Raw genomic sequence first — 56,889 nt, 5'->3', positions numbered from 1 at the left:
CGTCCCGAATGGCGTTGTGAAGCAGACGCTCCTGCGCCCGCTTCTGCGCGTTGATATTGCGCAGGAGGCCAACGCCGCGAAGCTGGCGGGTGGTGCGCTGCGGCGTGACGGCAGCGCGCAGCTCATACCAGAGATAACCGCCATCGGCCCGTTTCATGCGGAATTCGAGGTTGATGTCGCCGCCCTGGCGTTCGCGGAGCGTCCAAAGAGTGAGGCGCATGCGTTCGCGGTCGGAGGCGTGGAGGTGCTGAAGCCAGGCGTCCTGCGAGCAGCGAAGCGTGCCGGAAGGAAGTCCGAGCGCGTTCTCGACCTCCGGCCCGGCGTTGATCTCGTTGCGGCGGCCATCCCATTCCCACACGCTCGCGCCGGAAGCTTCCAGCGCCATGACTCGCAGCTTGAACTGACCTGGGTCTTCGCCTGACGCGCCCGGATCGGCGGTCTGGAAGGCATATTGTGTGACTGTGACGCCGACCAGCATGAGAAATACGACGAGCCCCGCCGAGATTGCGGACACAGCGACGTCGCCGGACATCTTGCCGGTAACGATGACGGCGGCTGCGAACAGCCACAGCAGGAACAGCATCCAAGTCGGCAGCAGCGAGAGGGCGCGTTCCTGCCCCCTGAACGCCAGAAACACGATGACCGCCGTACCGATGACCGAGATGGGGATCAGCGACAGGCGCGCGAGGCTCATCGTCGCCTGAGCGTCGACGAGACCGAAGAAAATGAGTCCGAGTTGCGCCGCGATCCAGCCGAAAAAGGCCATCGAGATCCACGAGTGCCATAACCGGAGATTGAGGAAGGCGTAAAGGAAGATGACAAGGCTTGCGGCGAACGACGCCTCCGCCATCGCTCGATAGGTGCCGTTGTCTTCCGAGGAGAGCTGGAACAGCTTGTGCCAAAAGCCGAAATCCACGCACAGATAGGCGAGCGCAGACCAGGCGAGCAACGCCGCCGCCGGGAAGATCGATTTGTGATTGACGGCGAAGATTGCGGTCAGGAATAGCGCAAGGAGGCCGGTGATGCCGAGCAGGATACCGTTCAGCAGATTGACGTCGCGGAGGCGCTTTCCGAAATTCTGCGCCGAGGAGAGATAGAGACGAGGCACGGACGCGGAAGCGAGTTCCACGATGAATGTCACTGTGGTGCCGGGCTCTATGGAAATGCGGTATATGTCGAGGAAATCGTAATCCTCGACCCGTTCGGGGCGGAAACCGAGCGATGGCGTGACGTTTGTGATGCGTGGCGCGTCGAGGTCGGGCTTGAACACGCCGGAATTGACGATGTCATAGCGCTGGGCGCTGAGGAAGCGGGTCACCTGCTTGTCGGTCGGGTTCGACAGCGCGAATACGATCCAGCTCGGATTGGTGCCGGGCGTTTTGGCCGACACCGTCATGCGGCCTGCGATGCCGTCTGCGTTCGCGGCGGTTTCCACGGCGATCTTGTCGCCGCGCCGCTCGTAGAATTCGCCGAGAAGGGTGATGTCGATCTTTTCCTGCGCCGAGCCGACGACGATGGGCTCGACCGCCGCCGCCGGCGAAGACGCCGCCAGCGCGGCCACTATCCAGGCGGCGCAGAGAAGGAGCATCATTCGCGCGAGGACGCCGGGACGAAGGGGACGGGAGGCGGCCATTTCGGCAGCGCAATGCAGCATTCGACCTCGCATCAGCGCTTCACGCGTTGTGACCGGGCGCCGGTCCGAATAATGAAATACGCAGGCTCACCAGGATCGACCTGCGTAAAATCGGCCCCCCTTTGGCGCGGACCAGCCGATCGATAGGCGCGACATGAGGCGACGTGCCGCTCACGGTTCGCGGCACGCTTCTGCAGCAAACCGGCATCGGCCACAGTCGAGGCCGGATTAGGCCAATGGGTCGTCGTTGAGAAGTGCGAACAGCCAGTGGTCCTGCCACACGCCATTGATCTTGAGATATCGACGGGCCACGCCCTCATATTGAAACCCCGTACGGACCAGCAGAGCCGCCGAAGCCTTGTTTTCCGGCAGGCAGGCCGCTTCGAGCCGATGAAGACGCAAAACGTCGAACACGAACCATATGACCGACCGCACCCCTTTGGTCATATAACCCTGGCGGGCGTATGGAGCGCCTGTCCAGTATCCGAGAGAGCAGCTTTGGCTTACGCCGCGCCGAATGTTGCTCAACGTCAAGCCGCCGATAAGGGCGTTATCAGAGCTTCTGAACAGAAAAAAGGCATAACCGACATCCTGCCGGGCATCGCGGTAATAATAACGGATGCGGCGCCGGTACGTCTCGCGGGAAAGCTCGTCCTTGGCCCAGCGCGGTTCCCAGGGTTCGAGGAAAGAGCGGCTTTCTCCGCGAAGCGCCGCCCATTCCTTGTAGTCGGACATTTGCGGCTCGCGCAGATAAATGCCGTCGCCCTCGACATAGGGCCTCGTCTCCGGGAAGAACATGCGGGACCCGCCGAGCATCGGGCGGCCTCAGCCGGCGAGGGTGCCGGAGAGGAACGCTTCGGCCGCGTCCGCCGCAGCGGCTGCGGAACCGCGTCCACCGACCACCGCCGAGACGATTTCCGGCCGGGCGCGGAAGCCGAGGCCGACGGCCTGAACGTGCTCGCGCGTAACCCCGTCGACCTTTTCGATGAGTTCCTCGTTCGAGATCGGACGTCCGAACACCATCAGATCCCATGCGATCTGGCCCGCGCGCGATTCGCAGCTTTCGAGGCTCATGAAAAGTCCGGCCTTGATCTGCGCCTTGGCTCGGGCAAGCTCGCGGTCCGTCGGTCCGTTCTCGGCGAGGTCCGAGAAGATGCCGAGCGAAAGCGCGCTCAGTTCCTTCAGTTGCTGCGCGCTCGTCGCGGCGTGGAGCCCGATGATGCCGCTGTCGGCATAGCCCCAGTCGAACGCGTGGATATCGTAGCAGAGACCGCGCTTCTCGCGCACCTCCTGAAACAGGCGCGAGGCCATGCCGCCGCCCGCGATCCCGGCGAAGATGCGCCCGGCGAACGAGTCGTCATGTCCGTTCGGAAAGCCCTCGAAGGCGAAGATCACATGGCACTGCTCGAATCGCTTGTCGACGGTGGCGTGTCCTCCTTCGAATTTCGCCCGCTTGATCGGACGCGGCGCTTCCTCGGGCAATCCGGTGAACAGGCTCTCGGCGAGCTTGTGGATCGCGTCGTGATCGACCGCGCCGGCCGCCGACAGGATCATGCGCGAGGCGGAATAGTTCTCGTTGCGGAAGCGGCGGAGATCGGCGGCGGAATGGCGCGAGATGGTGCGCTCCGTGCCGAGGATGGAGCGGCCGAGCGTCTGGTTCGGATAGGCTTCGTCGAGCGCCAGATCGAACACGATATCGTCGGGGCTGTCCTGCGTCGCGGCGATTTCCTGAAGGATCACCTCGCGCTCGCGGTCCATCTCCTCGTCTGAAAAGGACGGGTTGAGAAGCAGGTCGCCGATAAGGTTCAGCCCGAGTTCCACGTCGCTCTTCAGCACACGCGCGTAATAATTGGTCGCTTCGGACGAGGTGACGGCGTTCAGAGCACCCCCCGCGCCCTCGATCTCCTCGGCGATTTCGATTGGCGAGCGCGTCGGCGTGCCCTTGAAGGCCATATGTTCGAGGAAGTGGGCGACGCCGTGCTCGTTATCCGTCTCGGAGCGAGCGCCAGCAGTCACGAAAACGCCGACCGTCGCCGTTTCGAGCCCCGGCATGCGATCGGTGACGATGCGCATTCCGTTCGCTAGCTGGCTGGTTTCGACTGTCATGGGCTGTACCTCGGGCAATTCAGAGTCGCTTCAGGCGAGCCGCGATGGAAACGCGTCCCGCCAAATCTGTCGTCGAGCATGATAACAATCGGAGATCCGTTTGCGGATCATGCTTTTTTGGTTCGCAGCATCCTGAGCAAAACCGGTGGCCGCTTTTGCGGCTCATGCATTGTGTCGACGCGGGAGCCTATCGCAAAACCGGACGCGTCTTCTGCGGATCATGCTTGCGGCCTGCCCGCGGCGTGCTGGGCTATGACGTTTGCCACCGCGGCGGCCGAGTTGGGCAAAATCTGCACCCGTTCGTCCCCCTGAAGACGCTCCACGAGGCGTTCGGGTATAGGCGCCGCGCGGCCCGTCGCGCGTGTCACGGCCTCCGGGAATTTCGCGGGATGCGCCGTCGACAGCACGACCATCGAACCCCCGCTGCGTTCCTGCTCGCGCTTGCCCGCCACGACACCGACGGCGGTGTGCGGGTCGATGATCATGCCGGTTTCGTCGAACAGGGCGCGCGTTGCGTCGGCGGCCTCGTCGCGCGTCACGCGCCACGCGGAGAAACGCTCGCGGATACGGGCGAGCGTGGCGGGCGGCAGGTCGAAATGACCCTTTGCCTTGAGGTCGGCCATCGCGCGGTTCACGAGGTCGGCATCGCGGCCGCTTTCCTCGAACAGGAGCCGCTCGAAATTGCTCGAAATCTGGATGTCCATGCTCGGGCTGTCGGTCGGCACGACGCCCTTCGGCTCGTAGCGACCGGTTTCAAGCGTGCGGGCGAGGATGTCGTTCTCGTTCGTGGCGATGACGAGGCGGCCCATGGAAAGGCCCATGAGCGACGCCGCGAAGCCCGCGAAGATGTCGCCGAAATTGCCGGTGGGCACCGAGAAGCTCGGGCGGCATGCCGTGCCGAGCTTCGCCGCCGCCGTGTAATAGTAGACGGTCTGGGCCACGATGCGCGCCCAGTTGATGGAATTGATCGCGGAAAGCGAATGCCGCGTGCGGAACTCGGCGTCGCCGAACAGCGCCTTCACGATGGCCTGCGTATCGTCGAACGTGCCTTCGATGGCGATGGCGTGGACGTTGTCCTCGGCGGCCGTCGTCATCTGCTTGCGCTGCACGTCCGAGATGCGGCCATGCGGATAAAGGATGAAAAGTTCGATGTCGTCGCGGCCGCGAAACGCTTCGACCGCCGCCGCGCCGGTATCGCCCGAGGTCGCGCCGAGGATCGTCGTGCGCTGGCCCCGCCGCTTCAGCGCGCGCTCCATCAGCCGCGAAAGAACCTGCATCGCGAAGTCCTTGAAGGCGAGCGTCGGTCCGTGGAACAGCTCAAGCAGATAGAGGTCGGGCCCGATCGTCTTGAGCGGGGCGGTATCGGGATCGGCAAAGCGCGCATAGGCATCGGAAACGAGCGCGAAAAGCTCGGCCTCTCCGGGATTCCCTCCCATGTAAGGCGTCATCACATGCGCCGCCGCCGCCGCGTAGGCGCCCGTGGGCGAAGCAGGCAGGGACGAAAGGTGCGGCCATGTATCGGGCATGTAGAGCCCGCCGTCAGGTGCGAGACCGGCGAGAAGCGCTTCCTCGAAGTCCGCTTTCGGCGCGGTCCCTCGTGTCGAGACGTACATCATATCGTTTCTTGTTCCGCGGGGCGGGCTGACCGCTTGGGGCGAAGGATGTCGGATTTTCAAGCACAATAGGACGGACTTTGCGCTGTGTCATCTCCGACGCAGCAAATTCGCGTTCAAACCGCAGGTTGAGCGTGCGAACCCCGCCGCAGCCGGAGATACGAGCGAACAAGCCCGCCACGTCGTATCCCTGCGCCAAGGTGGCGATGGCGGGGCGGCTCGCGCGCAGCCCTCCGGCGGAAACAGAACCACGCGACCGGCGTCGCGCGGTTCCAGTCTCAATTCGGCCCGAATTCTTGCCGAGTGCAAGGTTATATCCTCGCGCTCAGCGCTTTCTCGACACGGACTGCCATCATGCAAAGAACGGCCAAACTTCTCGCCGCGTGCCTTTTCGCAGCTTGCGCTGCGGGCCTTGGGGCTGCCCAGGCTCAGGAAATCGGCTCCGGTCAGGTGAAGGCCATCTACGGGGCCTGGAAGCTGAAATGCGCGCAACTCGCGGGCGCGAAGAAGGAAAAATGCGCGCTCGTGCAGGATCTGAAGCTCGAAGACCGGCCGAACATGTTCATGACCGTGCTTCTGATGCGGGCGTTCGAGGACCAGAACAAGAAGATCCTTCGCATCGTGGCGCCGCTCGACGTCGTGCTTCCGGCGGGTCTTGGCCTGCGCGTGGACGGCAAGGATGTGGGCAACGTCAAATTCCTGAAATGCCGCAAATTCGGCTGTCTGGCCGAGGTGATCGTGGACGATCAGCTGATCGGAAAATTCACGAGCGGGCAGACGGCGAGCTTCATCGTGTTTCCGACACCGGACTCGGGCGTCGGGTTTCCTGCCCCGCTAGCCGGGCTTTCCGACGGCCTCAAGGGTCTGAACTGAGACAAGAAAAACCCCGGCGCGGTGAGCTGCCGGGGTTTTTCTTGTCTCTAATCTCAATAGCCGTAGGGGCGGTCATAGCCTCGGCGGTAGCGAGGATCGTAGTCCGGCCGACCGCGATCGGCCGCCGCGAACCGCTCCACGCTGTAGACATCCCCACGCCCGGAGATGTTGAGCAGCGAGTGAGCAACGATCTCGCCGCGCCCGTTGAAGCGCAGCAGCACATTGCCGCGCACGTAGGGCTGATTGATGCGGACGAGAACGGCCGAATTGTCCTGCTCGCGCTCGCGTGCAGAGTTGGAAAGGAAGGTCCGTCCGCGATATTCGCCGAAGACCACGGGCTCACCGTCGCGAAGACCGAAAACGGTGACCCAGACGCCGCCGCGTGGCCTTTCGGGCCGGATCTCAATGCGCACGACCAGATTGCGCTGGATTTCAACGTTATTCCATGTGCCGAGGAAGTCGGTCGGCTCACCGTAGTAGGGATTTCGGCCTTGCGCCTGAGCGCCTACCGCGCCCAGCATCAAGACCACGCATGCTACTAAAACTCTCATACTCAACGCCCTCTCAAGTGGAACTAGGGCAAGTATCGAGACTTCGCGTAAATTTTTAGTATAATTTCACGCGCTCTTAACGCCGCTCGCAGGTGGCGGCCCCGACGGTTCGGCAAAATCGCCGCACCTCGCGGCGCTGTGAACGATGCGCCGCTTCGAAAAGCCCCCCGGGCAGCCCATGTCACCGAAAAGCACGCGCGGCAAGGCGTCCCGGAACGCCATCGCGCCGATTGGCAAGCAGGGAACAGGCGCATGTCGCAGCCAGAAGCATCGCCGAGGCGCGCCGCTCAACGGGTCATCGGCGCTTTCCCCCGCTGGCCGGTCTATCTCATCGGCGCGCTGCCCGGCCTGTGGGCCTTCTGGCTCGTCCTGGGCGACAGGCTGGGCGCCGATCCGGTAAAGGCGCTCGAACATCTGCTCGGCATCTGGGCGCTGCGTTTTCTCATTGCGAGCCTTGCCGTGACGCCGCTTCGCCGCCTCGGGGGCCCGAACTTCGTCCGGTTCCGGCGGGCGCTCGGCCTGCTCGCGTTCTTCTACGCCTGTGCCCACCTCCTGACATGGATCGCACTCGACCGTGGGCCCGATATCGGTGCGATCATCGGCGATATTGTGAAACGCCCCTACATCACGCTCGGCATGGCAACCTTCGCGATCCTCGCCCCGCTTGCGTGGACCTCCAACGCGCGCTCGATCAAACGCATGGGGGGCGCGGCGTGGCAGCGCCTTCATCGCTGGGTTTACCTCGCGGCGGTTCTGGCCATCGGGCATTATCTCCTGTCGCTGAAGTCGTGGACTTTGGAGCCGCTCGCCTATGCGGCGGCGGTGGCGGCACTTCTGCTTTTTCGCGTTTTCTGGCGCTCGCGCGGGAATAAGCCTCCAAGGGCGGCTTGAGTCCGAAAATGCTCGATGAATCTGTGCCGGACTTCCGAATGGGAATAGGGTCGTTCGCCAGCACGACCGTTTGCGTCGCAAACGCGAGGGGGTGCGGATTCTTAATGGCCGTTCTGGATCATGGAGAGGCGGCAAGGAGATTTCGTCGTGAAGGCAGACAAATTCCTGGTGAGCGGGCCTCCGTCGCTTGCTTCTCTCGGCGACGGTCATCACGTCGACCAGAAGGATTACGCTCGAAAGATCGTCCCGCTGCAACACACCATGCAATCCATTCAGCAGGCGTATCTCGGCACACGCGAGCATGCCGTCATCGTGCTTGAAGGATGGGACACGGCGGGGAAGGGCGGCGTGATCCGGCGTCTCGGCTGGACGCTCGATCCGCGAAGCTTCAAGGTGCACCCCATCGCCGCGCCCTCGCCGGACGAAAAAAGGGAGCACTATCTGCAGCGCTTCTGGAGACGGCTGCCGGAGCAGGGCCAGATCGTGGTGTTCGACCGCTCCTGGTACGGTCGTCTGCTGGTGGAACGTGTCGAAGGTCTGGCGAAAAAGGCGGAGTGGAAACGAGCCTATCGCGAGATCAACGAGTTCGAACGCCTGCTCGTCGACGACGGAACGCGCATCGCCAAGGTCTTCATGCACATATCCGCCGAGGAGCAGCTCAGGCGATTCAAGGACCGGCTCACAAATCCCTTGAAGCGCTGGAAGCTCACCTACGAGGATTTCCGCAACCGCGACCATCGCGCCGACTACGAAAAGGCTATCGAGGACATGCTCGAAAAGACTTCGACGGATTATGCGCCGTGGTTCCTCGTCCCGGCGAACAACAAGAATTATGCTCGCCTTGCCGTGTTCAAGATCCTGATCGACAGGTTGGGGAAGGGCGTCGATCTGGAACCGAAGCCGCTCGACGAGAAGACGGCGGAGGCGGCGCGGGCGCTGTTCGGTTCGCTGGAATAGCGGCCGACGATCGCGAAAGGGCGCTCGAAGATCGGGCGCGCCTTTGGTGATGGCATCGAGGATGGCGGCGCGGAGCCTTCGCGGCCGTACCTGCCTCAGCGACAGCGTGTGTGCCGTCAATTGAGAAGCGCCGCCGCGGCGTGTCGGTCAGCTTTTCCGCGAGAGGCGGCGGATCTGTTACGGGACGAGCGCGCCCGCGCCCCCCAAGGTATGGAAAGCGCGCGCCCCGAAAAAAAAGCGGCGATAATCGCCGCTTTCCGATGTGCACGCCGCGATGTGAACGCTACAGGCTCCGCGTCTCGATATGGGTGCGGAAGCACTCGATCGTATCGCCGGCCTTGAGATCTTGATAGCCCTCGAAGGCCATGCCGCATTCCTGACCGACGACCACTTCCTTGACCTCGTCCTTGAAACGCTTGAGCGTGGATAGCTTGCCTTCGTGGATCACCACATGGTCGCGCACCAGACGAACGCTTGCTCCGCGCTCGACCTTGCCTTCCGTGACACGGCAACCCGCGACCTTGCCGACCTTCGAGATGTTGAACACCTCCAGGATTTCGGCATTGCCCAGGAACTCCTCGCGCGTGATCGGCGCAAGCAAACCGGACATCGCCTTCTTCACATCGTCCACGAGATCGTAGATAATGTTGTAGTAGCGGATTTCGATGCCGTCGCGTTCGGCCTGCTGCTTCGCCTGAGCGTCGGCGCGGACGTTGAAGGCGATGATGACGGCGCCGGAAGCTTCGGCAAGCGCCACGTCCGAGGATGTGATGCCGCCCACCGCCCAGTGGATGATGCGCGCCTCGACCTCGTCCGTGCCGAGCTTTTCGAGCGCGGCGTTGATCGCTTCGACCGAGCCTTGCACGTCGCCCTTGATGATGAGAAGGAATTCCTTCTTTCCACCTTTGGCGGCCTGCTTCATCATCTGTTCGAGCGAGCTTCTCGCGCCGGCGCCCACCGAGCGGACATCACGCAGCTTGCGCTGGCGGTGTTCGGTCAGTTCGCGGGCGCGCGCTTCGGTATCCACCACGGCGAGCTGATCGCCAGCTTCCGGTGCGCTGTCGAAACCGAGCACCTCGACCGGCGTCGATGGCCCTGCCGCGACAACGTTCGCGCCCTTGTCGTCGATGAGCGCACGCACGCGGCCCCACGCACGACCGGCGACGACGATCTGGCCGACCTTGAGCGTTCCGCGCTGCACGAGCACCGTTCCGACCGGGCCGCGACCGCGTTCGAGCTTGGCTTCGATGACGATGCCTTCCGCCGGGCGGTCGGGGTTGGCCGTCAGTTCGAGAACTTCGGCCTGAAGGGCGATCGCCTGAAGGAGCCTGTCGAGATTGAGCTTCTGCTTGGCCGAGACTTCCACTTCGAGCGTGTCGCCGCCCATGCTCTCCACGACGATGTCGTGGGAAAGAAGGTCGGTGCGCACACGCAGCGGATCGGCATCCGGCTTGTCGATCTTGTTGATGGCGACGATGATCGGCACACCCGCCGCCTTCGCGTGGTTGATGGCCTCGACCGTCTGCGGCATGACGCCGTCATCGGCCGCAACGACCAGCACGACGATGTCCGTCACCTTCGCACCACGAGCACGCATCGCGGTGAAGGCCGCGTGGCCCGGCGTGTCGATGAAGGTCACGGGGGCGCCGTCGGGCGTCGTCACCTGATAGGCGCCGATATGCTGCGTGATGCCGCCTGCCTCGCCGGAGACCACGTTCGCGTGGCGGATCGCGTCGAGCAGCGATGTCTTGCCGTGGTCGACGTGACCCATGATGGTAACGACAGGCGCGCGGAACTGAAGGGTATCGGGATCGTCGGTCTCGCCGATGAAGCCTTCCTCGATGTCCTCTTCGGAAACGCGCTTCACGCTGTGGCCGAATTCCTCGGCGACGAGTTCGGCCGTATCGGCATCGATCACGTCGTTGATCTTCAGCATCTGACCCTGTTTCATCAGGAACTTGATGATGTCGACCGCGCGTTCCGCCATGCGGTTCGCGAGTTCCTGGATGGTGATGGCTTCGGGCAGAATGACGGTGCGTTGAATCTTGACACGCTCCTGCCGCGCGCCGGAAGCCTGGAGCTTCTGACGTTCGCGCTGGCGTTTGAGAGAGGCGAGGCTGCGTTCACGCTGCTGATCGTCGAGCGCGTTCGAAAGCGTGAGACGCTGACGGCCGGTTCGCTCGGTTACCGCTTTCTTGACGGGTGCCGGCGCGGCGACCTTGCCGGGCAGGCCCCGCTTGGCGCGGCGATCGTCTTCCTCGCTATCCGCACCGCGGGCGCGGGCGCCGACATCTGCATCGCGGGCCCTATCGGGACGAGCGGCGACTTCCGGAATCGGAGACGCGGGCGCGGCCGCGGCGCCTCGCGGACCGCCGAAGCCGGGTCTTGCGCCGGGAGCCCCGGCGCGGGGACCGCCCTGAGGTCTGGCGTCCGGACGAGCCCCGCCCGGACGAGCTCCGTCGCGCGCGGGTCCGCCACGTGCATCGGTGCGTGCGTCGGTCGGGCGCGCATCGGGTGTGCGCGGCGCGCGCCGGTCATCCTGAGGACGGGCGACAACGCGCACGGTGTCGGGTCCGACACGGCGCGGCGGTTCCGCCGGCCGGCTTGGGCGCGCAACCGGGGGAGCCACGTGAGCGGCTTCATGCCCGGCCGGTTCTTTGGGAGCTTCCGGTTTTGCTTCAGCCGCCTCTTTTGCGCGAAGCAGAGCAGCTTCTTCCGCGGCCTTTTTGGCAAGGGCCTCTTCCTCGGCGGCGCGCTTCTTGTCTTCGATCGCGCGCAAGGCTTCTTCCTCGCGGCGGCGCGCTTCTTCGATTTCGCGCTCGCGCTTCAGGATTTCCTCGCGCTTGCGCGCCTCGACTAGCGCACGAGCGCGGGCGTCGACCTCACCGGCGGACAGCTGGCGCAGCACCTTCTGCGGCCGCTTGTCGCCACCCTGCTCGGAGCCGGGTTTCTGGAAGGCGCGATGCTCGGGCTTCTGCGGAGCGGGCTTCTGGGCTTGCTGCGGTTCTTCCGCGACGCCAGGCCCCGAACCAGGGCGTTTGCGCTTCGTCTCGACCAGAACGGATTTCGACCGGCCATGGCTGAAGTTCTGGCGGATGTGGCCCTGTTCGACCGTCCGCTTTACGTTCAGCGACATCGTCTTGCGGCCAGCCGCCGGTTTCGAGTCCGTTTCTTTCGTTTCGCTCATTCTCTATCCTGACGCAGCGAATGCGGCTTCGCCTCGCTTGCGCAATACCCGCTGAACCGATCGAGAGCTTGCAAGAATGCGGCTGTCGCCCCGCCTTCCTTAAGTCCCGCATGTATTACATTCGTGCTTCCCGTCGCCAAGCTAATTTCGGCAGATGTGAAGCAATTTTCCGGCTCGATGTGATTCGCGCCTGAATATAAGGCCTTGAACTTCCTGTCGAGCTTGTCCTTCCCGTCTGCGGCCGCGTTGTCAGCATGGAGAAGAACCACGATTTCACGCCGCTTCAGTGCGTCCTCGACCTTCTGAAACCCCGTGACCACAAGCCCGGCCTTATTACAAATCGACAAGCGTTCTAGCACAGATCGCTTAAAAAGCTGTTCAACGTCTGAAGGAAGGCTTTCGCTTACGGTAACCGGTTTGCGAAACGCCCTCTGAAACGCGCGCCGTCCAACGGCATCGGCGACGGCCTTCCGACCGGCTGTAACCCAGACACCCCGTCCCGGAAGATTTCCCTTGATATCGGGTACGACCTCATCCTCGGGAGAGACGACAAACCGCAGAAGGGAAGGCTTTTCCCTTCTCGATCGATCCATGACACAGGTTCTGACCGGAGTATGTTGCGTGTCGCCTTGCTCGCCCTCTGTTAAATGTGCCTTTTCCGCGTCAAAGTCCAGTATCGGTTCCGGATCAGAGCGCTTTTTCTTGGCTTTGGGCATGCGTGCCCCCTTCCTCGTGCGCTTCTGACTCCGCGCCTTCGTGGCTTTCCGCCTCGACGCGCTCGTCCTCATGCGCTTCCGAGGTCAAGCCATCGTCAAGGCTATCGGCCTCGACCGCTTCTTCCTCGGGCTCTTCCGGTGCCTCGATCCAGCCCGCCTTCACGCGGGCAGCGATGATAAGATGTTCGATGTCCGACTTCGACAGGTCGAAGCCCTGAAGGATGCCGGGATTCTGCTTTGTCTGACCGTGCGCGCGCTCTGTCCAGCCCGCAAGTTCGTCGGTCGCGCAGTCCGCGAGATCCTCGACCGTCTTGATATTGTTCTCGCCGAACGCGACGAGCATCGCGGTGGTGACGCCCGGCACCTCGGCCAACTCGTCATCCACGCCGAGGGCCCGGCGCTTCTCCGTGAGTTCGGCCTCCTGCCGCTCCAGAAATTCGCGAGCGCGCTCCTGGATTTCCTGCGCGGTGTTTTCGTCGAAGCCTTCGATGCTTGCGACTTCATGCGCGTCGACGAACGCCAGTTCCTCGACCGAGGTGAATCCTTCCGAGACGAGCAGCTGCGCGATCATCTCGTCAACATCGAGTGCGTTGACGAAGGCGGCGGTACGTTCGGCGAATTCCTTCTGGCGGCGTTCCGATTCTTCCGCTTCCGTCAGGATGTCGATGTCCCAGCCCGTGAGCTGAGAGGCGAGGCGCACGTTCTGGCCCTTGCGGCCGATCGCGAGGCTCAACTGCTCGTCCGGCACCACGACTTCGATGCGCTCGGATTCCTCGTCAAGCACGACCTTGGCCACTTCCGCGGGCGCGAGCGCATTCACGATGAAGGTGGCGGGGTCGCCCGACCACTGGATGATGTCGATCTTTTCACCCTGAAGCTCGTTCACGACGGCTTGCACGCGGCTGCCGCGCATGCCCACGCAGGCGCCGACCGGATCGACGCTCGTTTCCTTCGAGACGACTGCGATCTTGGCGCGGCTGCCGGGATCGCGCGCGACCGACTTGATTTCGACGATGCCGTCGTAGATTTCCGGCACTTCCTGCGCGAACAGCTTCGCCATGAATTCGGGGCGCGTGCGCGAAAGGAAGATCTGCGGACCGCGATTTTCGCGGCGCACGTCATAGACATACGCGCGCACGCGGTCGCCGAGCTTGTAGTTCTCGCGCGGCAGCGTCTCGTCGCGCCGGATGATCGCCTCGGCGCGGCCAAGGTCGATCATGACGTTGCCGTATTCGGCGCGCTTCACGATGCCACTGACGATCTCGCCCATGCGATCCTTGTATTCCTCGAACTGACGCTCGCGCTCGGCCTCGCGCACCTTCTGCACGATGACCTGCTTTGCGTTCTGCGCCGCGACGCGGCCGAAGTCGAGGGGCGGCAGTGGCTCTGCGATGAAATCACCCACCTCGGCCTCGGGGTTGCGTTTCTTCGCGTCCTTGAGGCTGATTTCGGTCGCGTCGAGCGTGACGCGTTCCACCACTTCGAGAAGGCGCGAGAGGCGGATTTCGCCGGTGCGCGGATCGATCTCGGCGCGGATCTCGTTTTCGCTGCCGTAGCGCGATTTCGCAGCCTTCTGAATCGCGTCTTCCATGGCGGAAAGCACGAGCGTGCGGTCAATCGATTTTTCGCGCGCGACCGCGTCCGCGATCTGCAACAGTTCCAGCCGGTTCGCGCTAATTCCGGATTGCGCCATCGTTCAACTCCGCGTCTTCGATCTGTTCGTCTTCAATTTCGCCGCCTTCGGCCCAGTTTTTGCCGGCGGCTTTCGCCTTTGTCAGCGAAGCGCGGATCAGTTCGTCCGTCAGCACAAGCTTCGCGTCGTGAATGAGATCCACCGGCAGGCCGATGGTTTGGGGCTCGCCCTTCGGGTTCAGTTGAACCTGAAGCAGCATTTCGCCGTTTTCGTAGCCTTCGAGGATGCCGCGGAAACGCTTGCGGCCATCGACCAGCTCCTTCAGTTCCACCTTCGTCTCGAAGCCGGCCCAGTCCTCGAAATCGGACGGGCGCACGAGGATGCGGTCGATGCCGGGCGAGGACACTTCGAGGAAGTAGCGGTCCTTGATGGGATCGTGCGCATCGAGCAGCGGCGAGATACGGCGCGAGATGTTCGCGCAGTCGTCGACATTGATCGCGCCGTCCGGCTTGTCGGCCATGATCTGGATGGTGGCGCCGTCGCGCTTCGACATCGTGACGCGCACAAGGCGAAAGCCCATGTCTTCCAGCACCGGCTCGACGAGGGCGGCAAGGTCTGCCGCCGCGCCGAATTCGCGCGTGAAGCGCTCTGTCGGAACGGAGGGTGCCGCTTGTTCGATCGGTGGCGTGTCGTTTTCGTCTGCCATGAAGTCCGGTTCGAGGCGCTATCGAGGCGCCAGATAAAGAAAAAGAGCGGACCGGCGGGCCCACTCTTCTCCAGAGTCTGATTTATTGAGCTGTGAAAAACATAGGCGAAATGGGCTTGCCGCGCAAGGCTTTTGGCCGACGCCAAGACCCGATGCGAGATATCGCGGCTGACCGATGCGTGTCGCGCAGCTCTTGCCGCGCGCGCCACCGGCTGACGAAGACCTGACTTGCGAGAAAGGGCTGAGCTTATATCGTCAGCACGATCTTGCCCATGTGCGCGTTCGTTTCCATGTGGCGGTGCGCTTCTGCTGCCTCGGCAAGCGGGAATGTCTTGTCGATCACAACACGCACCGCGCCCGACTCGATCAGCGGCCACACCTTCTCTTCGAGTGCTCGGGCGAGGTGCGCCTTGAACTCGGGGCTTCTCGGCCGCAGCGTCGAGCCGGTAAGCGTGAGGCGCTTCAGCATGATCGGCATGAGGTTCACCTCGACCTTCGCGCCCTTCAGGAACGCGATCTGCACGATGCGGCCATCCTCGGCCGCGCACCGGATATCGTCCTGAATGTACGAGCCGCCGACCATGTCGAGGATCACGTTCACGCCCTTGCCGCAGGTGAGCGTCTTTATCTCTTCGGCGAAGTTCTTCGTCCGGTAGTTGATGGCGGCCTCCGCGCCGAGGCTTTCGCAATAAGCGCATTTCTCGTCGCTGCCGGCGGTGGCGAAAACCCGCGCACCGAAATGGTTTGCAAGCTGGATCGCCGTCGACCCTATGCCGCTCGATCCGCCATGCACGAGGAAGCACTCGCCCGCCTTCAGCGCGCCGCGCTCGAACACATTGTGCCACACCGTCATGAAGGTTTCAGGGAGACACGCCGCTTCCTCAACGGAAAGCCCCTTCGGTACGCGAAGACACGAGCCTTCTTGCGCGATCGCGAATTCCGCATAGCCGCCGCCGGATGTCAGCGCGGCAACCGCGTCGCCCGCCTTCCACCTTGTTACGCCCGCGCCGACCGCCGCAATCCTGCCCGAAACTTCGAGGCCGGGGATGTTCGATGCGCCGGGCGGCGGCGGATAAAGCCCTTGCCGCTGCAGCACGTCCGGGCGGTTTACGCCCGCAGCGGCCACCTCGATGAGCACCTCGTCCGCCTTCGGCTCGGGGGTGGGCGCATCCACGAGCGACAATGCGTCCGGGCCGCCGGGTTCGCGAATTAAGACCGTTTTCATGAATTTTCCTCCGGCTTCGCCGTTCCAGATGCGGATCTTTACTCCAACTTAAGACGCAGGCGTTAGGCTTCTTCCAATGTAAAGCTGGGTCGACCCTGAAACACCTCCACAAACTTTTCGAGAGCCGCCATGATGCGGCTCTTTTTTTTGGGCTAGGTCCGCTGAGGCTTGGCCGTGCATTCACCTTTTGAAAGGCTGTTGCGGCTATGCTGGCGTAAGGTGAGGGTTCCGATCCGGGCGGGTCGGAAGTGGTGCGTAGGGACTCCATGAAAAGCTCCGGCGTTTTGAATGAATTACCAAAAGCGGCGCTGCTGTCGTTCGGGGATCGGTTCACGACATCCCCGCAGTTCGCCAGGCTCTATCGCGAGGGGATGGACCTCGTTGAGCGCACGGCGGAATATCTCGACGGGCAGGGCAGGGCGGAATCCAAGACCCTGACGCCGCCGGCGAGCTTCGCCTATTCCTCCGAGAGCATCCGGCTCACCACGCGCCTCACGCAGCTCGCGTCGTGGCTTCTCGTGCGCCGCGCCATCGCTGCGGGTGAAATCACCGCCGCCGAGGCGCACAATCACCGCCACCGGGTGACGCTGTCGCCGCAGGGCACTACATTGCCCGAGGGCTTCGACGCCCTTCCGGAGACGTTCCGTTTTCTCATCGCGGAAAGTCATCGCCTGCATGACCGCATCATGCGCCTCGAACGCATCTTCTCGGATGGTGCCGTGGCCGCGAACGAGACGGTGTCGCCGGTCGACGGCCATATCGAGAAAATCAGGCTCGCCTTCCCGGCGGCCTGATATTTTTTTTCATTCGTGATAGGTCATTCCCCGAAAGCAGGGGAGAGCCATGACCATTTCGAAAGCGTTCAAAGCCTTTCTGGACGAAGCGCCGGAGCACGCGAAGGCGTGGATGGGGGCCGTTCATGCGCTCGACGGCGCAAGCGCCCTCGACAGGAAAACCGAAGAACTTGCCTATCTCGCGGTGCTCGCCGCCGCAAGGCTCACTTCCGGCATCCCGTTTCATGTCAAGGCCGCCAAGGCGGAAGGCGCGAGCCGCGAGGAGGTTATAAGCGCGGTGCTTGTCGGGCTTCCCGCCGTCGGCAATACGGTGATCGAGGCTTTGCCGGTCGCCCTTGCGGCTTATGACGGCGAGGGTTAGGCTCTCCGTCCGGGCGGCGCGGGAGCCGCCGCGCGGACGGCACTCCGCGCTGCTTGTCCCGCTTTGCGTGTGCGAACCGGCGTCAAGCCTGAGGCGCAGGGTCCCCAGCGGCGACAGCTCGCCCTTTCGCCGAGTGCTGCCCGACCCAGCGCGCGAAGGCTTCCATGAACCCGTGCAGGAATTTTCGCGTACCGTCGTTCGCGATATTCCCGTTTTCGTCGAACAGCTTGTTCGCGCCGCCGATATAGGCTTCGGGCTGCTGCATGGCCGGGACGTTCAAAAACACAAGAGACTGGCGCAGGTGATGGTTCGCCCCGAAACCGCCGATGCCCCCGGGCGAGGCGCTCACCACCGCAGCGGGCTTGCCTTCCCAGACGCTCTGTCCATACGGCCGTGACCCGACATCGAGCGCGTTTTTCAACACGCCGGGCACTGAGCGATTGTATTCGGGGGTTACGAACAGAACGGCGTCGAGCGGCTTCACCTTCTCGCGGAATGCCTTCCACGCGGCGGGCGGATCGGTGTCGCCATCCTCGTTATAATGGGGGAGGGCGGCGATATCGACGAACTCGAACTTGAAGTCGGATGGCGCAAGTTCCACAAGCGCCTTGGCAAGCTTGCGATTGAGCGAGTCCTTGCGCAGGCTTCCGACAAAAACGCCGACTGTATAAGTTTCGGTCATGGGGCGCGCTTTCTCTTTCAGAAACGGCAATGCCGCCGTTCCTGATAACGCCCCAGGCGCCTTTCCGTTCACGGCAAACTCCCACGCCGCCGCGACAACGGGCGCTTTCGCTGAAGCGTTTCGCCTCCATGAATCGTAAAATCGCTCCAACTCTTAAGATTATTGGGCAATTCCAGACGGGTGAACCGGTTCCACTTTGTCCGGGATTGCTCCAGCTGTCCGCGCTACTCCGCGAACACGCCGTGCTTTTCCACATAGGCGGCGAGGTCCAGCGTGTACTCACGCACCAGCCTTTCGGCCTTGTCGCCGTCTCTCTGACTGATCGCCTCGACAATTTCCTTGTAAAGGGCGACGACGTGGCCCGGCCGCTCTTCGTGCGTGACGCAGATCGTCCTGATGGCCCGTATATGTGCGAAAAGGTTTTCAGTCGTCTTCCGGATCAACTCGCAGCCGCCAAGAGCGATAATCTTCCGATGAAAGTCGAGGTTCGCCTGCGAAAACGGGTTCAGAAGTTCCGACGACGTTTCGTTGCTGAATTTCTCGAAGCGCTCGGAAAGCTTCTTGATTTGCTCTTCGGTGGCCTTCTGTGCGGCGAGGCGGGCAGCGATGCTTTCGAGGGCGGCGGCGACCACGATCATATCGCAGATCTCGCGCCTCGATTTGCGGACCACATAGATGCCACGGCGGGGCACAGCCCGTACGAAACCTTCCTGTTCAAGGAGCGTAAGCGCTTCGCGAATGGGTGTCCGGCTTACGCCGAGTTTTTGGGAGAGCTGCCTCTCGTCCAGACGGATCGGCTCGATCTGGCCGTAAATGTCCATCTGCGTTATGGCGAGCCTAAGGGCGTCGTATGCCAATGTTCTCAAGCTCGTCCCGGCTTCGATGGGGACAATCTTCAGTTCCGGCTGATGGGCCGATGGTGCCACCACAAATGCTCCCTTGTAATCGTGCTTGACAGGCAGAAGTATCCTGATCAAGCGGGGCTCGCGCCTTCGGAAAAACTGTCGTGCCCCTTTGGCGAACCTGTTGGTATGACGTAAAAAATAACGCGGCAAAAAGCCGTGCTGTATAAAAAGATCGTATCATCGCGGTCTTGGACGGGAGTTGACATAAATCATAAACCAGATGCATGGCTGGTAATTTTGCGCGTCTAACGGCGTGCAAATTGTAATTATTTGTGAAAGGTTCGGTGTCGCGCACAAAGGAACGTGCGCTTTCGTTTATCGCGGATCGCGACGAAAGCGCACGGGTCGGAAGGCGGCATTTTGGCAGAGCGAGCCTAGCGGATCGGCGGGCGTTTCTCGTTCTTCGCCACGCGAATTCCAGCGCCGGCGGTTTCGCTTTCACACATGTAGGCGCCTTTCCTGGTCTTCCCGTATGTCCGTGAACCGGGGAAATGATACACCTTCGAATCGGTGTTGGCCCATACCACCATCTCGCGCGGACAATGCGCCTTGGCCTCCGCTTCTGTCGGGAACTGGCCTTCGACGTCGAGAACCTGCGGTCCCCGGTTGAAGACGCGCCTGCTTTTCGTTGTGGAGGGTGTGTCCGGCGTTGTCGGCGCGGCGGAACGTCTTTGCGGTGCGGCAGCAGCCGGGGGAGGCGCGACGGCGGCAGGCGGGGTAACGTCCAGCGGCGCGGGCTTCGCGGACGCGGTCTGCGCGCGGCATTCCGTCATGAATTCGGTTTTCTTCTTGCCGGTTGCCTGGAGGGCGTCCTTGTTCGCGCGCCATTCGGTCTCGCAGGCCCGGATCGTCTTTGCCTCTGCCGGCACGGCGGGCGCGAGGCTGGCGGCTACGACCGATGCGGCGCCCAGTAGGAAAAGTGTTTTACGCATGACACGCTCTCTGGTTTCGGTTCGATGGTGAACGACGCCGTCCATGAGACGGCCAACCTTTGAGCGAAAGATTAAGAGAACCGAGCGAACCCTCTCCCATTGGCCGATGCGCGGCGCTGGATTAGTCGAAAGCCTTGATGCGATGTTACCGCAAAACAGGAGCTTTTTCGGGAGTTCCGGGGTTCTCGTCGGCTGCGGGGCTTTTGAGGGGCGGACGCGGGACAACGCCCCAAGCCCCGCAGCAACGCGAGACAGTTGCAGTATGGCGTGGAGGGGTTACCCTTCAGTAAAGGTGTTCGGTCGCAGGGAGAAAAAATCACGTGAATGAAGCTGTCGCCGCCTTCGCGAACAGGCTCATCGCAAATCGTGACAGGCTCGGCGATCTGGCGGGCGTCGAGTGGCGAACGAGCCCGGACCTTGTGCCTTATGAGGCGGCGGTTTCCGCGATGGAAGATCGCGCGGCCGCGATCTTTGCGGGCGCTGCGCCGGAACTCGTGTGGTTCCTCGAACATCCGCCGCTTTACACGGCGGGCACGAGTGCAAAGGCGGGCGATCTTCTGGACGCGGCGCGCTTCCCGGTTTACGCGGCGGGGCGCGGCGGACAATATACCTATCACGGACCGGGGCAACTCGTCGTCTACGTGCTCCTCGACCTCAACCGTCGCGGTCGCGACGTGCGCCGCCATGTTCGCCGCCTTGAAGAATGGGTGATTGCCGCGCTCACGGATTACGGTGTGACGGGGGCGGCGCGCGACGACAGGCCGGGCGTATGGGTGCGCGACGGCGCGCGCGAGGAAAAGATCGCGGCCATCGGCGTTCGCGTCCGCCGCTGGGTGACGTTTCACGGTACGGCGATCAACGTCAGCCCCGATCTCTCTCATTTCGCGGGCATCGTGCCGTGCGGGATCGAAGATGCGGGCGTGACCTCGCTCGAACGGCTTGGCGCGCTGAATGGACACGCAGGCGCGCCCGCGGCCTCGCCCGCGTCCTGACACGATCGCGGCACACTCGAAGCCCGGTCGCCGTCGAAGTTTTCGTGTTTGCCTTGTCGATATTCAAAGGGAGCAGCGCGCAATGCCTGAGCAGGCAAAGCCCTCGCGGGTGACGATTTCCGAGCACAGCCGCGTGCTCGACCTGTTTTTCAAGGTCGACCACTACGTGGTGTCCCATGAGCGCTTCGACGGCGAAATGAGCAAGCCTCGGTCGACCCTCGTTTTCGAGCGCGGCGATGCGGTGGGCGCGCTCCTCTACAATCCGGAGCGGCGAAAGATCGTCGCGGTGCGTCAGTTTCGCCTGCCGGTGCATCTGCGCGAGCCGGGGCGCGGCTGGATGGTGGAAGCCGTCGCGGGCATGCTCCACGTGGGCGAGGGCGGCGAAATCGAGACGCCTGATGAATGCGTCATGCGAGAGACGCGGGAAGAAACCGGCTATCAGCTCACGCGGTTGACGCCTGTCGGCAAATATTACTCTTCGCCCGGCGGCAGCACGGAAATCATCCATCTTTATTATGCCGAGGTCCGCGAGGTCGACCAGACCGAGAAGGGCGGCGGCAATGCGGACGAGGGAGAAGACATCGAGATCGTCGAGTTCGACATCGATGAGTTTTTCGACAGGCTCGTCGCGGGCGAATTCGAGGATCCGAAGCTCATCATTGCCGGACAATGGCTGATGGCTCGGCGCGGCAATCTCGCCGGTGCGGCTGGATCAGCGCGCCTTTCCGATTCCGCTCGACCGTAAGCTCCCCGAGTTTCCAATCGGCGAGCTGAAGCGCGTTGTCGCGTTTCTTGCGCCGAAGATAGTTGGACGCTGGCAGCTTCCCGGGCTGAGCCGTCGCTGTCTCGCCCGAAAGCCCCTGAAGCCAGGCGTTTGCCAGGAACTGCCAGCCCGCCCGACCGTTCGCCCTTCAACAAGCGCGGTGCGATGCGCAATGGGGTTCATGTGAGGCGACGCTGCCAAACCGGCGGCACGCCGTCATCACGCCCCCCGCGCGATGGAAAAGGAGGACAAGATGGCCGACATTCAGGGTAAAAGGATTGCGATACTCGCAACGAACGGCTTCGAGCAGTCCGAGCTTGAAGTTCCGCAAAAGAAGCTTGGCGAAGCCGGCGCAACGGTCGAGGTGGTTTCGCCTGAGACCGGCGAAATACGGGGCTGGATCGGCAAGGACTGGGGCAACCCGGTCAAGGTGGATCGAGCGCTGGCCGACGCTCACGCGAGCGACTACGACGCGATCGTGCTTCCGGGCGGGCAGATCAATCCCGATCTGCTTCGCGGCAATCCGCAGGCGCTGTCCTTCATCAAGGATTTCTACTCCGAGGGCAAGACGGTGGCCGCCATTTGCCATGCGCCGTGGCTTCTGATCGAGACCGGCATCCTGAAGGGCAAGCGCGCGACAGGATACAAGACGATACGCACCGATATCGCCAACGCGGGCGCCGAATTCGTCGACGAGGCGGTCGTGACGGACAATGGCGTGATCACCAGCCGGCAGCCGTCCGACCTCGACGCGTTTTCCGCGAAGATCATCGAAGAGGTGCGCGAAGGCAGGCACGATCGCCGCGCCGCCTAGTGGAGCGAATTTCACATTTGAGTCCCGGTGGCTGCGCGCTCTCGCTTAAATGTCAAATTCAAAAGCTCCACGAGAATCATGATGTTGCTAGTGGTCCTTTCGATTCCGGCATTTGCTCGCAAGCGTGCTGCAAACGGATGCAAATGTCGGAATCGGACCACTAGATCGGCTTTGGCGGCAATTAAGGGTGAATTGAGGGTCAGTCAGGGCGTCTTTCCAGCGCCTCGTTTTAACCGAGCCGTGCGCGTCCGCTCTTGCCGTCGTCGCGGCGCCAATGGACTTCGGTGGGCGAGACGCGCTTCATGGTGAAACAGTGAGTTTCGCCCGACATCCAGCGGTTCCAGCGAATGCAAAGCTTGCTGTCGGCAACCCACCATCGGCCGCTATCCTTCGTGGTGGTCTCACCATCGAGAAGTGCAAGTTCCGTGCGGCCGCTCACCTGACCGTTAGCGGCATAGCGGATCGGCACCTCACCCATCGGAGTACTGATATAGACGGTCTTTCCAGCAACGGCGCTGTGAAGAGCCTGACCGATAAGCGCTTCTTCACCAGCGTCGGCAGCTGCGAACGGCAGGGCGGCGAGGAGAATGGGCAAGGCAAATCGCTTCATCGGGTTTCGGCCTCCACTTATCGTGACTGACGTGTATTAACATTCGTTAACGCAAAAATCAGGCACATCTGGGCAAAATTGTGGAAGGACGACAGAAAGTTACAATTGTTCGAAGGAACAACAAAATTGCGCACAATGATTGAGGTTCCGGCCCTCGTGGCAAATATCAACGACGTTGCTTGTATGGAACTGATAGGCCGTTTATGAAAAGGACTATAGGGGAGTTGAGGGTCATAGAGGGAGGCGGAAACCGTGTTCGCGGATTTCCTGAATGAAGATCAGATCAAGGCGCTTGAAGCGGCGATCCGAATGGCGCGCTCCAAGCACGGAATGCATCGCGTGCCAATGAGCGGCGGAGAAGCATACGCCTATCAAGTGAACTCGGAAATTTTCTGGCACGTGGAGGGGGTGGATCGCTCCAACATGGCAAAGGGCATCGTCCCGCTCGTTCGCCCGGCCGAGTGCAACGTGATCCCCCTTCAACGGCGCGCCTCGGCGCAGCCCTGATCCCCGCCTCATTTCCCGTCTGCCGCAGAGGTCTCGATCTCGCCTCGACGCGGGTGACCGGTCGCGGTCGATTTCGTGCAAACGCTCGCCAACAGCGGTTTCCGCAGACGGGTCAAGCCGCCGACCTGCACTTGGCGGCCTGCCGTCGATGCATCGGATTGTTCAGACGGCGCCCAGGATTTCCTTCACGACGAGGCAGCGGCGCGGATTGTTTTGTCCGAGGTAGAAGCCGAAATCGCCCTTGTAATACGTGCTGCTGGTGACACTCTGGAAATCCGACTCCCTGGCTTCCGAGCAGGGCTTTTCAGAGACGCCGAGCTTGATCGACTCGATTGTGACGCCAGCGCAGGAAGCCGGGGTAGCGAGCGCGAAGGTGCCGCCATTGGTCAGCTTCAGCGTGCATTTTTCGGCGGGGATGGCCACGGCCTTGACGCCCGGGGCGAGTTGAGGTTGAGCGGTGGAAACGCCGATTGTGGCTGCAGCGGGCGCCGACGCGACATGCGCCCTCTTCTGTTCCTGCGCCTTGAACCAGATTCCCAACACAAGAAGACCGGCAATCAGGAATGCCAATTTCCGCGAAGTGCTGTCAGACATGTCCATTTCTTCCTTCGGAAGGGCTCGCCGAGGGCGGAGCGCCCATAAAATTTCACTTAAAGTTTCAGCGTTAAGTTTCCCCTAACTTTGACGACTAAGCGTTTATATTTTAACAAAGATTAGGCGTCCTTGCTGCGGCCGGGCGACGCACCGGCAATTCGCCTCCGCCACAGCGTTAACGGTTTCGTATTTGCCGCTCGTTCATAGTCTCCGTCCGGAAGATGGAGGGACCATGACACAGGGGCGAAACGGGCGGCTTTTGCGGCAGTTCGGCTTGCTGGCCGTCTTCCTGGCGTTGATTGCCTATGTCGCGGCGGATGCCGTTCGCGGCCCACATGGCCTGATCGCCAACGAACTCCTGCGCGCCAAGATCGCAGATCTCAACAAGGATCTCGCGGCATTGAAACGGGAGCGCGCCAGACTCGAAAGGGACGCCGACCTTCTCGGCCCCAAAGCTTCCACGCACTCCGATCTTCTCGACGAGCAGGCCCGCGCCCTTCTGGATCTTGCCCGACCTGCCGACATTGTGATCGTAAACGCCGAAAAAACCCCCCGGTAACCTTCGCTTGTGCGAGATAACCGGGTGGCGCGCGCCTCGCAAAACCCTTATTAAAAAGGGGACGGCGGTAGAAAATGCCGCAGGCCCGGCGCAGTGCCCGCGCAATTTCCCGAGACGAGGCGCATCCATGTTCGACGACCTTCCCAACGGTACATCGCCAAAAGCCAATCCGCCGGAATTGTCACGCGAAGAAGAGTTGCACGCCTATCGCGAGATGCTCCTTATTCGGCGCTTCGAGGAGAAGGCGGGACAACTCTACGGCATGGGCCAGATAGGCGGCTTCTGCCATCTCTATATCGGGCAGGAAGCCGTCGTTGTCGGCATGCAGATGACCGTCCGCGAAGGCGATCAGGTCATCACCGCTTATCGCGACCATGGCCATATGCTCGTCTGCGGCATGGACCCGAAAGGCGTGATGGCGGAGCTGACGGGGCGACGCGGCGGTTATTCCCGTGGCAAGGGCGGCTCGATGCACATGTTTTCGGTCGAGAAGAATTTCTTCGGCGGCCACGGCATCGTCGGCGCGCAGGTGCCGCTCGGCACCGGACTCGCCTTCGCGAACAAATATCGTGGCAACGGGAATGTCTCGCTCACCTATTACGGGGATGGCGCCGCAAACCAGGGGCAGGTCTACGAAGCCTTCAACATGGCCGAGCTTTGGAAGCTGCCCGTCGTCTATATCGTCGAGAACAACAAGTACGGAATGGGCACGAGCATCAACCGTGCCTCGGCGTTGACGAACCTGTCGCAACGCGGCGCGAGCTTCAACATCCCCGGCAGGCAGGTCGACGGCATGGACGTGCGCGCCGTCAAGGATGCGGGCGAGGAGGCCGTCGACTGGGCGCGCTCAGGCAAGGGGCCGTTCATCCTCGAAATGCTGACCTACCGCTATCGCGGCCATTCCATGTCGGACCCGGCGAAGTATCGCTCGAAGGAAGAGGTCGACAAGATGCGCCACGAACACGACCCCATCGAGATGGTTCGGCAGCGATTGCTTGCCAGCGGGCGAGCCACTGAAGACGATTTGAAAGCGATCGACAAGACAGTCCGTGGGGTTGTGAACGAGGCCGCCGAATTCGCGCAAAGCGATCCCGAACCCGACGCCGCCGAGCTTTATACGGATGTGTTGAGAGCATGAGATACTGATCGGCCTCGGGGAAAAAGGGTTGCCCGAATGGAAAAACAATCATTGTGAGCGCTTACGTCTTTTCTCTCTTCAGACTGCTATAGAGGATCAGGGGCGGCAACAGCCGCACCTTCGAGGCGCTCGCGGCGGGTCTGAAAGGCGATACGCCGTTTACCCGGAATAAGAATGAGGCGGGGCGGATTGCTCCGAGAGACAGAAACGAGGCTTGGCGCATGACGACGGAAGCGGATCGGATCATCCATGGAAGGCGTCATGTGCGGCCTGCAATGACGACGAAGGCGCTCTGAGATGGCGACACAAGTATTGATGCCTGCCCTTTCTCCGACCATGGAAGAAGGAAAGCTTGCGCGCTGGGTCAAGGCCGAGGGCGACGAGGTGCGCTCCGGCGACGTGATCGCGGAGATCGAGACCGACAAGGCCACGATGGAAGTCGAGGCGGTGGATGAAGGCAAGATCGGCAAGATCCTCGTTCCCGCAGGCACCGAGGGCGTGAAGGTCAATACGCCTATCGCCTTGATCGTAGCCGATGGCGAGGATGCGGGCGCCGTGCCGAATGGTGGGGCGAAGGCAAACGGCTCTCAGGCTCCCCACGGCGCTGCGGCCGCGACCGGCGGTGGGGAAGCGGCGCGGGCCCCCGTGGACGTGCGTGTGAAGGATCAGCCGCGCGAGACCGTCGCGCCTGCCGCGTATGACGCCGCGTCCGAAATTCCCGAGAGCGCGGAACTCGTGCAGATCACCATGCGCGAGGCGCTCCGCGACGCCATGGCCGAGGAAATGCGCCGCGACGGCGACGTGTTCGTCATGGGCGAGGAGGTGGCCGAATATCAGGGTGCGTACAAGATCACGCAAGGGCTTCTCGACGAGTTCGGTGCGCGCCGCGTGGTGGATACCCCGATCACGGAAGCGGGCTTCGCGGGGCTTGGCGTCGGCGCGGCCTTCGCGGGCCTGCGACCCATCGTCGAGTTCATGACGTTCAACTTCGCGATGCAGGCCATCGACCACATCATCAATTCGGCAGCCAAGACGCATTACATGTCCGGCGGGCAGATCGATTGTCCCATCGTATTCCGTGGGCCGAACGGGGCGGCCGCGCGCGTCGGCGCGCAGCACAGCCAGGAATATTCCGCGTGGTACGCGCATGTGCCGGGCCTGAAGGTGATCGCGCCGTCCACGCCAGCCGATGCGAAGGGCCTGCTCAAGGCCGCGATCCGCGATCCGAACCCGGTGGTTTTCCTCGAAAACGAAATCCTTTACGGCATCGCCGGGCCCGTGCCCAAGGGTGACGATTGGCTCGTGCCCATCGGCAAGGCGAAGATCGCGCGCCCCGGCAAGGACGTCACCATCGTCTCATGGTCGCGCGGCATGGCCTACGCGCTCGACGCGGCGAAGCAGCTCGAAGCCGAGGGTATCGACGCCGAGGTGATCGATCTTCGCACGCTTCGCCCGCTCGACATCGAAACGGTGCTGGCATCCGTCCGCAAGACGAACCGCATCGTGACCGTGGAAGAAGCCTGGCCCGTCTGCTCCGTCGGTTCCGAGATCGTGGCGCAGGTCGTGGCGAGGGCGTTCGATTATCTCGATGCGCCGCCGACCAAGGTTTCCGGCGAGGATGTGCCGATGCCCTACGCCGCCAACCTCGAAAAGCTTGCACTGCCCAACGCCGACAAGGTTGTCGAGGCGGTGAAGGCCGTCTGCTACAAGGGCTGACGCGGATGCGGAAGCGGTCCCCATGGACACGATATGGCGATGGCCACGCGGCGGATTTCGAGGCTGCGGGCACGGATTATTTCGTGATCGTGACGGACGCCTATCTCAACACGCGCTATCGCATGCCCGCCGACAGACCGGTGGATCGCAAGACCCTCATCGAAGACATCGACGACGAGATCGAGGCCATCGCAGCGGCGAAGCTCGCCCGCGGCGAGGCGACCCAGCCCATGGGACGCCGCGCGGCGCAGATCGTGATCGACGCGGGCGATGCTGCTTCTTAGGTTTCTGAAACTGTTCTTCGCGGGCACGTCCGCTGCCCCGCGCTTCAGGGATAAAGCCATGCCGACACCGATCCTGATGCCCGCCCTCTCGCCGACCATGGAGCAGGGCAAGCTCGCGAAATGGCTGAAGAAGGAAGGCGACAAGGTCGCCTCGGGCGATCCCATCGCCGAGATCGAGACAGACAAGGCCACGATGGAAGTCGAGGCCGTGGACGAGGGCACCATCGGCAAGATCATGGTGCCGGAAGGCACCGAGGGCGTTGCGGTCAACACGCCGATTGCGCTGCTGCTCGGCGAGGGCGAGGACGCCGCCGCGCTCAAGAGCTACGGCGCGGAGCCGCCGCAGCCCGCGCCTTCGAAGCCCGCCAAGGACGCGGAGCCGGTGAAAGTCACGCAGGTAAACGCTCAGTCCGCCGCTGCGCAGGTCAACGGTCATGATGGCGCGAACGGGAGCCGCGTCTTTGCCTCGCCCCTTGCGCGCCGCATTGCGAAGGATGCCGGCATCGACCTTGCCGCCGTGAAGGGCACCGGCCCGCATGGGCGCATCGTGAAGCACGACGTCGAGGAGGCAAGGGCCTCCGGCTCCGCGAAGGCTGCCGCAGCCGCCGCGCCCGCGCAGAACGGCGGCGCGCTCGTGCCGTCCCGCTTCGCCGCGGCGATCCCGGACGACCAGATCATCGCCATGTACGAGAAGGGCACCTACGAGCTTCGCCCGCTCGACAACATGCGCAAGACCATCGCCACGCGGCTTACGCAGGCGACGCAGACCATCCCGCATTTCCGTCTTTTCGTCGAATGCGAGATCGACACGCTGCTCGAAGCCCGCCAACGCATCAACATGCGCTCGCCGAAGGACGGCCAGCCCGGCGCGTTCAAGGTTTCGGTCAACGACTTCATCGTCAAGGCGCTGGGCCTCGCGCTCCAGCGCGTGCCGGACGCCAACGCGACATTCACCGAGCGCGGCATCCTCCTGCACAAGACGAGCGATGTCGGCGTCGCGGTCGCGGTGGAAGGCGGGCTGTTCACGCCGGTAATCCGGGGTGTCGAGAGGAAATCGCTCGCCGACATATCGAACGAAGTGAAGGATCTGGCCGAGCGCGCGCGGAAGCGCCGTCTCGCGCCGCACGAATATCAGGGCGGCACCACGGCTGTGTCGAACCTCGGCATGTTCGGCGTGGACCATTTCGACGCGGTCATCAACCCGCCGCACGCGACCATCCTCGCGGTCGGGCGCGGCGAGAAGCGCGCGGTGGTGAAGGGCAACCAGATCGTCATCGCGACGACCATGGGCTGCACGCTCTCATGCGACCACCGCGTGGTGGACGGCGCGCTCGGCGCGCGCCTGCTTCAGGCGTTCAAGGGGTATATCGAGGAGCCGGTGACGATGCTGGCGTAAGCCCGCCACCGGCAAGAAAATGATACAGGTTTCGAGGGACAGATGGCGGAAGCATACGATGTCGCGGTGATCGGTGGCGGACCCGGCGGCTATGTGGCGGCGATCCGCGCCGCGCAGCTCGGGCTCAAGACGGTGGTGATCGAGCGCGAGCACCTCGGCGGCATCTGCCTCAACTGGGGGTGCATCCCGACCAAGGCGCTGCTGCGGACGGCGGAAGTTCTGCGGCTCGCACAGCACGGCGCTGAGTTCGGCATCAAGGCCGAGGGGCTGAGCTTCGACCTCGGCAAGATCGTCGCGCGGTCGCGCGGCGTGGCGAACAAGCTCGCCTCGGGCGTCGCGTATCTCCTGAAAAAGCACAAGGTGACCGTGATCGACGGCACGGCGCGGCTGAAGGCAAAGGGCGTCGTCACGGTTTCGGGCAAGGACGGCAAGCCGCTCGCCGATGTCGAGGCGAAACACATCGTCATTGCGACGGGTGCGCGTGCCCGGGTGCTGCCGGGCCTTGAGCCGGACGGCAAGCTCGTGTGGACCTACAAGGAAGCGATGGTGCCGCCGAGCCTGCCGAAGTCGCTGCTCGTCGTCGGCTCCGGCGCCATCGGCATCGAATTCGCGAGCTTCTACAACGCGCTCGGCGTGAAGGTTACGGTCGTCGAGATCGTCGACAAGATCCTGCCTTTCGAGGATGACGAAATTTCAGCCCTCGCCCGCAAGAGCTTCGAGAAGCAGGGCATGACGATCCACACGGGTGCGAAGGTCGACAAGCTCGAAAAGGGCAGGGACAGCGTGAAGGCCACGCTCGCGCTGAAGGACGGCAAGACGCAAACGGCGGACTTCGACCGCGTGATCGTGGCGGCGGGTATCGTCGGCAATGTCGAAAACATCGGCCTCGAAGAGCTGGGCATCAAGGCCGACCGCACGCACATCGTTGTGGACGAGTTCTGCCGCACGACGGTGGCGGGGGTCTACGCCATCGGCGACGTGGCCGGCCCGCCATGGCTTGCGCACAAGGCGAGCCACGAGGGCATCATCTGCGTCGAGAAGATCGCGGGGCGCGATCCGCATCCCTTGAACGTTCGCAACATCCCCAGCTGCACCTATTCGCATCCGCAGGTGGCGAGCATCGGCATCACCGAAGCGATGGCGAAGAAGGACGGCCGCGAGATCAAGGTGGGCCGCTTCCCCTATCAGGGTAACGGCAAGGCCATCGCGCTCGGCGAGCCGGAGGGGCTCGTGAAGACGATCTTCGACGCGAAGACGGGCGAGCTTCTCGGCGCGCATATGGTCGGCGCGGAGGTGACTGAACTCATTCAGGGTTTCGGCGTGGCGAAGACGCTGGAGACGACCGAGGCGGAGCTTATGGAGACGGTGTTCCCACACCCGACGCTCTCCGAGACGATGCTGGAAAGCGTTTTCGACGCTTACGGGCGGGTCATTCATATTTGAGGCGCGCGAGAGTCATGCAACCGCTGCGCGGCGCACGTTGATTTTTACAACGTGTCAAGGCCGAGCTTCCTAATGATGGCGGACGACGCTGTTGGGAGACATAGAGATGCAGACCGGCATGAGCAGGCGCGCGGTTCTTGCGGGATTGGGTGCGGCGGCGCTTGGGGCGGGCGCGGTGCGAGCCGAGGACTGGAAGCGCTATCACAACCCCCGCTTCGATTTCTCGTTCGACTATCCCGGCTGGTTCACGGCGGCCGATACCTCCGAGAACTCGGACGGAAGCCGCTTCGAGGCGAAGGACGGCGCGGCGATCCTCGCCTATGGCTCGTGGAACGCGATGGACGACAAACCGCTCACCATCGAGCAGCACGAGGCGTTCGTGCGCGGCAATGACGATTATTCCGGCCTGACCTACCGTTTCGCCGACGCGAAGACGCTGGTGCTATCCGGCCTTCGCGGCGACACGGTCTTTTACGAGAAATATGCGCTCGTTCGGGACGACGACCTGATCCTCAACCTTCAGATCACCTATCCCGCACGGCTCAAGGACAAGTACGACCCGCTGATCGACCGCATGGCGAAGTCGCTGCGTTACAATCCTTAGATCGCAGACGCGGCGCTGAGGCGCCGCCCTCAAGCCGGGCTGCGCACCACACGGATCTTCTGCTCGCGGACCTTCTTCCTGAGCGTGTTGCGGTTGAGGCCGAGAAGTTCGGCGGCCTTGATCTGGTTGCCGCGCGTGGCCGTCAGCGCCGCCGTGATGAGGGGAGCTTCCACATCGCGCAGCACGCGGTCGTAGAGGCCGGGCGGCGGGAGCTGGTCGCCGAAGCCGCCGAAATAGTCCGAAAGATACGCCTCCATCCATTCGTTGAGCTTCGCCTTGCCGGATTGGGGCGTGTCCATCGGCGGCGGGCTCGAATGGGCGGAAAGTTCGTTGTCCACGATGTCGGCGGAGATCAATTCCTGCGAATACAGCGCGGAAAGCCGCCGCACGAGGTTTTCGAGTTCGCGCACATTGCCGGGCCAGGTGTGGCGCTTGAGCCTGTCGAACGCTTCCTGCGTGAGTGTCTTGGACGGCAGGCCGCTCTTCTCGGCGAGCTTCAGGAAATGGCGAACGAGGTCCGGCACGTCTTCGAGGCGTTCGCGCAAGGGCGGCATGCGCAGCGGCACCACGTTGAGACGGTAGTACAGGTCTTCGCGGAACAGGCCCAGCGCGATCTGGTTTTCGAGGCTCTTGTTCGTGGCCGCGATGATGCGCACGTCGGTCTTGATCGGCACGCGGCCGCCGACCGTCATGTATTCGCCTTCCTGAAGCACGCGGAGCAGCCGCGTCTGCGCCTCCATCGGCATGTCGCCGATTTCGTCTAGGAACAGCGTGCCGCCGTCCGCCTGCTCGAAGCGGCCGACCGAGCGCTGCGCCGCCCCCGTGAACGCGCCCTTCTCGTGGCCGAACAATTCGCTTTCGATCAGTTCGCGCGGAATGGCCGCCATGTTGATGGCGATGAACGGCCCCTTGCGGCGCTGGCCGTAATCGTGGAGCGCGCGGGCGACGAGTTCCTTGCCGGTGCCGCTTTCGCCCGTGATCAGAACGGTCAGGTCGGTGTGCATGAGCCGCGCCATGACCCGGTAAACGTCCTGCATCGACGGCGAGCGGCCGATGAGCGGCAGGTTCTCGCTCTCGGCGTCGGCCTGCATCGAGGATTTCGCCACCTTCGGTTCGCGCAGCGCGCGGCCGACGACGGCGACGAGTTCCTTCAGATCGAAGGGCTTCGGCAGATATTCATAGGCGCCGCGCTCGGCCGCGGTGATCGCCGTCATGAACGTGTTCTGCGCGCTCATCACGATGATCGGCAGTTCGGGTCGGATCCGCTTGATGCGCGGGATGAGATCGAAAGCGTTCTCGTCCGGCATGATGACGTCGGTGATGATGACGTCGCCGTCACCCTGCGCGACCCAGTTCCAAAGCGTGGCCGCGTTGCTCGTCGCCCGCGCGCTGTAACCGGCGCGGGCAAGCGCCTGATTGACGACGGTGCGGATGGCGGCGTCGTCGTCGGCAATGAGTACGTTTCCGCGCCCCATCAATTCGCTCCGGTCTTTCGCGCTGATGGCTGATACATCGGAAGAAGCATACGGAAGGTTGTCAGCCGGCTTCTCGATTCGCATTCGATCACTCCGCCATGGTCGCCGACGATTTTCGCGACGAGTGCAAGGCCCAATCCAGCGCCCTTCGCCTTCGTTGTCACGAAAGGCTCGAACAGGTGCGGTTTCACATCCTCCGGTACGCCCGAGCCATTATCCGACACGCAGATTTCAAGCGGGAGTTTCATGCTCGAATCGGAGTTCGGCAGACGCAGCGACAGCCCCGGACGGAAGGCGGTGGACAGCGTGATGACGCCGTCGTTCTTGTCGCCGATGGCTTCCGCGCTGTTCTTCACGAGGTTGAGCAAAGCCTGAATGAGCTTGTCGCGGTTGCCGGGGACGGGCGGCAGACTCGGGTCGAAGCTCTGCTGGATGGTGAGATGCCGCGCGAAGCCTGCGCGCGCGATGCGTTTCACGTGATCGAGCACCGAATGGATGTTGACCGCGTCCTTGCTCACCGGGCGTTCGTCGCCGAACACCTCCATGCGGTCGACGAGATCGCGGATGCGGTCGGTCTCCTCGGTGATGAGCTGGGCGAGCGGCTGGTCTTCCTCCGACGCGCCCGCTTCGAGGAGCTGGGCCGCGCCGCGAATACCGGACAGCGGGTTCTTGATTTCGTGCGCCAGAACGGCGGCCATGGCGGACACGGAGCGCGCGGCGCCGCGATGGGTCAGCTGCCGCTCGATCATCGCGGCCATGTTCCGCTGCTGAAGCATCAGGAGCACGTAATCTTCCTGCTCGTTCAGAAGCGAGGCGAACACATCGACCGCGCGCGCGGGCCGGTCCGGCATCGCAAGGTCGAGTTCGTATTCGTTCACGGCGCCGCGTGTGCTGCGCACCTGATCGGCGAGCGCGGTCAAGGGGTTGGCGAATGCCACCAGCGCGGGCAATGCGCGCTTTTTCAGCAGTGCTTCGCCGAGGCCGAAAAAATTCTCGGCGGCGAAGTTTGCGAACACGATGCGATTTGTGGCATCGACAACGACCACCACATGGGGCAGACCCTGCACCAGCGCCTTGAAATCGAGCGGTTTGGCAGCGTCGGGGGCCTTCTTGGTCTTGTCGCGGGGAGCCATAGATTTCAGCAAGGGAGCCTTGTCCGATGACAAATGTGGCAGGCTAGCCAAGGCTGCATTTGTCCCTGCCCAAATGCTGGGCAGAAATGCAGATCGACTAAGTTCTAGGCATTGTAGCAAATTCGGCCCCCGTGTCAGCAGGCAAATCTCAAGGCTGGCGAAAGCCCTTGGCGGTTCTAGAGGCAGCTTATAAGGTTTCTGCGCGTTCCCTCCTTTTTGGTTCGTTCAAATATGCAAGAAAAAGACCAACACACACCCGTCAATGCGGCCCTTGTCGTGGCTGCGGGAAGCGGCGTCCGCGCGGGGCAGAAACAGGGGCGGCCGAAGCAATATTGCTTCGCAGGCGGCAAGCCGATCCTGAGGCGGACGCTTGAAGCCTTCCTCTCCCATCCGGAGATCGCGGCCGTCGTTGTCGTGATCCGTGCAGGCGACGAAGCGCTCTACGCGGAGGCCGTGGCGGGGCTCGATACCGACAAGCTGCTGAAGCCTGTCCCCGGGGGCGCTACGCGGCAGCTTTCCGTGAAGGCGGGGCTCGATGCGCTCGAAGCGCGCGCGCCATACGCGGTCTTGATCCATGATGCCGCGCGCCCGTTCATTTCAGCGCGTTGCATATCCGACACGATTGCTGCACTCGGCGCGAGCGATGGCGCGATCGCGGCGGCCCCTGTCACCGACACGCTCAAACGCGGCGAAGGCGGTCTGAGCGCGGGCACCGTGGACAGGGCAGGGCTCTGGCGCGCACAGACGCCACAGACTTTCATCTATGAGAAGATCGTTGCCGCTCATCGCGCGGCGGGCGGGCGCACCGATTTCACCGACGACGCATCGATTGCGGAATGGCATGGCCTCTCGGTTGCGCTCGTCTCGAATACGTCTGAAAACATGAAGATCACGACTGCGGAGGATTTGGCGATGGCGGATATGATCGCGAGCGGCGGAACGGCATTGCCGGATGTGCGCGTCGGTTCGGGCTTCGACGTGCATGCCTTCGAGGACGGCGATCACGTTACGCTTTGCGGCGTAAGGATCCCGCACGACAAGGGGCTGAAGGCGCATTCGGACGGCGATGCCGGTCTGCACGCGCTCACCGACGCGCTCTACGGCACCATCGGCGCGGGCGACATCGGCGATCACTTCCCGCCGTCGGACCCTCAATGGCGTGCGATGGACTCGACCGTGTTTTTGAAGCACGCCGTCGCTCTCGTGGGCGAGAGGGGCGGGCGCATCACCAACGCCGACGTGACGCTCATCTGCGAGCGGCCGAAGGTCGGCCCGCATCGCGATGCCATGCGCGCGCGCATGGCGGAAATCCTGGGCGTCGAGATCGAGCGCGTGAGCGTCAAGGCGACGACCAGCGAGCAACTCGGCTTCACCGGCCGCCGCGAGGGCATCGCCGCGCTCGCCTCCGCGACCGTTGTTTTCGCCGCGCGCTGACGAAAAACGCCGCCCTTCGCCGGAGCGAAGTGCGGCCTTCCGCCTAGCGCATGCCGAATGCGTCGTAATGGAAGTTGTTTTCGTCGAAGCCTCGCTTCTTGAGGCCGCCGAGAATGGCGCGCGCGAACCCATGCGGGCCGCAGAACAACACGCTCACGTCTTCGATGGTGCCCGTGGTTTCCTGGACGCCTTGCGCTGACAGAAACTCCTGCCGCTCCGCGACCATGACGTGAAGCGTCACACCGGCTTCCTCGCAAAGCGAAGCAAGATCTGTGAGCCACTTCGCGCTTTCCACGGTGGCGGCGCAATACCACAGATCCACCGGCCTGTCGGTGCCGCCATTCGCGGCCAGGTGCTCAAGCCGCGCGAGGAAAGGCGTGATGCCGATGCCGCCCGCGATCCAGACCTGCCTGCTCGTGGGGTGGTCGAAATGGAAGCCGCCATACGGGCCTTCCAGCTTCACCCGCTGGCCGACGCTGATGCTTTCGGCCAGCTTCGTGGTGTAATCGCCAAGCGCCTTGATGCCGAAACGAAACTGTTTCGCGTCCTTGCCGGACGACGCGAAGGAAAAGGGATGCGGCTCCGCGTCGTGGTCGAAACGCAGGAATGCGAACTGCCCGGGATTGTGCGCCATGGCGTAGCCGCCCGTTGCAGCAAGCCGGATGTCGAGGATACCGCCATGGTCGCGAAACGCGGTCACGACAGCCTCCGCGCGCCGTGACAAGCCGATATATCCGAACAGACCCTGCAAAACGGCAATGGACCCAACTACGGCAAGAGCAAGCACGATGTATCCCGACGGGGTCGCAAACCAGTCGGGCTTCAGCATGATGGTTGCCGAGTGCCAGGCAAATACGAGATAGGAAAATGCGAAGGCCTTGTGCGTGAAGCGAAAGTAGCGATAGGGAATCCGATTGATAAGCGCGATGATGGTCAGAATGATCGCCGCGTATATCGTGTATTCCGCCGCGACGTTGCCCGACTTCCAGAGCGCAACCTGCCAATCGGGCACCGCCGCGCGTGCGCCCTTCACCTTTTCCGGCCAGACGCCAAGGCTGTAGGTCCATTTCGGCGTCTTCTCGACGAGCCAATGGAGCGCGCCTGTGCTCACCGCCCAGATGCCCGCCCATTTGTGGATGACATAGCCTTTGTCGAGACCGCCCGTGAGGCGCTCCAGCATCGGGTTTCGTGTGGAGATGAGGACCACGAGCGTCATCAAGACGAACGAGATAGTGCCGGAGAAGAGCACGATGTCGCGCCGCCAGTTCCAGAAACCGGGATCGCTGATCGCGGCGAATGCGTTGGGCGCCATGGCGTATATGAGGACGCCAAACAGGATGGAGCCGCCGATCCAGCGGTTGGTTCGCGACATGGAGTTTCCTTTGTGTGCTAGTCTCGACGATTAGACACGCGCGAGGCAGTATCCCTGCGGCGTCTGCGTGTCGGCTGATCCGTTATGGCTGAAGGGGTGTGACCTCGCCCTGTTGCGGGATGTCAGCGAACTGTCAGTTTGAATGGCGTGCCGTCGTCGGGAGGCAGCCGCTCGGCGGGCGCCGAAGGAGATTGCGATGGGAGAGCGCATGCAAAGGCTCGCGCGAGAGACGCTGGCGAAGGCGCGAGAGAAGCAGCTTTTCATCGCGACGGCGGAATCGTGCACCGGCGGCCTTGTTGCGTCGGCGTTGACCTCGGTGCCCGGCTCGTCGAGCGCGTTCGACAGGGGCTTCGTGACCTACTCCAACGAGGCGAAGGCCGATATGCTCGGCGTCGATCCGGCGCTGATCGCGGAACACGGAGCGGTCTCGCGCGAGGTGGCGCTCGCCATGGCGACCGGGGCGCTCGGCCGCTCGCACGCGGGCGTTTCCGTGGCCATAACAGGCGTCGCCGGGCCGGATGGGGGCAGCGCGGAGAAGCCCGTGGGGCTCGTGCACTTCGCGGCGGCGCGGACGACCGGGAACGGCGTGCGCCTCCTTCATCGCGAGGAACGCTTCGGCGACATCGGCCGCGACGAGGTGCGCGCTCGTTCGGTCGAAACGGCCCTCGCACTCCTGATCGAAGCCGCCGCCCTCGATTGACAGCGCCCCGAAGCATTCACGAGACGAAGAGGGATGAGGGAAGCATGGCCTGGGGAGTTCTCGTCATCGCGGGTTTGCTGGAGATCGTGTGGGCTTATGCGATGAAGCAATCAGACGGTTTCACTCGGGCGATCCCCACGGCGATAACCGTCGTCACGATGACCGCGAGTTTCGCCCTTCTATCCTTTGCCATGCGCAGCCTTCCGCTTGGAACGGCCTATACGGTATGGACGGGCATTGGAGCGGTCGGCGCGTTCGCGGTCGGCGTGGCGTTTTTGGGCGAGGCCGTCACGCCCGCGCGCGTCATCGCCGCCTGCCTGATCATTGCCGGGCTCGTTCTCATGAGGCTTTCGGATTAGCAGGCTCGCCGCTACCCCGTGGCGGACGCGGGCCGTTCCGCCTGCGCGGGCGTGCGGTAGATCTGGTCCGCGCGGTCCTCGAATGCGGTCGAGAACTTGCGGAAAGCCTTGTCGAACACGGAGCCCATCAGCATTTGCAGCGGCAGCGATCGGAACTCATAGTCAAGCCAGAAATGGATGCGGCAGGCCGACTCGCCCGAAGGGAAGAATGTCCAGCGGTTTTCGAGCTTGCGGAACGGGCCGTCGAGATAATCGACCATGATCAGATGCTTCTCCGGCCTGAGCCGCACCTTTGTGGTGAAGCTCTCGCTGAAGAGCTTGTACGACGCGGTCATGCGCGCGATGAGCGTTTCGCCGTCCTCATCCGCAATGCGCTTCTCGATGCGGAGCGCCGAACACAGCGGCAGGAACTTCGGATAGCTCTCCACGTCCGCGACAAGGGCGAACATGTTGTCGGCGGAATGATGGACGCGATGGGTCGTTTCGAAATTGGGCATCAGCGGCTCAAGCTTGAGTGAGAGGCCGGGGCGTTCCATGCGGCCTGCTACAAGTATGACATGGGATGAGGCGCGCGCGCCTCCATGGCGAGAGGGTATTTCGCCGCAGCTCTCGGCGTCCTCCTACCGGGTGCTTACGACGCCGTTGGCCGTCTTCGCAAGTCGCGCGGCCTTCAACTTCGCGAAATCGTCGCCCGCAAGATACGACGAGCGCGTGAGCGGCGACGAAGCCACCATGAGAAAGCCTTTCGCATAGGCGTGCGCCTTGTAGCTGTCGAACTCGGCGGGTTCCACGAAGCGGTCCACGGCCGCGTGCTTGCGAGTCGGCTGGAGATATTGGCCGATGGTGAGGAAATCCACGTCGGCCGAGCGCAGATCGTCCATGAGCTGGAGCACTTCGTTTCGTTTCTCGCCGAGCCCGACCATGATCCCGGACTTCGTGAACACCGTCGGATCGAGTTCCTTCGCGCGCTGGAGCAGCCGCAGCGAGTGGAAGTAGCGCGCGCCGGGCCGGATGGCGAGATAGAGGCCGGGCACAGTTTCGAGATTGTGGTTGAAGACGTCGGGCTTCGCTTCGATGACGGTTTCGAGGGGTCGGTCGCCCTTCTTGAGGAAATCAGGCGTGAGAACCTCGATGGTGGTGGCGGGCGCCGCCGCGCGGATGGCGCGGATCGTGGCGGCGAAATGCGCCGCTCCGCCGTCTTCGAGATCGTCGCGGTCGACGGAGGTCACGACCACATGATTGAGGCCGAGCGTCGCCACCGCGCGCGCCACATTCTCCGGCTCCGCGGCATCGAGCGCGCCGGGGATGCCGGTCTTGACGTTGCAGAAGGCGCAGGCGCGTGTGCAGGTGTCGCCCATGATCATCATGGTCGCGTGCTTCTTTTCCCAGCACTCGCCGATGTTGGGGCAGCCTGCTTCCTCGCAGACGGTGTGAAGCCTGTTGCCGCGCACGATGGACGCGGTGCCCGCATACCCCGCCGAGCCGGGCGCCTTTACGCGGATCCACGCGGGCTTGCGAAGCACGGGCGTGTCGGGCCGATGCGCCTTTTCGGGATGGCGCGGGGCTTGTTCAGCGGCTGGGGCTCGCCCGTCGCGGTTGTCGATAAGTGTTGCCATGGTCGCGCCCTTTGGGGTTCGTCTGGCGAAGATAAGGTATAGAACGGCGTTTGCAACGAAATCGCCCGCTCGCCCGCTTCGTTTCGGCGACGGCATTCATGTTCGGTCTGGTTTCATGCGACCCGCGATCTGGCTTCCGGCAAAGTCGGCTTCGCCGCAGGCGGTCGCACCCTCGCCCGGTGTAGAAACCCACAGGCCACACCACGTCACATAAAAATGTGATGCATATGCCACAATTTCCACAAACTCGGACTGCACCGATGCGGCACGGCAACAGGGCGGCAAAAGCACGTGGCGGCAGGCATTCCGGCGCATTTGAATGCAGGGTTTTCGCGGGTGCGGGTGCTGCTCGCAAGCGTGGCAAGTGCACGTCTTTTCGGCAAGGCATTGCGTTTCTGGCTCTCGCTCGGCGTCGTCGTCGCGGCCATCACCTCCTCCGTCGCGACCTTCCTCATCCTCAATGGCCTGACCTCGGTCTATCCGACGAGCGAGGTGGTGTTGACGACGCTCGGCATCAATGCCGCCTTCGTCATCTTCATCATCGGCATTATCGGTTATCAGGTCGCCCAGCTCCTGAAGGCGCGCAAACGGCAGGCTGGCGCGGGGCTTCACTTCCGCATCGCAGCGGTTTTCAGCTTTGTGGCGCTGTTCCCGGCGGTACTGCTTGCGATCTTCGCCACCGTTTCCATCGATCGCACCTTCGACACCTTCTTCTCAACGCGCGTCAAGAGCATCGTCAACAATACGGTCGAGGTCGCGCAGTCATATTTGCAGGAAAGCGGGCAGGTGATCCGCTCCGACCTTGTGGATGTGGCGCGCGAGGTCGAGATCGGGGCTGCGCTCTTCACCGAGAACAAGGCGGCTTTCGAGCGGCTCTTCTCGTCCGCCGTGTCGCTGCGCGCGTTGCCGGCGGCCTTCATCATCGATTCAAAGGGACAGTTGCTCGCCGCCTCGTCGACCGATGGTCCGCGCTACAAGGCTCCGCCTCCCGCCGACATCGCACGGGCTGCGGAAGGTCGTATCGTGCCGCTTTCGTGGGATCTGGCGAACGGCGTCGCGGCGATCAAAAAACTGAACGGCTTCGAGGACGCCTTCATCTATGCGGTGCGGCCGGTGAACCCGAACGTATTCCGCCTTCTCCAGCGCACGCAGCAAAATATCTTCCATTTCCAGAAGCTGGAAATGGCGCGTGGCCAATATCAGTTCGTGTTCGCGCTCATGTACGTCCTTCTTGCCGTGACGCTGCTCGCGTCGGCGATCTGGACGGGTCTCGTCTTTGCGAACCGGCTCGTGATGCCGATCAGGAAACTCATCGGCGCGGCGCAGGAAGTGAGTCAGGGAAATCTCAACGTTCAGTTTGAGGACGGCTTCGCGCGCGACGACATAGGTCGGCTCGGCCAGACCTTCAAGCAGATGACCGTCGATCTCAAGACGCAGCGCGACGACATCATGAACGCGAATTCCGAACTCGACGAGCGGCGCCGCTTCATCGAGGCGGTGCTTTCCGGCGTGACTGCCGGTGTGATCGGCGTCGATCCGGCGGGCTGCATCAAACTCATAAACCGCTCCGGCCTCGAACTTCTGGCTCTTTCGGATGACGCCGAAATCATCGGCAAGCCGCTGGTAGAGGCCGTGCCGGAGTTCGGCGAGGTGATCGAGAAAGGGCGCCGCCAGTCGCGGACGAAGCCGGTGCATGGCCAGATCACCATCGTTCGCGAGACGGGGGAGCGGAATTTCGCCGTTCAGGTGACGCGGGAGAAAGACGATCAGGCCGATTTCGGCGTCGTTCTCACCTTCGACGACGTGACCGAATTGACGGTCGCGCAGCGAACCTCCGCCTGGGCCGACGTCGCGCGCCGCATCGCGCACGAGATCAAGAATCCGCTGACGCCGATCCAGCTTTCCGCCGAGCGCATCCGCCGCAAATACGGCGCGTCGATCACGCAGGACCGCGAAATCTTCGACAAGTGCACGGAAACCATCATCCGCCATGTCGGCGATATCGGCCGCATGGTCGATGAATTCTCGTCTTTCGCGCGCATGCCTCAGGCAGTCTTCGAGGAGCAGGATATCCGCGAAGTTGTGCGCGAGGCGGTGATTCTGTTCCAGATGAGCCGCTCCGACATCGAGTACAAGCTCGACATGCCGAAAGAGAAGCTCGTCGCGCTGTGCGACAGGCGGCTTCTTACCCAGGCTGTCACCAATCTCGTGAAGAACGCGAGCGAAGCAGTGGAAGCGTATCGCGCGGCGAATCCCGAAAGCGGGAAGGGGCGCGTGATGACGAAGCTGAGGCTGCTCGATCATCGCTTCGTCATCGAGGTCGTCGATACAGGCGTGGGGCTCCCGAAAGAGAACCGCCACAGGCTCGTCGAGCCTTATGTGACGACTCGGCAGAAGGGGACGGGGCTCGGCCTCGCGATCGTGCAGAGAATTACGGAGCAGCATGGCGGCGTTCTCGAACTCGCCGATGCTCCGGCTACCGAAGACTGCGACCACGGCGCGCGGATCAGCATGACGATCCCCGTGTCGCACGGGGTGGAACGAACCGAAAAGGACGAGGCGAGGCCGAACGGCAAGGCGGAGCTGATGCTCGCCGACAGCCATTCGCAAAGCTGAGTGGAAAGAGGGAGCAAGCCATGGCGTCAGACATTCTGATCGTCGACGACGAAGCCGATATCCGGGAACTCGTGTCTGGCATCCTCGAAGATGAGGGCCACAAGACGAGGCTCGCCAAAGACAGCGACGAAGCGTTGCGCTCCATCGAGGAACGCCGCCCATCGCTCGTCATTCTCGATATCTGGTTGCAAGGGTCGAAGCTCGACGGACTTGAAGTGCTCGCGCGGGTGAAGAAGAACCACCCCGAACTTCCCGTGGTCATCATATCCGGTCACGGCAACATCGAGACCGCCGTCACCGCCATCAAGCGCGGCGCTTACGAGTATATCGAGAAGCCGTTCAAGGCGGACCGCCTCGTGCTCGTCACGGCCCGCGCTCTCGAAGCGTCGAAGCTTCGCCGCGAGAACCGCGAGTTGAAGGAAAAAAGCTATTACAGCTCCGACCTGATCGGCAAATCGGCAGCCATGAATCACCTGAGGCAGGCCATTCAGAAGGTCGCGCCGACGAACAGCCGCGTGATGATCACCGGGCCGCAGGGCTCTGGCAAGGAACTCGCCGCGCGCTATCTGCACGCCAGTTCCAACCGCGCGAACGGACCTTTCGTTGCCGTCAATGCCGCGTCCATGGCCGCCGACCGGGTGGAAATGGAATTCTTCGGCGTCGAGGAAACCGGGTCGACGGTGCGCAAGGTCGGCGCGCTCGAAGAAGCGCATAACGGCACGCTCTATATCGATGAGGTTGCCGACATGCCCGTCGAGACGCAGGGCAAGCTTCTGCGCGTGCTCGTCGAGCAGAAATTCCAGCGCATTGGCGGCGGCCCGAAAGTGTCGGTCGACGTGCGCCTCGTTTCCTCGACAAGCCGCGACCTCGAGCGCGAGATGGCGGCCGGGCGTTTCCGGCAGGATCTTTTCCACCGGCTCAACGTGGTGCCGCTCAAGGTGGCGCCCCTGATCGAGCGGCGCGAGGATATCCCGGAACTCGTGGAACATTTCGTCAAGCAGATCGCGGCGTCGTCCGGCCTGCCGCCGCGCGTCATCGGCGACGATGCCATGGCCGTGCTGCAAAGCCACGAATGGCAGGGCAATGTCCGCCAGCTCCGCAACATCGTCGAACGCGTCATGATCATGTCCACCGGCGAGCCGGACGCGGTCATCACCGCGGACATGCTGCCCGACGATATCGGCGCGAACGTCCCCTTGTCGTCGAACGGCTCGGGCGGTGAACATCTCATGTCGCTCCCGCTGCGCGATGCGCGCGAAATCTTCGAACGCGAATATCTCATGGCGCAGATCAACCGCTTTGGCGGCAACATCTCGCGCACGGCGGAATTCGTCGGCATGGAACGCTCCGCGCTGCACAGGAAGCTGCGGGCGCTCGGCGTGAATTCCAACGAAAGGGGCGGAGAAGTCCGCCACTAGGGCGAGGCGCGGCTTTTCGCGCGACAGGTTTCGTCGCGTCGATTCAAGGCGGCATCGCTTCCTTCACAACCTCGATACAACTTGGCAGTAAAATTGCATGTTTCTTGCCGCAAGCAGACTTGCGCGGGAGGGCGCTTTCGGGGAAAAGTGCGCGTTGCCCATTTTACGGGTGCACGCGCAGAAAATCGGACGAAGTGCGAGCGTGGCGGAATCGCCCCGGCCTTCGCGCCAGAAAGGCAGACCATGACGCGAGTTGTCTATGTGAACGGCGAATATGTCCCTTACGCGCAGGCGAGCGTGCATGTGGAAGATCGCGGGTTTCAGTTCGCGGACGGCGTTTACGAGGTGTGTGAGATTCTCGACGGCGATCTCGTGGATGAGCGCCGGCATCTCGCCCGGCTTCAGCGCTCGCTGTCGGAATTGCGCATCGACGAGCCGATGAGCCTGCGCTCGCTCGGCGTGATCTTGCGCGAAACGGTTCGTCGCAACCGGGTGAGAAACGGCATCGTTTATCTCCAGATCACGCGCGGCGTGGCGCGGCGCGACTTCGCCTTTCCGAGCCCCGGCGATGCGCCCGGCGTCGTTTGCTTCGCGCGCTCGCTTTCGCGCAAGGCGGGCGATGCGAAAGCGGCGGTCGGCGTTGCTGTGATCACGCTCCCTGACATCCGCTGGAAGCGCGTCGACATCAAGACAACCGGTCTTCTGGCCCAGTCGCTCGCCAGACAGGCGGCGCGCGAGGCCGGGGCTTACGAGGCATGGCTCGTCGACGAAAAGGGCTATGTCACCGAGGGCGCATCCTGCAATGCTTGGATCGTCACTGCCGATGGCAAGCTCGTGACGCGCTCCGCCGAGTCTGGTATTCTTCGAGGGATTACGCGAGAGGTTGCGATGGAAACAGCGCGCGCGCGTGGTCTCCAATACGAAGAGCGGCCTTTTACGGTGGAGGAAGCCAAATCGGCCAGCGAAGCCTTCCAGACATCCGCATCCGGGCTTGTGATGCCGGTGGTGAAAATCGACGGGGTCGCGATCGGAACCGGGAAGCCGGGCGAGATCGCAAGCGGCTTGAGGACAGCCTATCACGGAGTGGCTGAGGTCTCCAGGCCACACCAGCTTTTAACGTAGAGCGGCAGACTGTCGGAGGTATAGGCGTCGCGGCGTTGCGGTGCCACGGAAGGGTTGCGCGAGCAACAACTGAGCTAACAGGGGCAAATAGCGTGTATTGGGCAAGCGGCCATCAGTGCCGCGAGAAAATAATGGACAGGTCATGCCTCCAGAAAAACAGCAAAATCTTCAGGACGCCTTTCTCAACCACGTGCGCAAGAACAAAACCCCGCTGACGATCTTCCTCGTGAACGGCGTCAAACTGCAGGGCATTGTCACCTGGTTCGACAATTTCTGTGTGCTCCTGCGCCGCGACGGTCATTCTCAACTCGTCTACAAGCACGCCATCTCGACAATCATGCCCGGCGGTCCCATCTCGTTCTTGGACGGAGATCAGGTACAGGATCGATAGCAGACCTTGAAAACGCTCGAACGCACTGAACGGGCCGCGCAGCGCGCGGGCGGCAATACCGGCGGAACGACGGCAGGCGATGACGGTGCGACGCGCGCTATCGTCATCGTGCCGGTGCTGAAGAGCCAGAGCGGCCCGCAAGGCGCGTCCGGTCTGGCGCTTTCGAGCGAGGAGAGGCTGGAGGAAGCGGTGGGGCTCACCGCGGCCATCGGTCTCGACGTCGCCTTTTCGGGGACCGTCCCGCTCGCGCAGATCAAGCCGGCGGCGCTTCTCGGCACAGGCAAGGTGGAGGAGATCGGCGCGATCATCGCAGCCGAAGGCGTGAGCGTGGCGATCGTCGATCATCCGCTGACGCCCATCCAGCAGCGCAACCTTGAAAAGGCGTGGAACGCAAAGGTGCTGGACCGTACCGGGCTGATCCTTGAGATCTTCGCCGAACGCGCCCGCTCCAAGGAAGGCCGCCTTCAGGTGGAACTTGCGCGGCTGACCTATCAGAAGAGCCGCCTCGTCCGGTCGTGGACCCATCTTGAGCGCCAGCGCGGCGGCTTCGGCTTTCTCGGCGGCCCCGGCGAGACGCAGATCGAGGCGGACCGGCGCGCCATCGGCGAACGCATCGACGTCATCAGGAACGAACTCGCGGTGTCGGAGCGGACACGGCGGCTGCATCGCAAGCGGCGCAAGGAGACGGACCAGCAGATCGTGTCGCTCGTCGGCTATACGAATGCGGGGAAGTCGACGCTGTTCAACGCGCTTTCCGGCGCGGGCGTGCTTGCAAAGGACATGCTGTTCGCAACGCTCGATCCGACGCTGCGCCGCGTGTCGTTCACGGATGGCGGCGCATTCATCCTGTCCGATACGGTGGGCTTCATCTCGGATCTGCCGACGCAACTCATTGTCGCGTTCCACGCCACGCTCGAAGAAATCCTCGAAGCCGACCTGATCCTCCACGTTCGCGACATCGCGAGCCCCTCGTCGGAGGCGCAGAAGATCGAGGTCGAGCGCGTGCTCGCCGAGATCGGCATCGACGCGGCCGCGCAAGGAGCCCGCGTGATCGAGGTGTGGAACAAGGCAGACCTTCTTTCCGAGGATGAGCGCGCGGCGCTCGGCAAACGGGCCGCGAACGCGGCGCATCCGGCTGTTCTCGTCTCGGCGCAGACAGGGGAGGGCGTTCCCGAGCTTGCCGCGGCGATTCGCGCCAGGCTTCAGGCGCATCTGCGCACGCGAGACGTAATCGTGGGCGAGGCCGACGGCGCCTTCATCCACTGGCTTTACGAAAACACTGAAGTGGTGGACCGAAAGGGCCGCGAGGATGGCAGCCAGCTCTTTCAGGTGCGCGTCGCGCCGGAGCGCGAGCACGACCTCGACCTTCATATCGCCCAACCACGCGGCTAGTGGAGCGAATTTGACATTTGAGTCCCGGTTGCCGCGCGCTCCCGCTCAAATGTCAAATTCAAGGCTCTCTCAGAATCATGATGTTGCTGGTGGTCCTTTCGATTCCGACATTTGCTCGCAAGCGTGCTGCAAACGGATGCAAATGTCGGATCGGACCACTAGAATGACGGCCACGATTGCTTATGACGATCCTATAACGAATGCTGCCGGGAAGATCGAAATGGACATCGAGGATCTCGAACCCAGAAAACAGTCTTCCAAGCCGAAAGACCTCGCGGCTTTCTCGGTTGATGAGCTTCGCGCCTATATCGCCACGCTGAAGGCGGAAATCGCGCGCGCCGAAGAGACCATTGCGAAAAAGACGGCTCATCTCGACGCGGCCAGCGCCTTCTTCAAGAAGTGACGGCAGCGCGCTTTTGACGGAAGCAAAGGCAGCTCGGCAGCTTGGCAGCTTGGGCTTCTCGCCCATCACGTTCCAGATTGCGCTGCGGATTTTCTGACGACGCGAGCAGGAAGCGTCCGCTGCCTCGTCGCGCCTCATCTGCCGCAACCCTCATGCGTCGGCAGGGGTTGCGTTCGGCTCGCAAAAAGGCTTTTTCGTGGGAGCGAAAGAGAAAGCAGCACCCGCCCCCAGGCGCAGGAGTGAGACATGAAAATCGGCGGCACCCATTATCGCACGATCTGGCCGGAAAGCGACGGCGCGGTCGGTATCATCGATCAGACGCGGCTCCCGCATGCCTTCGAGACGCTGAGGCTTGAGACGCTTGAAGACGCTGCGCATGCGATTCGCGTCATGCAGGTGCGCGGCGCGCCGCTGATCGGTGTGACGGCGGCTTACGGGCTCGCGCTTGCGCTCCGCGCGGATGCGTCCGACGCCGGCCTCGAAAGCGCCGCGAAGACGCTCGCCGCCACGCGCCCCACGGCGGTCAATCTCGCCTGGGCGCTGAACGAGATGCTGACCTTCCTTCGGCCGCTCGCACCCGCAGAGCGCGCCGCCGCCGCCTTCGCCAAAGCCGCGCAACTCGCCGACGAGGACGTCGAAACCTGCCGCCGCATCGGCGCGCACGGCAAGGCGATCATCGAGGAAATCGCGAAGAAGAAGAACGGCCCGGTGAACGTGCTGACGCATTGCAACGCGGGTTGGATCGCTTGCGTCGATTGGGGCACGGCGCTTTCGCCGATCTATCAGGCGCACGACGCTGGCATCCCGGTGCATGTGTGGGTGGACGAGACGCGCCCGCGCAATCAGGGCGCGGCGCTGACCGCGTTCGAGCTTGGCGCGCATGGTGTGCCGCATACCGTGATCGCGGACAATGCCGGCGGCCACCTCATGCAGCACGGGCAGGTGGATCTCTGCATCGTGGGCTGCGACCGCCTCACGGCGGCGGGCGATGCGGCGAACAAGATCGGCACCTATCTCAAGGCGCTTGCGGCGAAGGACAACGGCGTGCCGTTCTATTTCGCGCTGCCGCTGTCGACCATCGACTGGACGCTTTTCGACGGCGTGCGCGATATCCCCATCGAGGAACGCGACGCGCGCGAGCTGACGCATATGACGGGCCGCGCAGAGAGCGGGGACATCGTGAAGGTGCAGGTTACGGCGCCGGGCAGCCCCGGCGCGAACCCCGCTTTCGACGTGACGCCCGCGCGGCTCATCACGGGCATCATCACCGAGCGCGGCGTCTCGCCCGCCTCGCGTGAGGGGCTCGCGGCGACCTATCCGGACTATGCGCGACCGGCGGCGTAACCGGCTCGCTTGCAGCTCATTAAAACGGCCGGGGATGATGCTCCGGCCGGTTTGGGTCAGGGGACGAAGCGCGTCAGAACCGGAACCCGACTTTCAAAGAATTGCGCCGCAAGACGCGGCAAGACGCTGTGAATCTCGTTTTGTCGATCAGGTTGTCTGCATCAACGCGATGGCGATTTAACGCAGGCAAATCCGATTGGCGCCGAGGCGACGCCGGGCAGGCGCCCCGGCTACTTCCATTCCTCGACGTCGAGATAGGGCTGCTCGGACGGCGGCGCGATGGTGACGCCAGCGGTTTCGAGCACTGCTCCTTCGGGCTGCTCCTCCTCGACCCGCTTCGCGGCCTTCTTCACTTCATTGTCGAGGTCGATCTGCGAGCAGAGGCCGAGCGCGACGGGGTCTTGCGGCTGGAGACTCGCGGAATTCCAGTGCGTGCGCTCGCGAATGCTTTCGATGGTCGATTTCGTCGTGCCGACAAGACGCATGATCTGCGTATCGCGCAACTCGGGATGATGGCGCAGAAGCCAGAGTATGGCGTTCGGGCGGTCGTGACGGCGCGAGACCGGCGTGTATTTCGGCGCGCGCTTCGCCTTGATCTCCGGGATGTGAACCTTGGACCGCGACAGCTTGAGCCGATAGGACGAATCTTTCTGGCCGCGGGCGATTTCCTCGCGGCTGAGTTGGCCCGCGCCGATCGGATCGGCGCCGCGAATGCCGGCCGCGACGTCGCCGTCTGCGATCCCCTTCACTTCAAGCACGTGCAATCCGCAGAAGTCGGCGATCTGGTCGAATGTCAGCGAGGTGTTCTCGACGAGCCAGACGGCCGTCGCCTTCGGCATCAGGGGTTTGTCGCTCATAAATTTCCTCCGGTCCTGGAAGCGCGAGCCCTCTCCGCTTCCTGGGCATTCAATTTCCGATTGTGTGGGGGAACCCGCAATCGAAGGGTTAGCGCATAATATAGTCGCTGGTGTGTCTTTGTGCAAACTCTGGATTTCCCGGGGCTGGCGGTCTGCATCGAAAGCTTTCGGCGCGGCGGTACGTTTCCGGGGCGACAATCGCTCATGGCGCGGCGAGTCCGCCCATTTTTGCGGGATGACGCCTTGCAAGCGCCGCCAGCCGGGGTAAAGCATTGATTGCGCAAACGGGCTTCGGTTGCGATTGGCTCATGCGCGCAAGGGGCGAGGCTCCAAGGGGCGGCGACGGGGCGGGCGGCGCGCGTCGTCGCTTATGGGCGGCGGTGTTGAGCCGAAAGGGAGAAGCGGTTCGGAATGCGGCTGGAACTTGTTCATCTCGATAACGCCTTCTCGGGCCAGCGTGCCTTCCTTGACGCGTGTGCGGAACGCGCGGCGGTTTCGGTGGACGCTTTGGCGGATGGCCCCCGCGTGCGGCTTTGGGGTTACGACGCGGACCTCGCAAGGCTTGAAGCGAAGCTCGGTGAGAGCGCGCATCGTCATGGCGATGGGGGCCCGGTTCTCGCATTCCTCGGTTCGGGTGATTTTCATCACGTCAGCGCCATGCTGATCGCGCGGGCGGCGGCGGATGCGTCGCGCCCCTTCACAATCGTGCATCTGGACAATCATCCCGACTGGGTGCGCTGTTCGAGCGGGATGCATTGCGGTTCGTGGGTGAACCGCGCGCTTGCCACCCCCAACGTGGCGAAAATCATCACCGTCGGCGTTTGCAGCAAGGATCTTCAACACCCGGAATGGAAGGGCGGCAATCTGACCGCGTTGAAGGAGGGTCGGCTTGAGCTTTTCCCGTTCGCGCAACCGCCGTCGAAGGTGAGTAGCGATTATGGCGCGGGCGCGAGCCATCGGCAGGAAGGCGGCCTTATCCATTGGACGTCGATCGCCGACATCGGGGTGGCTGCTTTCGTCGAGCTTCTTCTGTCGCGCATCGAAACGGCGGACGTCTACATCACGCTCGACAAGGACGTGCTCGCATCCCCTGACGCGGTGACGAACTGGGATCAGGGCAGGCTGTCGCTCGGCGACGTGATCGCGCTCATCCACGCCGTTGCGGGGCGCCACACCATCGTCGGCGCGGATGTGGTTGGCGATTACAGCGCCCCCTCATACGCGGGCGGCGTGTGGCCTTTCATTCGGAAATGGGGCGAGAGCATCATCGATCATCCTCGCGTCGCACTTGGGCCAGAGGCCGTAGCGGCGGCGAACGAGGCAACGAACATGCGGCTTCTCGCTGCGTTCGCGGCGGCGCTGAAGGGGTAGGGCGCGCCTGCAGCGTCTTGCCGCAGATCGGGCGCTGCACGACTGCGATGGGCCATAGTGAGGGTGACGTCGGCGCGCTCACCGGCTGCCGTCAGTTGACGGCTCGCTCAGGTCGAGGAGCGGTGTAAAATTACGGTCAGTTGAGCGGATGTCTTCTCATTCGGAACATTGCGGCTCCGACGGGGGCGACGCTCGAAGTTGCCGAAGCCAAAAGTCCCTAAAGAAACCCAGGATTTCGTCGTCTCGGTCGGCGGGCGGAAGACCGGAAGCGGGCAGTATGGAATGTTTTCACCGGCAGCCACTCGCGCTAATGCCTGGTTCTTGCTCCAGAAATCCGTGCGCGCTTTGACGACGGCGTTTCTTTTACGTCGAACGCAGCATCCTGGCCTCGATTTGTACTTTGGTTTGCTGATTGAGCAGATCGAGAAGCAAGAGGATGCGATCACGTTCCCGAAATTCGAGGATCCGACCCACCAAGCCGTCGAACGGGCCGCCGTTTACCGTTACAGTCTGTCCCGTCCTGAAAGGCATTTCGGGTTTCGAGATGACGCCGTCGGTTTCGCGTGCCTTGAGACTTTCAACGAACCCGCCGGGAAGCAAGGCAAGTCTGTCGCCAATTCGCAAGATGGAGCGCACGCCGTAGGTTCCGAGGATCGGCCGCAGACATTGAAGCGCGCTCTGGTGCTCGACAAAAACATACCCCGGGAAAAGCGGCCGCGGCGCATCATAAGCGCGCCGCGCGTGACGGACATGCTTAACCATCATCGGGCAATAGACGGAAAAGGCCTGCCTGGCCAGATTTTCGATCGCATAACTTTCGCGGTGCGGATGCGTCATCAGCACGCCCCACTTTGAAGGCTCAACCGGCAACACTGTGTGACACCTACTTATTTATCTTAGCGTATGCCCTGTCTATTCGGATGATATTTTTTGTCAATGGTATGTTTTGATCGGGCCGCTCCACCATGCTGCGTCCGCCGGGCTGACAGAACCGGGTTGCCCGGGCTGTCTGGAACCGCTTTTGTAGCTCGATGGCAAGTACAACTCTCCTCGGAGCGAGGCGCAGCAATGCCGGATCGGATGGCTGCAAAAAATAGTTAATTCCTATGCTGCGCAGTTGAACTTGTTGGCATGATCGAATAGCTGAATGGAGAAGGGAACGGGATTGCACAGATGTCGACCCTTGGTCACGGGCTTCTTTGTCGTATTTGACGAAAGCCATTTCAGACGCTTCAGGAGGGTCGATGAGCTATGATCTTGCCGGGAAGCGGGTGTGGGTGGCCGGACACCGCGGCCTCGTGGGAAGCTCGCTCGTGCGCCGTCTCGCCGCCGAAGACTGCATTCTGTTGACCCCGGACAGGACGCAACTCGATCTTCAGTCAAGTGCGGCAGTCGAACAATGGATCGCAGAGCACAAGCCGCAAGCGATCTTTCTGGCGGCGGCAAAAGTCGGCGGAATCCTCGCCAATAATCTCCAGCGCGCGGACTTTCTGTATCAGAACCTCAGGATAGAGCTGAACGTGATCCATGCGGCCTTCGCACATGGCGTGGAGAAGCTCCTCTTTCTTGGGTCATCATGCATTTATCCGAGGGATGCAACTCAGCCTATCGCCGAGGAAGCGCTTCTCACCGGGCCGCTCGAACAGACGAACGAGCCTTATGCGCTCGCGAAAATTGCAGGCGTCAAGCTTTGCGAATGCTACCGCCAGCAGTATGGCTGCGATTTCATCTCCGCGATGCCGACCAATCTTTACGGTCCAAACGATAACTTCCATCCAAAACATGCGCATGTGCCGGCTGCGCTGATGTCTCGTTTTCATGACGCGAAGATCAAGGGGCTGCCCGAGGTCGCGGTATGGGGTACGGGCACGCCGCGTCGCGAGTTTCTGTTCGTCGATGATTTGGCGGATGCCTGCGTTTTCCTCATGAAAAACTATAGCGGCCCCATCGCCACGAACGTAGGGACCGGCGAGGATGTGACCATCAGATCTTTCGCCGAGATGATCAGGTCGACGACCGGCTATGAGGGCGAACTCGTGTTCGACGCTTCCTATCCTGATGGAACGCTCCGCAAGGTTCTCGATGTAAGCCGACTGACAAAATTGGGCTGGAAGGCCAAAACCGATTTGCGCGACGGTCTCGCTAGAACTTACGACTGGTATTGCAACAATTATGAAAGATTGAGGGCGGTCTAGGAGATGGAAAAGCGAGCATTGATCACTGGTGTTACCGGCCAGGACGGCGCTTATCTGACCGAGTTCCTCTTGAAGAAGGGCTACCGCGTTTGGGGCATCAAGCGCAGGTCATCCTCTTTCAACACCGGACGCGTCGATGCCTTTTATCAGGACCCTCATATCGGCGACCCTCTTTTCCGGCTCGTCCATGGCGACATGACCGACGCGACGAACCTCATTCGCGTCGTTCAAGACGTTCAGCCCGACGAGATTTATAATCTCGCGGCGCAAAGCCACGTTCAGGTCAGTTTCGAAACCCCTGAATACACCGCCAATGCGGATGCGCTTGGCCCATTGCGCCTTCTCGAAGCGATCCGCATCTTGCGGCTTCAAGACAAGGTTCGGTTCTATCAGGCCTCGACTTCAGAGCTTTATGGAAAGGTTGCGGAAGTCCCGCAAAGTGAAACAACGCCTTTCTACCCGCGCTCGCCTTACGCCGCCGCCAAGATTTACGCTTACTGGATTACCGTCAACTACCGCGAAGCCTACGGAATGCATGCCTCGAATGGCATTCTTTTCAATCACGAGAGCCCTTTGCGCGGCGAGACCTTCGTCACGCGCAAGATCACGCGCGCGGTTGCGGCCATCTCGCAAGGTTTGCAGGACAGGCTTTTTCTGGGGAATCTGAACGCGAAGCGCGATTGGGGCCATGCGCGCGACTATGTTGCGGGCATGTGGGCCATGGTCCAGCAGGACCGGCCCGGCGACTACGTGCTCGCCACCGGCGAAACACACACGGTGCGCGAGTTCGCCGAGGCGGCCTTCGCGGCAGCGAACTATCGCATTGTCTGGGAAGGTGAGGGGGTTCAGGAGAGAGGGTTGGACGCCAAGACCGGACGGACTTTGGTGGAAGTCGACCCTGACTATTTCCGTCCGACCGAGGTCGATATTCTGCTCGGAGACGCGTCAAAGGCTCGCGCCGCTCTGGGATGGCGTCCCGCAGTTTCCTTCAATGAGCTTGTAAAAGAAATGGTAGCCGCGGACATGAAAGCTGTGCCTCTCGAACGTGAGCGCGTCGAGCGCCACGTTTGATCGTCCGAAGGCCGAAGCTCGAACCGTTCGCGATGCGATAAAAAGGTAAGATATACTTTGACGCCAGATGCCGTGCTCGGCCGACTATGATTTTTCGATAGCGTTCATCTCGGGCGCTTGTTTCGGATCTCGTGCCTGGGAGACTTTCCAGATGAGTCTCTCCCAGGCAGTTACCGCGCGCGACAGGCCGAACTCGCTCTCAAACATCTTTCTGGCGCGCTCGCCTTGCCGCGCGGCCAGTGCCCCATCTCCGGCGAGAAGAAGGATCGCTTCAGCCAGGCCAGTTCCGTCGCCCTCGCGAACGACGAACCCCGTCGCACTGCGCCGTATGATTCGAGCGATCTCGCCATCAGGGTCGCCAATGAAAATTGCCGGTCGCCCAGCCGCCGCGATCCCGTAATATTTGCTGGGCACGATGAAGCCTTCGAGTTCCGGCTTCAGCGAAATGAGATGAACGTCAGCCACGGAAAGGCTTGCCGCCAGGCGTTCGCGCGGCTGATAAGGCTTAAACGTCACGCTATCGTGGCCGCCCGCCTTCACCGCTCGTTTCAGGCGATCCATTTGGGCTCCCCCGCCGATGAACAGCCAGCGGAATGCGCAATCAGGAACCGGCCCCTTGTCTGGGCCTTCTACAGCGTCGACCCCCAATTCAGAAGCCGGACGATGCTGTAAGGGCCTGTCGTCAATCAACTTTTCCGCTCTCAATCGAGTTCGGTTCAAGGCACGCTGAGCGTGCCGATCGCTTTCTCCGGCATCGACGAGGGCCAATCGGGGATGCCTTGTTTTGTCTTCGAGCATCCTGATCGCGCTCAGCATTGTTTCGAGGTCGTGGGCGCGGCCAAGATTTCCCGAATAGGCGACAACAAACGCCTCCCGCAGGCCCCATTCCTCGCGAAGGGCATTGTTTTGCCTTTCGATGGGATGGATGTCGCGCCCGTCCGCCCAGTTGGCGATGATCGTGATGCGCGCCTCTTGCACACCGCGCCGCCGGACCTCGTCAGCCATGCGGCCACCCAGCACGACGTTCGCGGCGGCATATCGAAGCGTGAGATCGCGAACCCATCGGAGCAGGGAAATTGCTCCCTGCTGCACCCTTGTTTGTCCCATGCCAAGCGCGGACGCGACTTCCGGAAAAATGTCCTGAAGCCAGTTGATATGTCTTGCCCCCTTGAGCCAGGCGATGGGAGCCGCAAGCACCGCCAGAAGCGGTGGGTCCGTCTTGACGACGACCAGATCGCCGCGCTTGGCGTGACGGAGAAGGGAGAAGCTCGCCGATGCGAAGAACGTCACGTAATCGAGCGTCCGCCCGAGGAGCTTTCCCCGTCCGAACGCAGTCGTTGAGACGCGATTTATGGTGACGCCACCGACGATTTCGTTTTTCGGCAGCGCGCGGACACCGTCATAGGTGAGCCTCGCGGCGATGACTTCGACCGCATGCCCGCGTGCAGCGAGCGCAAAGGCGAGATCAGACAGCATTTGACTCGTTGCGGAATGATCGGGATAGAAAAAGCGATTGAGAAATATGACTTTCAAGAGAGGCTCTTTCGCAGACTTAAGGAGACAAGGCAGGTCATCGTCTTTCCCTCGATGCCGAGAGGCTAGTGGTCCTTTCGAACCCGACATTTGCTCGCAAGCGTGCGGCAAACGGATGCAAATGTCGGAATCGGACCACTAGTTGTCCACGCGCACGAACACCCGGTACTGTCGCGGCGGCGCGCTGCTTCGCGCCGGGCCGTCGCACGTCAGCGCCTCCGGCGTCAGGGCGACGACGCGGCACGCCTCGGGGGCGAAAGGCGCGGGCATGCCGTGGCGTGGATGGAGGTAGTCACCGGCCACGACCTTGCTGTCCGCGACAGGCGGAGCCTCGCCCGGGGCCGCTAGCAGCGTCAGCCTGTCGTCGCCCTTCTCGACCTCACCGGTAAGGGGTTCGCGCGCGGCATAGAGCCGGGCATTGAGCAGAAGGAACGTCCCGCTCGCGAGGTCGACGGGATCGTGCAGGCTGAAGCTGGCGCCGCCATCGGCGGTCCGATAGTTGTTCTGCAGGATCGCCCTGACGATGCCGCTTTGCGGATCGGTCGCCTCCACGAAGAAAACGCTGCCGCTCGCCTGATCGATAAGCACGTCCCCCGGCAATGGCCCGCTTAGCGCGAGCGTCGCCGCAACGCGCGCGCTTCCCGCAAGAACGAACGTCAGCATTCTGCCGCTGAGCCTCACCTGCGACAGGGATGCCTTCTCGACAGGCGATGTCTGCGGCGGCAGCCAATCGCCCTCGGCATCGGTCTCGGAACTGCCCGTTACACGTTGCATGTAGGCACAGACGTTGCGGGCGCGCTCGGAATGCTGCGTTGGCCCACAGATGATGCTCCGCACGTTGTCGGGCGCGGGGCGCCGGGCATCGACGTCGTACTGACAGAACTTCAGCCGCATGCGCCCGGTGCGGCTCGCCCCGTCGCGCAGCACCAGTCCGTCGGCGGTGGCATTGCTCGCCAGCCGCTGATAGCCGCGCTGGCGCAAACCGAGACCGATATAGTTGCCGCCACCGATACCGATGCCGTTGTTCGACAACAGCGAGAGACCGTCCGCCGAAACGCATTCCGCGTCGAACATGACCGGAAACACCGAGGGATATGTGTAGAGCCGGGTGTCCCGGAACGTGATTGCGATGGGAGAACCCGGCCTGAAGCCCGCCAGCATGGTGGCCGGAACCCCGCGCACCGGCACCGCGGTCGAATCGAAGCTGAAGGAGCAGCCCTCGAAGACGAGCGACGTCTCGACCGGCGTCGTGGCGTCGATGTCGCCCATGCGCCACAACGCCTCCCCTTGGCAGCCGAGGAACAGGATCGGCAAACCGTTGAACCATGGCTTCGAGCCGCCGCTGGCCGCCAGCTTGAACAGATGGATCACGCCCGCGTAGCTGATGTTGAGCGCGATACCGAGCGTTCCGTCCGCGTTCCCATGCGTATTGGTGGTCTCCGCGCAGTAGCAGCTCGTATAGAAGCAGCTTTCGCGGATCAGGTTGCGCTGCTGGCTCTGGCACGCGGAGAGGCCGTATTGGCAGCGCTCGACGACGGTGCGGCGGATCTGCATGAAGTCGCTGCAGTACGGTGCTCCGCCGGGCGCATCGGCCACGCCGACCACGAAGCCCGAAATATAACACTCCTCGATGAGGATCTGTGTTGACGGTTTGTCGATGACCGCGCCGCCGAGATAGGCGGGCAGATCCGGCATCGGATAAGCCGGCCGCCCCTTCTCGTAGAATGCGTCGACGGTGATGCCGGCGTAGGCGGAATAGCGGCCGCCAGCGGCCTCGGGCAGCGCCGGATCGATCCAGTTGGCGGCCAGGGTATCGTCGATGCGCGGCGTGCCGTAGCCGAGATTGTTGGCACGGACCCAGGCCGCGTTGCGCCCGATCAGGGCAAGACCCTTGACGTGCGC

General features: G+C 62.7%; 53 protein-coding genes (2 of these 53 running past the window's edge). 29 read left to right on the top strand and 24 right to left on the bottom strand.

Features of this window, described 5'->3' with window-relative positions; all coding sequences use genetic code 11:
• The 4 genes from EK416_RS04705 to thrC all read right to left on the bottom strand — a co-directional run.
• Nucleotides 1-1,591: the beginning of an EAL domain-containing protein gene (locus EK416_RS04705; RefSeq protein WP_164729857.1), read on the bottom strand. 1,637 nt of this gene lie to the left of the window's left edge; the window shows 1,591 of its 3,228 coding nt (coding positions 1-1,591); it begins with the start codon at nt 1,589-1,591; its stop codon lies beyond the left edge, outside the window.
• A 270-nt stretch (nt 1,592-1,861) separates the two neighbouring features.
• A complete protein-coding gene (locus EK416_RS04700) occupies nt 1,862-2,449 on the bottom strand; it encodes a GNAT family N-acetyltransferase (protein WP_127076307.1) in 588 nt (195 codons plus the stop codon).
• Nucleotides 2,450-2,458: 9 nt separating this feature from the next.
• Entirely contained in the window at nt 2,459-3,739 is a 1,281-nt protein-coding gene (locus EK416_RS04695; RefSeq protein WP_127076306.1) for a M16 family metallopeptidase, read from the bottom strand.
• 218 nt (nt 3,740-3,957) lie between these two features.
• Nucleotides 3,958-5,355: a threonine synthase gene (thrC, locus tag EK416_RS04690; RefSeq protein ID WP_127076305.1), complete on the bottom strand. Its 1,398-nt coding sequence runs from the start codon at nt 5,353-5,355 to the stop codon at nt 3,958-3,960.
• A 351-nt stretch (nt 5,356-5,706) separates the two neighbouring features.
• On the opposite strand from thrC, the gene EK416_RS04685 reads away from it, so the two are divergent.
• On the top strand, nt 5,707-6,225 hold the full coding sequence (locus tag EK416_RS04685) for an invasion associated locus B family protein (RefSeq protein WP_127076304.1): 519 nt from the start codon (nt 5,707-5,709) through the stop codon (nt 6,223-6,225).
• Between the two features lie 53 nt (nt 6,226-6,278).
• On the opposite strand, the gene EK416_RS04680 is transcribed toward EK416_RS04685, so the two are convergent.
• Nucleotides 6,279-6,776, bottom strand: coding sequence for a hypothetical protein (locus tag EK416_RS04680; protein ID WP_127076303.1), 498 nt, complete (start codon nt 6,774-6,776; stop codon nt 6,279-6,281).
• A 252-nt stretch (nt 6,777-7,028) separates the two neighbouring features.
• On the opposite strand from EK416_RS04680, the gene msrQ reads away from it, so the two are divergent.
• Together msrQ and EK416_RS04670 are read left to right on the top strand one after the other, a co-directional pair.
• Nucleotides 7,029-7,667, top strand: a complete 639-nt coding sequence (msrQ, locus tag EK416_RS04675) for a protein-methionine-sulfoxide reductase heme-binding subunit MsrQ (RefSeq protein WP_127076302.1) — start codon at nt 7,029-7,031, stop codon at nt 7,665-7,667.
• Between the two features lie 147 nt (nt 7,668-7,814).
• Complete coding sequence (locus tag EK416_RS04670; protein ID WP_127076301.1) at nt 7,815-8,624, top strand: polyphosphate kinase 2 family protein; 810 nt, start codon at nt 7,815-7,817, stop codon at nt 8,622-8,624.
• A gap of 283 nt (nt 8,625-8,907) precedes the next feature.
• Here EK416_RS04670 and infB read toward each other — a convergent pair whose 3' ends face one another.
• The 5 genes from infB to EK416_RS04645 form a co-directional block, all read right to left on the bottom strand.
• Nucleotides 8,908-11,811, bottom strand: coding sequence for a translation initiation factor IF-2 (gene infB, locus EK416_RS04665; protein ID WP_127076300.1), 2,904 nt, complete (start codon nt 11,809-11,811; stop codon nt 8,908-8,910).
• On the bottom strand, nt 11,808-12,527 hold the full coding sequence (locus EK416_RS04660; RefSeq protein ID WP_164729856.1) for an RNA-binding protein: 720 nt from the start codon (nt 12,525-12,527) through the stop codon (nt 11,808-11,810). Before EK416_RS04660 ends, infB begins: the two co-directional genes overlap by 4 nt.
• Nucleotides 12,499-14,220 (bottom strand): transcription termination factor NusA, encoded by a 1,722-nt coding sequence (gene nusA, locus EK416_RS04655; RefSeq protein WP_127076298.1) that lies wholly within the window; start codon nt 14,218-14,220, stop codon nt 12,499-12,501. Before nusA ends, EK416_RS04660 begins: the two co-directional genes overlap by 29 nt.
• Nucleotides 14,201-14,866: a ribosome maturation factor RimP gene (gene rimP, locus EK416_RS04650; protein ID WP_127076297.1), complete on the bottom strand. Its 666-nt coding sequence runs from the start codon at nt 14,864-14,866 to the stop codon at nt 14,201-14,203. The genes nusA and rimP overlap by 20 nt, the downstream gene beginning before the upstream one ends.
• A gap of 247 nt (nt 14,867-15,113) precedes the next feature.
• Nucleotides 15,114-16,091, bottom strand: coding sequence for an NAD(P)H-quinone oxidoreductase (locus EK416_RS04645; RefSeq protein ID WP_127076296.1), 978 nt, complete (start codon nt 16,089-16,091; stop codon nt 15,114-15,116).
• 266 nt (nt 16,092-16,357) lie between these two features.
• Between EK416_RS04645 and EK416_RS04640 the strand changes: the two genes are divergently transcribed.
• Together EK416_RS04640 and EK416_RS04635 are read left to right on the top strand one after the other, a co-directional pair.
• Nucleotides 16,358-16,885: a DUF1465 family protein gene (locus EK416_RS04640; protein ID WP_127076295.1), complete on the top strand. Its 528-nt coding sequence runs from the start codon at nt 16,358-16,360 to the stop codon at nt 16,883-16,885.
• A 49-nt stretch (nt 16,886-16,934) separates the two neighbouring features.
• Nucleotides 16,935-17,246, top strand: a complete 312-nt coding sequence (locus EK416_RS04635; protein WP_127076294.1) for a carboxymuconolactone decarboxylase family protein — start codon at nt 16,935-16,937, stop codon at nt 17,244-17,246.
• A gap of 82 nt (nt 17,247-17,328) precedes the next feature.
• Here the strand turns inward: EK416_RS04635 and EK416_RS04630 are convergent, their stop codons facing one another.
• The 3 genes from EK416_RS04630 to EK416_RS04620 all read right to left on the bottom strand — a co-directional run bounded on the left by EK416_RS04630 (nt 17,329) and on the right by EK416_RS04620 (nt 19,765).
• Nucleotides 17,329-17,928 (bottom strand): NADPH-dependent FMN reductase, encoded by a 600-nt coding sequence (locus EK416_RS04630; RefSeq protein ID WP_127076293.1) that lies wholly within the window; start codon nt 17,926-17,928, stop codon nt 17,329-17,331.
• Between the two features lie 224 nt (nt 17,929-18,152).
• Nucleotides 18,153-18,854 (bottom strand): GntR family transcriptional regulator, encoded by a 702-nt coding sequence (locus tag EK416_RS04625; protein WP_127076363.1) that lies wholly within the window; start codon nt 18,852-18,854, stop codon nt 18,153-18,155.
• 353 nt (nt 18,855-19,207) lie between these two features.
• A complete protein-coding gene (locus tag EK416_RS04620; RefSeq protein WP_127076292.1) occupies nt 19,208-19,765 on the bottom strand; it encodes a hypothetical protein in 558 nt (185 codons plus the stop codon).
• Between the two features lie 320 nt (nt 19,766-20,085).
• Between EK416_RS04620 and lipB the strand changes: the two genes are divergently transcribed.
• The 3 genes from lipB to EK416_RS04605 all read left to right on the top strand — a co-directional run bounded on the left by lipB (nt 20,086) and on the right by EK416_RS04605 (nt 22,334).
• A complete protein-coding gene (gene lipB, locus EK416_RS04615; protein WP_127076291.1) occupies nt 20,086-20,757 on the top strand; it encodes a lipoyl(octanoyl) transferase LipB in 672 nt (223 codons plus the stop codon).
• A gap of 82 nt (nt 20,758-20,839) precedes the next feature.
• A complete protein-coding gene (locus tag EK416_RS04610) occupies nt 20,840-21,502 on the top strand; it encodes an NUDIX domain-containing protein (RefSeq protein ID WP_164729855.1) in 663 nt (220 codons plus the stop codon).
• 271 nt (nt 21,503-21,773) lie between these two features.
• Complete coding sequence (locus EK416_RS04605) at nt 21,774-22,334, top strand: type 1 glutamine amidotransferase domain-containing protein (RefSeq protein WP_127076289.1); 561 nt, start codon at nt 21,774-21,776, stop codon at nt 22,332-22,334.
• A gap of 229 nt (nt 22,335-22,563) precedes the next feature.
• Here the strand turns inward: EK416_RS04605 and EK416_RS04600 are convergent, their stop codons facing one another.
• Nucleotides 22,564-22,944 carry a hypothetical protein gene (locus EK416_RS04600; RefSeq protein WP_127076288.1) on the bottom strand — a complete coding sequence of 127 codons (381 nt, stop codon included), beginning with the start codon at nt 22,942-22,944 and terminating at the stop codon, nt 22,564-22,566.
• A gap of 252 nt (nt 22,945-23,196) precedes the next feature.
• Between EK416_RS04600 and EK416_RS04595 the strand changes: the two genes are divergently transcribed.
• Entirely contained in the window at nt 23,197-23,451 is a 255-nt protein-coding gene (locus EK416_RS04595; RefSeq protein ID WP_127076287.1) for a hypothetical protein, read from the top strand.
• Between the two features lie 162 nt (nt 23,452-23,613).
• Here EK416_RS04595 and EK416_RS04590 read toward each other — a convergent pair whose 3' ends face one another.
• Complete coding sequence (locus EK416_RS04590) at nt 23,614-24,045, bottom strand: hypothetical protein (RefSeq protein WP_127076286.1); 432 nt, start codon at nt 24,043-24,045, stop codon at nt 23,614-23,616.
• 232 nt (nt 24,046-24,277) lie between these two features.
• Here EK416_RS04590 and EK416_RS04585 point away from each other — a divergent pair, with 232 nt between their 5' ends.
• From EK416_RS04585 to EK416_RS04555, 7 genes are all read left to right on the top strand, one after another.
• A complete protein-coding gene (locus EK416_RS04585; protein ID WP_127076285.1) occupies nt 24,278-24,604 on the top strand; it encodes an FtsB family cell division protein in 327 nt (108 codons plus the stop codon).
• Between the two features lie 127 nt (nt 24,605-24,731).
• Complete coding sequence (gene pdhA, locus EK416_RS04580; RefSeq protein ID WP_127076284.1) at nt 24,732-25,742, top strand: pyruvate dehydrogenase (acetyl-transferring) E1 component subunit alpha; 1,011 nt, start codon at nt 24,732-24,734, stop codon at nt 25,740-25,742.
• Between the two features lie 297 nt (nt 25,743-26,039).
• Nucleotides 26,040-27,458: a pyruvate dehydrogenase complex E1 component subunit beta gene (locus EK416_RS04575; protein WP_127076283.1), complete on the top strand. Its 1,419-nt coding sequence runs from the start codon at nt 26,040-26,042 to the stop codon at nt 27,456-27,458.
• A 5-nt stretch (nt 27,459-27,463) separates the two neighbouring features.
• On the top strand, nt 27,464-27,742 hold the full coding sequence (locus tag EK416_RS04570; RefSeq protein ID WP_127076282.1) for a hypothetical protein: 279 nt from the start codon (nt 27,464-27,466) through the stop codon (nt 27,740-27,742).
• 58 nt (nt 27,743-27,800) lie between these two features.
• Nucleotides 27,801-29,138 (top strand): pyruvate dehydrogenase complex dihydrolipoamide acetyltransferase, encoded by a 1,338-nt coding sequence (locus EK416_RS04565; RefSeq protein ID WP_127076281.1) that lies wholly within the window; start codon nt 27,801-27,803, stop codon nt 29,136-29,138.
• A 42-nt stretch (nt 29,139-29,180) separates the two neighbouring features.
• A complete protein-coding gene (lpdA, locus tag EK416_RS04560; protein ID WP_127076280.1) occupies nt 29,181-30,581 on the top strand; it encodes a dihydrolipoyl dehydrogenase in 1,401 nt (466 codons plus the stop codon).
• A gap of 106 nt (nt 30,582-30,687) precedes the next feature.
• Entirely contained in the window at nt 30,688-31,185 is a 498-nt protein-coding gene (locus EK416_RS04555; RefSeq protein WP_127076279.1) for a hypothetical protein, read from the top strand.
• Nucleotides 31,186-31,214: 29 nt separating this feature from the next.
• Here the strand turns inward: EK416_RS04555 and ntrC are convergent, their stop codons facing one another.
• A complete protein-coding gene (gene ntrC / locus EK416_RS04550; RefSeq protein WP_127076278.1) occupies nt 31,215-32,660 on the bottom strand; it encodes a nitrogen regulation protein NR(I) in 1,446 nt (481 codons plus the stop codon).
• Nucleotides 32,660-33,793, bottom strand: coding sequence for a two-component system sensor histidine kinase NtrB (locus tag EK416_RS04545; protein WP_127076362.1), 1,134 nt, complete (start codon nt 33,791-33,793; stop codon nt 32,660-32,662). The genes ntrC and EK416_RS04545 overlap by 1 nt, the downstream gene beginning before the upstream one ends.
• A gap of 231 nt (nt 33,794-34,024) precedes the next feature.
• On the opposite strand from EK416_RS04545, the gene EK416_RS04540 reads away from it, so the two are divergent.
• Nucleotides 34,025-35,227 carry a bifunctional 2-C-methyl-D-erythritol 4-phosphate cytidylyltransferase/2-C-methyl-D-erythritol 2,4-cyclodiphosphate synthase gene (locus EK416_RS04540; RefSeq protein WP_127076277.1) on the top strand — a complete coding sequence of 401 codons (1,203 nt, stop codon included), beginning with the start codon at nt 34,025-34,027 and terminating at the stop codon, nt 35,225-35,227.
• Between the two features lie 43 nt (nt 35,228-35,270).
• On the opposite strand, the gene EK416_RS04535 is transcribed toward EK416_RS04540, so the two are convergent.
• A complete protein-coding gene (locus EK416_RS04535; protein ID WP_127076276.1) occupies nt 35,271-36,599 on the bottom strand; it encodes a ferredoxin reductase family protein in 1,329 nt (442 codons plus the stop codon).
• A 196-nt stretch (nt 36,600-36,795) separates the two neighbouring features.
• Between EK416_RS04535 and EK416_RS04530 the strand changes: the two genes are divergently transcribed.
• A complete protein-coding gene (locus EK416_RS04530; protein ID WP_245433932.1) occupies nt 36,796-37,299 on the top strand; it encodes a CinA family protein in 504 nt (167 codons plus the stop codon).
• Between the two features lie 44 nt (nt 37,300-37,343).
• Nucleotides 37,344-37,658 carry a DMT family transporter gene (locus EK416_RS04525; RefSeq protein WP_127076275.1) on the top strand — a complete coding sequence of 105 codons (315 nt, stop codon included), beginning with the start codon at nt 37,344-37,346 and terminating at the stop codon, nt 37,656-37,658.
• 11 nt (nt 37,659-37,669) lie between these two features.
• Here EK416_RS04525 and EK416_RS04520 read toward each other — a convergent pair whose 3' ends face one another.
• Both EK416_RS04520 and lipA read right to left on the bottom strand, forming a co-directional pair.
• Nucleotides 37,670-38,155 carry a type II toxin-antitoxin system RatA family toxin gene (locus EK416_RS04520; protein WP_127076360.1) on the bottom strand — a complete coding sequence of 162 codons (486 nt, stop codon included), beginning with the start codon at nt 38,153-38,155 and terminating at the stop codon, nt 37,670-37,672.
• A gap of 123 nt (nt 38,156-38,278) precedes the next feature.
• Nucleotides 38,279-39,274 carry a lipoyl synthase gene (gene lipA, locus EK416_RS04515; protein WP_127076274.1) on the bottom strand — a complete coding sequence of 332 codons (996 nt, stop codon included), beginning with the start codon at nt 39,272-39,274 and terminating at the stop codon, nt 38,279-38,281.
• A 291-nt stretch (nt 39,275-39,565) separates the two neighbouring features.
• Here lipA and EK416_RS04510 point away from each other — a divergent pair, with 291 nt between their 5' ends.
• The 7 genes from EK416_RS04510 (at nt 39,566) to mtnA (ending at nt 47,960) form a co-directional block, all read left to right on the top strand.
• Complete coding sequence (locus tag EK416_RS04510; protein ID WP_127076273.1) at nt 39,566-41,890, top strand: sensor histidine kinase NtrY-like; 2,325 nt, start codon at nt 39,566-39,568, stop codon at nt 41,888-41,890.
• 20 nt (nt 41,891-41,910) lie between these two features.
• On the top strand, nt 41,911-43,308 hold the full coding sequence (ntrX, locus tag EK416_RS04505) for a nitrogen assimilation response regulator NtrX (protein ID WP_127076272.1): 1,398 nt from the start codon (nt 41,911-41,913) through the stop codon (nt 43,306-43,308).
• 243 nt (nt 43,309-43,551) lie between these two features.
• Nucleotides 43,552-44,430, top strand: a complete 879-nt coding sequence (locus tag EK416_RS04500) for a D-amino-acid transaminase (protein ID WP_127076271.1) — start codon at nt 43,552-43,554, stop codon at nt 44,428-44,430.
• A gap of 142 nt (nt 44,431-44,572) precedes the next feature.
• A complete protein-coding gene (hfq, locus tag EK416_RS04495; protein WP_013418983.1) occupies nt 44,573-44,821 on the top strand; it encodes an RNA chaperone Hfq in 249 nt (82 codons plus the stop codon).
• 6 nt (nt 44,822-44,827) lie between these two features.
• Nucleotides 44,828-46,213 (top strand): GTPase HflX, encoded by a 1,386-nt coding sequence (hflX, locus tag EK416_RS04490; protein ID WP_127076270.1) that lies wholly within the window; start codon nt 44,828-44,830, stop codon nt 46,211-46,213.
• 163 nt (nt 46,214-46,376) lie between these two features.
• On the top strand, nt 46,377-46,616 hold the full coding sequence (locus EK416_RS04485; RefSeq protein ID WP_245433931.1) for a DUF1192 domain-containing protein: 240 nt from the start codon (nt 46,377-46,379) through the stop codon (nt 46,614-46,616).
• Nucleotides 46,617-46,862: 246 nt separating this feature from the next.
• Nucleotides 46,863-47,960: an S-methyl-5-thioribose-1-phosphate isomerase gene (mtnA, locus tag EK416_RS04480; protein WP_127076269.1), complete on the top strand. Its 1,098-nt coding sequence runs from the start codon at nt 46,863-46,865 to the stop codon at nt 47,958-47,960.
• A gap of 230 nt (nt 47,961-48,190) precedes the next feature.
• Here mtnA and EK416_RS04475 read toward each other — a convergent pair whose 3' ends face one another.
• Nucleotides 48,191-48,817, bottom strand: coding sequence for a DUF1013 domain-containing protein (locus EK416_RS04475; protein WP_127076268.1), 627 nt, complete (start codon nt 48,815-48,817; stop codon nt 48,191-48,193).
• A 411-nt stretch (nt 48,818-49,228) separates the two neighbouring features.
• Here EK416_RS04475 and EK416_RS04470 point away from each other — a divergent pair, with 411 nt between their 5' ends.
• Complete coding sequence (locus EK416_RS04470; protein WP_127076267.1) at nt 49,229-50,188, top strand: arginase family protein; 960 nt, start codon at nt 49,229-49,231, stop codon at nt 50,186-50,188.
• Nucleotides 50,189-50,551: 363 nt separating this feature from the next.
• On the opposite strand, the gene EK416_RS04465 is transcribed toward EK416_RS04470, so the two are convergent.
• On the bottom strand, nt 50,552-51,031 hold the full coding sequence (locus tag EK416_RS04465; protein ID WP_127076266.1) for a transcription termination/antitermination NusG family protein: 480 nt from the start codon (nt 51,029-51,031) through the stop codon (nt 50,552-50,554).
• A gap of 401 nt (nt 51,032-51,432) precedes the next feature.
• On the opposite strand from EK416_RS04465, the gene EK416_RS04460 reads away from it, so the two are divergent.
• The gene (locus EK416_RS04460) at nt 51,433-52,383 is read left to right on the top strand and encodes a GDP-L-fucose synthase family protein (protein ID WP_127076265.1); all 951 of its coding nucleotides are present in this window, start codon (nt 51,433-51,435) and stop codon (nt 52,381-52,383) included.
• Between the two features lie 3 nt (nt 52,384-52,386).
• The gene (gene gmd / locus EK416_RS04455) at nt 52,387-53,454 is read left to right on the top strand and encodes a GDP-mannose 4,6-dehydratase (RefSeq protein ID WP_127076264.1); all 1,068 of its coding nucleotides are present in this window, start codon (nt 52,387-52,389) and stop codon (nt 53,452-53,454) included.
• Between the two features lie 84 nt (nt 53,455-53,538).
• On the opposite strand, the gene EK416_RS17665 is transcribed toward gmd, so the two are convergent.
• Both EK416_RS17665 and EK416_RS04445 read right to left on the bottom strand, forming a co-directional pair.
• On the bottom strand, nt 53,539-54,930 hold the full coding sequence (locus tag EK416_RS17665; protein ID WP_245433930.1) for a glycosyltransferase family 4 protein: 1,392 nt from the start codon (nt 54,928-54,930) through the stop codon (nt 53,539-53,541).
• Between the two features lie 195 nt (nt 54,931-55,125).
• Nucleotides 55,126-56,889, bottom strand: partial view of a hypothetical protein gene (locus EK416_RS04445; RefSeq protein ID WP_164729854.1) — the 3' portion only. 669 nt of this gene lie beyond the right edge of the window; only the last 1,764 of its 2,433 coding nucleotides appear in the window; its start codon lies off the right edge, out of view; it ends in the stop codon at nt 55,126-55,128.

The sequence above is a fragment of the Rhodomicrobium lacus genome (assembly GCF_003992725.1).
GTDB lineage: Bacteria > Pseudomonadota > Alphaproteobacteria > Rhizobiales > Rhodomicrobiaceae > Rhodomicrobium > Rhodomicrobium lacus.
This window is presented reverse-complemented; position numbering and strand designations above follow the sequence as displayed.

Coding starts and splice junctions, on each gene's coding strand:
- EK416_RS04640 (WP_127076295.1), top strand. CDS start 16,358: ATGAAAAGCTCCGGCGTTTTGAATGAATTACCAAAAGCGGCGCTGCTG.
- mtnA (WP_127076269.1), top strand. CDS start 46,863: ATGAAAATCGGCGGCACCCATTATCGCACGATCTGGCCGGAAAGCGAC.
- EK416_RS04645 (WP_127076296.1), bottom strand. CDS start 16,091: ATGAAAACGGTCTTAATTCGCGAACCCGGCGGCCCGGACGCATTGTCG.
- lpdA (WP_127076280.1), top strand. CDS start 29,181: ATGGCGGAAGCATACGATGTCGCGGTGATCGGTGGCGGACCCGGCGGC.
- pdhA (WP_127076284.1), top strand. CDS start 24,732: ATGTTCGACGACCTTCCCAACGGTACATCGCCAAAAGCCAATCCGCCG.
- EK416_RS04620 (WP_127076292.1), bottom strand. CDS start 19,765: ATGCGTAAAACACTTTTCCTACTGGGCGCCGCATCGGTCGTAGCCGCC.
- EK416_RS17665 (WP_245433930.1), bottom strand. CDS start 54,930: ATGCTGTCTGATCTCGCCTTTGCGCTCGCTGCACGCGGGCATGCGGTC.
- EK416_RS04525 (WP_127076275.1), top strand. CDS start 37,344: ATGGCCTGGGGAGTTCTCGTCATCGCGGGTTTGCTGGAGATCGTGTGG.
- EK416_RS04695 (WP_127076306.1), bottom strand. CDS start 3,739: ATGACAGTCGAAACCAGCCAGCTAGCGAACGGAATGCGCATCGTCACC.
- EK416_RS04535 (WP_127076276.1), bottom strand. CDS start 36,599: ATGTCGCGAACCAACCGCTGGATCGGCGGCTCCATCCTGTTTGGCGTC.
- EK416_RS04555 (WP_127076279.1), top strand. CDS start 30,688: ATGCAGACCGGCATGAGCAGGCGCGCGGTTCTTGCGGGATTGGGTGCG.
- lipA (WP_127076274.1), bottom strand. CDS start 39,274: ATGGCAACACTTATCGACAACCGCGACGGGCGAGCCCCAGCCGCTGAA.
- EK416_RS04585 (WP_127076285.1), top strand. CDS start 24,278: ATGACACAGGGGCGAAACGGGCGGCTTTTGCGGCAGTTCGGCTTGCTG.
- ntrX (WP_127076272.1), top strand. CDS start 41,911: ATGGCGTCAGACATTCTGATCGTCGACGACGAAGCCGATATCCGGGAA.
- EK416_RS04685 (WP_127076304.1), top strand. CDS start 5,707: ATGCAAAGAACGGCCAAACTTCTCGCCGCGTGCCTTTTCGCAGCTTGC.
- gmd (WP_127076264.1), top strand. CDS start 52,387: ATGGAAAAGCGAGCATTGATCACTGGTGTTACCGGCCAGGACGGCGCT.
- EK416_RS04600 (WP_127076288.1), bottom strand. CDS start 22,944: ATGAAGCGATTTGCCTTGCCCATTCTCCTCGCCGCCCTGCCGTTCGCA.
- EK416_RS04635 (WP_127076294.1), top strand. CDS start 16,935: ATGACCATTTCGAAAGCGTTCAAAGCCTTTCTGGACGAAGCGCCGGAG.
- EK416_RS04540 (WP_127076277.1), top strand. CDS start 34,025: ATGCAAGAAAAAGACCAACACACACCCGTCAATGCGGCCCTTGTCGTG.
- EK416_RS04570 (WP_127076282.1), top strand. CDS start 27,464: ATGCGGAAGCGGTCCCCATGGACACGATATGGCGATGGCCACGCGGCG.
- rimP (WP_127076297.1), bottom strand. CDS start 14,866: ATGGCAGACGAAAACGACACGCCACCGATCGAACAAGCGGCACCCTCC.
- EK416_RS04475 (WP_127076268.1), bottom strand. CDS start 48,817: ATGAGCGACAAACCCCTGATGCCGAAGGCGACGGCCGTCTGGCTCGTC.
- EK416_RS04565 (WP_127076281.1), top strand. CDS start 27,801: ATGCCGACACCGATCCTGATGCCCGCCCTCTCGCCGACCATGGAGCAG.
- thrC (WP_127076305.1), bottom strand. CDS start 5,355: ATGATGTACGTCTCGACACGAGGGACCGCGCCGAAAGCGGACTTCGAG.
- nusA (WP_127076298.1), bottom strand. CDS start 14,220: ATGGCGCAATCCGGAATTAGCGCGAACCGGCTGGAACTGTTGCAGATC.
- EK416_RS04500 (WP_127076271.1), top strand. CDS start 43,552: ATGACGCGAGTTGTCTATGTGAACGGCGAATATGTCCCTTACGCGCAG.
- hfq (WP_013418983.1), top strand. CDS start 44,573: ATGCCTCCAGAAAAACAGCAAAATCTTCAGGACGCCTTTCTCAACCAC.
- EK416_RS04610 (WP_164729855.1), top strand. CDS start 20,840: ATGCCTGAGCAGGCAAAGCCCTCGCGGGTGACGATTTCCGAGCACAGC.
- EK416_RS04545 (WP_127076362.1), bottom strand. CDS start 33,793: ATGGCTCCCCGCGACAAGACCAAGAAGGCCCCCGACGCTGCCAAACCG.
- EK416_RS04470 (WP_127076267.1), top strand. CDS start 49,229: ATGCGGCTGGAACTTGTTCATCTCGATAACGCCTTCTCGGGCCAGCGT.
- msrQ (WP_127076302.1), top strand. CDS start 7,029: ATGTCGCAGCCAGAAGCATCGCCGAGGCGCGCCGCTCAACGGGTCATC.
- EK416_RS04630 (WP_127076293.1), bottom strand. CDS start 17,928: ATGACCGAAACTTATACAGTCGGCGTTTTTGTCGGAAGCCTGCGCAAG.
- EK416_RS04680 (WP_127076303.1), bottom strand. CDS start 6,776: ATGAGAGTTTTAGTAGCATGCGTGGTCTTGATGCTGGGCGCGGTAGGC.
- EK416_RS04605 (WP_127076289.1), top strand. CDS start 21,774: ATGGCCGACATTCAGGGTAAAAGGATTGCGATACTCGCAACGAACGGC.
- infB (WP_127076300.1), bottom strand. CDS start 11,811: ATGAGCGAAACGAAAGAAACGGACTCGAAACCGGCGGCTGGCCGCAAG.
- EK416_RS04590 (WP_127076286.1), bottom strand. CDS start 24,045: ATGTCTGACAGCACTTCGCGGAAATTGGCATTCCTGATTGCCGGTCTT.
- ntrC (WP_127076278.1), bottom strand. CDS start 32,660: ATGGGGCGCGGAAACGTACTCATTGCCGACGACGACGCCGCCATCCGC.
- EK416_RS04520 (WP_127076360.1), bottom strand. CDS start 38,155: ATGCCCAATTTCGAAACGACCCATCGCGTCCATCATTCCGCCGACAAC.
- EK416_RS04530 (WP_245433932.1), top strand. CDS start 36,796: ATGGGAGAGCGCATGCAAAGGCTCGCGCGAGAGACGCTGGCGAAGGCG.
- EK416_RS04575 (WP_127076283.1), top strand. CDS start 26,040: ATGGCGACACAAGTATTGATGCCTGCCCTTTCTCCGACCATGGAAGAA.
- EK416_RS04660 (WP_164729856.1), bottom strand. CDS start 12,527: ATGCCCAAAGCCAAGAAAAAGCGCTCTGATCCGGAACCGATACTGGAC.
- EK416_RS04485 (WP_245433931.1), top strand. CDS start 46,377: ATGACGGCCACGATTGCTTATGACGATCCTATAACGAATGCTGCCGGG.
- EK416_RS04460 (WP_127076265.1), top strand. CDS start 51,433: ATGAGCTATGATCTTGCCGGGAAGCGGGTGTGGGTGGCCGGACACCGC.
- EK416_RS04700 (WP_127076307.1), bottom strand. CDS start 2,449: ATGCTCGGCGGGTCCCGCATGTTCTTCCCGGAGACGAGGCCCTATGTC.